Source organism: Xanthomonas prunicola, assembly GCF_002846205.1.
Taxonomy (GTDB): domain Bacteria; phylum Pseudomonadota; class Gammaproteobacteria; order Xanthomonadales; family Xanthomonadaceae; genus Xanthomonas; species Xanthomonas prunicola.
Genome location: NZ_PHKV01000005.1, coordinates 1 through 57671, shown reverse-complemented (window position 1 = coordinate 57671; position 57671 = coordinate 1). Strand labels below are relative to the sequence as shown.

Below are 57671 nucleotides of genomic sequence, written 5' to 3'. Positions count from 1 at the left end.
TAGCGCGGTGGCAAAGGTGAGCTGGCCGACGATGCGCGTGCCGGTGTTCTGTAACGACAGTTCCAGGTCGAACTTCGCGCTGCGATGGTCGGCGCTGAAACGTTCCAGCTCCAGTCCAGGCAACGCCAGCATCTCCGGTGCACCGTCCTGCCAACTCAACAACACCTGGAACAGCGGATGGCGGGAGAGGTCGCGGACCGGATTGAGCGCTTCGACGAGTTGCTCGAAGGGCAGGTCCTGATGTGCCTGCGCTGCTGCCGCGAGAGTACGCACCTGGGCCAGCAACGCGGCGACGGTGGGGTTGCCGGAAAGATCGACGTGCAGCGCCTGGGTATTGGCAAAAAAGCCGATCACCGGCTCGAACTCTGCACGATGGCGATTGGCCACCGGGCTGCCGATCACCACACTGTCTTGGCCGGACTGCCGCGACAGCAAGACGCCCCAGCTCGCCATCATGGTCACGAACAACGTCACGCCATGGCGCTTGCTCAGCGCAGCGAGTGCGCTGCTCAGATCGGCGTCGAGCACGATCTCCACGCGGTCGCCGGCATGATCCTGCACCGCCGGGCGCGGGGATTCGCAGGGCAGGTCAAGCACCGTCGGCGCATTGCGAAGATGCGCACGCCAGAAATCGAGCTGCCGCTGCAGCGCGGGACCATCGGCCTGGCGCCGTTGCCAGGCCACGATGTCGGCGTATTGCAGCGACAATGCCGGCAACGGATCGTCCAGTCCCTGCGCCAGGGCCGTGTACAGCGTGCCCAACTCGCGGATCAGCAGGCCCATCGACCAGCCATCGGAGACGATGTGGTGCATGGTCAACAGCAGCACATGATCGTGTGCGGCCAGACACAGCAGACGGCCGCGGATCAGCGGACCTTGCGCCAGGTCGAACGGGGTGGTGGCTTCCTGCATTGCTTGCCGGTGTGCCTCGGCCTGGGCCTCCTCAAGGCCGCGCTGGGAAAGATCGATGTGCGTCAGTGCGAAGCCGCTGCCGGCCGGATCGATCCGCTGTTCGGCAGCGCCGTTCACCGTCACGATGCGAGTGCGCAAGGCCTCGTGCCGGGCCACGATCCGTTCCAGCGTCCGCTGCAATGCCGTCACTTGCAACGCGCCGCGCAGGCGCACCCCGGCCGGAATCAGGTAGGCCGACGCGCTGCCTGGATCCAGTTGTGCGAGCAACCACAGGCGTTGCTGGGCGAACGACAGCGGGATCGGCTGGCCTGGGTCGCGCCGCGGGATGCTGTCGCTGTCCGTATCGGCCGCATCATCGGCCGCATCGGCGTCCTCCAATAGATTCCACAGGCGCTCGATTTCATCGACGCTCAACGTGGACAGATCGGCAGGCAGTGTGGGGGACGATGACATAGTCGATCAGGCTCCAGTTTTGGCGCGGGCGAGCAGCGTCTCGGCATCTGCCTGCGCACGCCGTTCCAGGCGGCTGGCCAGCACGTGTTGCGCGAGTTCATGCAGCTGTGGGTTGGCGAAGAAGCGATCCAGCGGCATCTCGGCATGCAAGCGGGTGCGCACGCGCGAGGCGAGTTGCATGGCGAGCAGCGAATGCCCGCCGAGGTCGAAGAAGTTGTCGTGACGTCCGATGCGCTCGATGCCGAGCAAGTCGCTCCACAGGGCGGCCAGGCGCTCCTCCACCGGGCCCTGCGGGGGCGCGTAGGGGCGCACGCCGAAGGCGTGCGCGTCCGGCGCCGGCAAGGCGTTGCGATCGAGCTTGCCGTTGGGCGTCAGCGGCAGCGCATCCATCGCCACGTACGCCACCGGGCGCATCGCCTCGGGAAGCTGCGCAACCGCATGCGCACGCAGCGCCTCGATCTGCGCCTGGCCGGTCACGTAGGCGATCAGGCGGATGCCGCCTTCTGGCGCCGGATGGGCGAGCACCGCCGCCTCGCGCACGTTCGGTGCGTTGCGCAGCACCGCTTCGATTTCGCCCGGTTCGATGCGCACGCCGCGCACCTTGACCTGCTGGTCGTTGCGGCCGACGAAGTCCAGTGTGCGCGTGGAGGTCCAGCGGACCAGATCGCCGGTCCGGTACATCCGCTGCCCTGCCTGCGCCACGAACGGGTCGGGCACGAAGCGCTCGGCGGTCAATCCTGGGCGGCCCAGGTAGCCGCGGGCCAGGCTGGCGCCGGCCACATGCAGTTCGCCGACCGCACCGAGCGGAACCGGCTGGCCCCAGCGATCCAGCACATAGGCGCGCACGCCGGTGATGGGGCTGCCGATGTCGGGCAGGGTGTCGCCGGTTTCGACTCGCCCCGAGGTCGCGACCACCGCGCTTTCGGTCGGGCCATAGTTGTTGATCAGGTCGAACGGCAACGGCTGACGTAGCGGGCCGAGCCGATCGCCGCCGGTCAACAGGGTGCGCAGGCCAGCGGGCCACTGCGCCTGTTGCAGCGCCAGTTCGGCCAGCGGCGTCGGCAGGAAGCCGATCTGGAGCGCCTGCGCCTGCCACCAGGCGAGCAGGGCCGATGGGTCCGCCGACGCGTCGGCCGGTGCCAGGTGCACGCTGGCGCCATGGCAGAGCGCCGGCCACAGTTCCCAGGCGGCGGCATCGAAGGACAGGCCGGCCACGGCGCTGCAGTGCACGCCCGCTTGCAGGCCGAAGCGTTCGCCATGCCAGCGGACCAGATTGTCCAGCTGCCGGTGTTCGACCATCACGCCTTTGGGACGGCCGCTGGAGCCGGAGGTATAGATCACGTAGGCCAGTGCGGCGTCCGCGACGGTGCTGGCAACGGTCGTCGCCGGCTCGGCTGCGTCGGTCGGCTGCGAGGGGTCGATCGTGAGCACCCGTGCGCTGCGCAGCGCACGGCAGCTCGGCAGCTGCTCTTCCAGCGCGGCGCAGGTCACCACGGCCCGCGGCCGGCAGTCGTCGAGCATGCAGGCCAGGCGCTCGGGCGGATAGGCTGGATCCAGGGGCACGTAGGCGGCGCCGGCCTTCAGCGTGGCCAGCCAGGCGACCACCATCGCGCTGCTGCGGGTCAGGTAGATCGCCACCCGCGTATCCGGCCCGACGCCCAGGGTCTGCAGTTGTCGGGCCAGTCGCGCTGCCTGGGCGTCCAGCTGCGCGTATGTCAACGATTGCTGGCCTTGCACCAGCGCCAGCGCCTGCGGCGTGCGCTGCGCCTGGGCTTGTACCGCCACATGCACGCAGCGCGCCGCAGTGCTGGCCGGCGCGGCGCCGGCCCCATGCAGCACGGCGTCGCGTTGGGACGCCGGCAGGATCGGCAGCGTATGCAACGGGGCCTGCGGATGCTGCTCCAGCGCCTGGATCAGCTGCGCCAGGGTGTGCTGCATCAGGTCGCACAGGCGTTCGGCAGGCACGCTCTGGTCCAGGCTCACGTCCAGCGTGAACCGCTCGCCGCCATCGTTGATCGAGAGGGTCAGCGGATAGTTGTTGACGTCGCGTTTGCCCAGCGCCTGCACGCCCTCCCAGAACGCCGGCGCGTGTGGCCCTGCGTCGGCCGCGTGCCGAACGGCATCGCTGCCGCTGCTGTAGCGGTAGTTCATCAGCGCGCAGAACAGGGGATGCGTCGCGTCCAGCCCGCTGCAGCGCTGGGCCAGGGCCAGTGGCGCATGCTCGTGTGCGACCAGGGCGGCCAGGCGCGCATGGGTCTGCGCCAGCGCCTGTTCGACCGGCGTGGCGTCGCGGCGCAGCCGCAGCGGCAAGGTATTGAGGAACATGCCCATGGCGCGGTCGGCCCCTGCGCCACCGCGCATACGGCCGAACAGAACGGTGCCGAACACCACGTCGTCCTGGCCGCTGGCGATGGCCAGCACCAGCGCGTAGGCGAGGTGGAAGACTGCCGCAGGGCTGATGCCGAGCCGCCGCGCATGCCGACGGATCGCCGTTGCCAGTGCGGTCGGGAGCGCTTGTTGCGCAGTGCGCAGCCGCGCGCCATCGCCGTGGATGTCGGTCAGGCCGAAGGGCGCGGTGGTCCTTTCCACATCGCCGAGCGTCTGCGCGAAGAAGCGTGCGTGTTCGGCCTCCGCGACGCCGTTGCCTATCTCGAAGACGAAGTTGCGGAACGGCACGGGGGCTGGCAGGACATGCGTGCGGGCGCTCAGATACGCGTCGATTTCCTGCATCGCGATCTGCAGCGTGGTGTGATCCATGACCAGATGGTGATGGGCGAGATTCAACAGCCAGCATGCCTGCACGGGATCGTAGGCGAGATGCGCCTGCAGCAGCGGCGCCCGCTGCAGGTCGATCCGGTAGTGCCTGGACGACAGGATGGCCTGCAGTGCCGCCGCCACGTCGCTCGCGCCGTCCAGCGCATGCGTGTGGACCTGCACCGGCGCATTCCGCCAGACCACCTGGACCGGCTGCGGCAGGCCGTTCCAGGCAAAGCCGGTGCGCAGGATGTCGTGGCGCGCGATCACCCAATTCAGTGCGGCCAGGAAGCGGTCCAGACGATCGCGCGTGTCGAACGCCATCAGGCTGGTTTGCAGATACGCGTCCGCACCGGCGTTGGCCAGGTGATGGAACAGCATGCCGGCCTGCAGCGGCGCCAGCGGATAGATGTCCTGGACGTTGGCGGCGCCGCCGTCCACCGCAACGGTGATGGCGTCGATGTCGGCTTGGGTCAGTTCCAGCAACGGCAGCAGTTCGGGAGAGAGCCGGGTGCAGTCGGCGGCGATCCGGTTGGGCGGGACGTCCACGTGTCCGGTTTGCAGCCGGGCGGCCATGTCCAGCAGCCGCGGGTGGGTGAACAGGGTGCGCACGTCCAGCGTCAGGTTGTGCTGACGCAAGCGCTCGATCAAGGTGATGACGAGCAGCGAATGCCCGCCGAGGGCGAAGAAGCCGTCGTGGCGACCGACCCGCTCGACGCCGAGCAGGTCGCTCCACAGGGCGGCGAGCAGGGTTTCGCGCTCGCCGTCGGGGGCGAGGTAGGGCTGCGTCGCCAGCGCGTCGGCGTCCGGTGCGGGCAGGGCGCGGCGGTCGAGCTTGCCGTTGGCGCTCAGCGGCAGCGCGTCCAGCGGCACGTAGGCGCTGGGCAGCATGGCGTCGGGCAGGCGCGCTGCCAGTTGCGTGCGCAGCGTCTCGGCGGCGAGCACCTCGGCCTCGCCGACCACGTAGGCGACCAGGCGCGGTTCGTCGGGGTCGTCCTGGCGCAGCATCAGGGCCGCATCCCGCACGCCGGCGCAAGCACGTAGTGCGGCTGCGATCTCGCCGAGTTCGATGCGTACCCCGCGCAGCTTGACCTGGTCGTCGTTGCGGCCGAGATAGTCCAACGCGCCATCGGCGCGCCAGCGCGTCAGATCGCCGCTGCGGTACATGCGCTGGCCGGGTTGCTCGGCGAACGGATCGGGGACGAAGCGTTCGGCGGTCAGATCCGGGCGGCCCAGATAGCCGCGCGCCAGCTGCACGCCGGCGATCTGCAGTTCGCCGGCCACGCCGATCGGGGCCAACTGGCCATGCGCATCGAGCACGTGCAGGCGGGTGTTGGCGATCGGTCGGCCGATCGGCACGCCGCTGGCATCGGCATCGGTGCATTCCCAGGCGCTGACATCCACCGCTGCTTCGGTCGGGCCGTAGAGGTTGTACAGGCGTGCCTGCGGCAGGCGGGCGCGTGCTGCTTGCGCCAGGTCCGCCGCTAGCGCTTCGCCGCTGCAGACGATGCGCCGTAGGCTGGCGCATGCGCCTTGCGGCAAGACATTCAGCAACACCCGTAGCATCGAGGGCACGAAGTGCACGGTATCGATGCCGGCCTGCTCGATCAGGTCGATCAGATAAGCCGGATCCTTGTGCCCACCCGGTTCCGCCAGCACCAGACGCGCGCCCACGCGCAGCGGCCAGAATAGCTCCCACACCGACACGTCGAAGCCGACCGGGGTTTTCTGCAACACGCGCTGTGCGGGTTGCAGCTGCAGGCGCTGCTGCATCCACTGCAGGCGGTTGTCGATGCCGGCATGGGTGTTGACCACGCCCTTGGGCGTGCCGGTGGAGCCGGAGGTGTAGAGGACGTAGGCCGGATGCTGCGGGAGCAACGCCGTCACGATCGGAGCGTGCGTGGGGGCCGAGATCCACGCAGCGGGTTCGGCATCCAACAGCACGGTGTGCAGGTCGTCGCGTTGCGCCAGCAAGGCGGCCGTGAGGCGATGGGCGAGCAATGCACAGGGCTTGGCATCGGCGAGCATGCCGTCCAGGCGCGCGGGCGGTGCGTCGACGTCCAGCGGCAGGTAGGCGGCGCCGGCCTTGAGGATCGCCAGCAGGGCGATGACCAGGTCGATGCTGCGTGGCAGGCACACGGCGACACTGCTTTCCGGGACAACGCCCAACCCGATCAGGTGATGGGCAAGTCGATTGGCGCGGGCATCGAGGTCGGCATAGCTGAGCGTGCCGTGGTCGTCGGTCACGGCGATGGCGTCGGGCGTGCGCTGCGCCTGTGCTTCGATGGCGCGGTGCAGGTAGCCGGTGCCGTCGAGATCGGTGGCGGTGGCGTTGAAGCCTCGCAACTGCGCGTGTTCGTCGTCCGCCAGCAGCGGCAGGTGCGCAACGCATGCGCGGTCGTCGGCGACCATGCCCTGCAACAGCGTCAGGAACTGGGCCAGGTGGCGCTCCATGGTGCTGCGCTCGAACAGCGCGGTGGCGTAGCTCAGGCCGCCGACGATGCGGTCGTCGTGCACTTGCAGGGTGAGGTGCAGATCGAACTTGATCGAGGCCTCGGGAACGACGATCGGCTGCACCGTCATACCCGGCAACGCCGGGGTGGGCGTCGGCGCGTTCTGCCAGGCGAACATGGCCTGGAACACCGGGTGATGGGCCAGGTCGCGCGCCGGGTTGAGCGCTTCGATGACCTGTTCGAACGGCAGGTCCTGATGCGCCTGTGCGGCCAGCGCGGTGGCGCGCACCTGGCCCAACAGGTCGGCGAACGAGGGAGTGCCGCGCAGGTCGATGCACAGCGCCTGGGTGTTGACGAACAGGCCGATCAACGGCTCCAGTTCGCTGCGCGTGCGGTTGGCGACCGGCGTGCCGATGACGACCTGGTCCTGGCCGCTCAGGCGCCCCAGCAGCACGCCCCAGGCAGCCAACAGGGTCATGAACAGCGTGCTGCCGTGTCGCTGGCCCAGGTCTGTCAGCGCAGCGGTGAGGGCTGGATCCAACGCGATCTGCAGACTGTCCCCGCGGTAGTCCTGCGGCGCGGCGCGCGGGCGATCGGTCGGCAGTTCCAGCACGGGCGGCGCAGCGTGCAGGTGGTCGACCCAGAACCGGCGCTGGTCCTGCAGCGCCTCCTCGCCGAGGCAACTGCGTTGCCACACCGCGACATCGGCGTACTGGATCGGCAGCGGCGGCAGCGGATCGGGCCGGCCTTGCACGAAGGCGGCATAGAGCATGCCCAGTTCGTGCACCAGCACGCCCATCGACCAGCCGTCGGCCACCAGGTGATGCATGGTGAGCAGCAGGACGTGATCGGCATCGGCCAGACGCAGCAGGCGCCCGCGCACGAGCGCGCGATCCGCGTCATCGAACGGGGTCGTGCTCTCGTGTTCGGCGTGGCGCTGGATGGCCTCGTCCTGTGTTGGATGTCGCGATAGATCGATGTCGGTCAGTGCGAAGCCGATGTCGGCCGTCGCGATCTGCTGCACCGCGCTGCCGTCGATCACGCCGATGCGCGTGCGCAGTGGCTCATGCCGGGCGACCAGTCGATCGAGTGCGCGCCGCAAGGCCGGGCCGTGCAGCGGCCCCTGCAGGCGGATACGCAGTGGCATCAAATAGGCCAGGTGAACCTGCGGGTCGAGCTGTGCGACGAACCACAACCGTTGTTGGGCAAAAGACAGTGGGAGCGGACGGTCGCGCGGAACCGGAACGATCGGTGGCAGGGTCTGGGCCGTGGCACCGGCGAGTACGCTGGCAAGAGCGGAAATCCGTGGGTGGGCGAAGACGTCGGTCAAGGCCAGTTCCAGTCCCAGGCGCTCGCGCAGCCGCGAGACCAGGCGGACCGCCAGCAGCGAGTGGCCGCCGAGGGCGAAGAAGTCGTCGTGGCGGCCGACCTGGTCGACGTCGAGCAGCTCGCGCCATAGTGCGGCGAGCAGGGTTTCCAGTTCGCCTTCGGGCGCGGCGTAGGCGTTCGCGACCAGCGCTTCTGTGTCCGGCGCGGGCAAGGCGACACGATCCAGCTTGCCGTTGGGCGTGAGCGGCAACATGTCCAACTGGACGAAGGCCGCGGGAATCATGTGCTCCGGCAGGCGCGTGGCGAGCTGGGCGCGCAACGCTGCCGGGTCTGCGGCCGCGCTGTCGCCGATCAGATAGGCGATCAGCCGTTTGTCTTCGGCGCAATCGGCGACGACCACCGCGTGGCGCGCACCGCAGGCACGCAAGGCGGCCTCGATCTCGCCGGGCTCGATGCGGAAGCCGCGCAGCTTGACCTGCGCATCGTTGCGGCCGATGAACGCCAGGCTGCCGTCGGCCCGCCAACGTGCCAGGTCGCCGCTGCGGTACATCCGTTGGCCGGGTTCCGCGGCGAACGGATCCGGGACGAAGCGCTCGGCGGTCAGGTCCGGCCGGTGCAGATAGCCCAGGGCCAGCTGCGCGCCGGCGAGATGCAGTTCGCCGGCCACGCCGATCGGCACCGGCAGGCCTTGCCGATCGAGCACGTAGAGCCGGGTATTGGCCAGCGGTCGGCCAATCGGCAGGCGCTGCCGTGGATCGGGGACGCGGTCCACGGTCAAGGCGGTGACGAACTGGGTACTCTCGGTGGGGCCGTAGGTCTGCAGCACGCGCACCGGGCCGCCGGCATCGAGGACCTGTGCCAGCGCGTGCGGATCTGCGACATCGCCACCGGTCAACAGCAGGCGCAGGGCGCTCAATGGCGAGGCCATCGACGGTGCATAGGCACGCAGCACACCGGCGACCAGGATCAGCACCGACAGGCGTTGCTGTTCCAGCAAGGCGCCCAATGCGGCCGGATCGCGCATCACCGCCGCCGGCACGACGACGACGGTGGCGCCGTTGAGCAGACTGCCCCAGACCTCCAGTGTGGCCGAGTCGAAGGCGGGATTGGAGGCGAAGGCGACCCGGTCCTGGGAGTGCAACCGCGCCGGCCCGTCCTGCAGCACAAGGTTGAGGATGGCGCCATGCGACACCGCCACGCCCTTGGGCGTGCCGGTGGAGCCGGAGGTGTACATGACGTAGGCCGTGGCCGCGGGCGGCACGGCGATGGCCGGTGGCGCGGCCGTGTTCGCCTCGTCGAGAGCGGTCAAGCTCAGGCAGGCCACGCCTGCCGGAGCGAGCGTGCCATCGCGTTCCTGGATCAGGACCTGGGCCTGTGCATCGGCGATCAGCGCGAGCAGGCGCGCGCGCGGATGCGTGCTGTCCAGCGGCACATAGGCCGCCGCGCACTTGAGCACGGCCAATTGCGCCACGATCAACTCGATCGAGCGCGGCAGCGCGATGGCCACCTGCGCGCCTGCGCGCAGGCCCAGCGCGAGCAAGCGCTGCGCCAGCCGGTTAGCGCGGGCGTCGAGCGCGGCATAACTGACGCACTGCTGGTCGGCGACCACGGCGATGGCCTCGGGCGTGCGCTGCGCTTGCGCCTCGAACAGCCGGTGCACGGGCTGCGCCGGCATGGCGGCGGTCGCGCCCGTGCCGAACACGGCCAGCAGGTGCTGGCGCTGCGGCGCATCCAGCAACGGCAACCGGGCCACCGGCACGCGCTCGTGCGAGGGCATGGCCCGCAGCAGATGGACGAAGCTGGCGAGGAAGCGCTGCACGGTGCTGCGCTCGAACAGCGCGGTGGCATAGCCGAGGCTGCCGACGATGGCCCCGTCGCGCTCGTGCAGCGCCAGTTCCAGATCGAACTTGCTGATGGGAGAGGGACCTTGCACGCTGTGCAGGTGCAGATCGGGCAGTTCCAGCGCGACGCTGGGGGTGTTCTGCCAGGCGAACATGACCTGGAACAACGGGTGGTGAGCCAGGTTGCGCGCCGGGTTGAGCGCTTCGATCACCTGCTCGAAGGGGATGTCCTGGTACGCCTGTGCGGCCAGCGCGGTGGCGCGCACCTGGCCCAACAGGTCGGCGAACGAGGGATTGCCGCGCAGGTCGATGCGCAGCGCCTGGGTGTTGACGAACAGGCCGATCAACGGCTCCAGTTCGCTGCGGGTGCGGTTGGCGACCGGGGTGCCGATGACCACCTGCTCCTGGCCGGCCAGACGCGCCAGCAGCACGCCCCAGGCGGCCAGCAAGGTCATGAACACGGTCGTGCCGTGGCGCTGGCTCAGCGCTGTCAGCGCAGCGCTGAGCTGGGCGTCGAGTGCGAATGGGAGCGTGTCGCCGCCTGCGTCCTGTCGCGCCGGGCGCGGGCGGTCGGTGGGCAATTCCAGCAGCGCCGGCGCGTCCTGCAGGTGGTCGCGCCAGAAGTCGAGCTGGCGTTGCAGCAGCGGCCCCTCGAGCCAGCGGCGTTGCCACAGGCTGTAGTCGGCGTACTGGACCGGCAGTGGCGGCAGCGGATCGGGCCGGTCTTGTGCGAAGGCGGCGTAGAGCGTGCCCAGTTCGCGCACCAGCACGCCCATCGACCAGCCGTCGGCCACCAGGTGGTGCAAGGTGACGAGCAGGACATGATCGTTCTCGCCCAGGCGCAGCAGGCAGCCGCGGGCCAGGGTGTCGTGGGCCAGGTCGAAGGGCGTGTGCGTTTCCCGTTCGGCCAGACGCAGCAGCTCGATCTCGGGCTCTGGATGGCCGCTGAGATCGTGTTCGCGCAAGCGCAGGCCGATCGTGTCGGGGGCGATGATCTGGACCGGGTCGTCCTGGTGCAGGGCGATGCGGGTGCGCAGGCTCTCGTGGCGCGCGACGATACGGTCCAGCGCCAGGCGCAGGGCGTGGCGGTCCAGCCGGCCGCGCAGACGCAGGCCATTGGGCATGAGGTAGGCCAGGTCGGCCTGGGCATCGAGCTGAGCCAGGAACCACAGGCGTTGCTGGGCGAAGGACAGCGGCAGCGGTGCGCTACGGTCGGCCGGCACGATGGCCGGCAGGGTGCTGGCGGCGGCGCCGTGCAGCGATCGCGCCAGATCGGCCAGGCACGGCTGCGCGAACAGTGTCGCCAACGGCAGTTCCAGTCCAAGCGCGCTGCGCAGCCGCGAGATCAGCCGCACCGCCAGCAGCGAGTGTCCGCCGAGGGCGAAGAAGTTGTCGTGGCGGCCGACCTGTTCGATGCCGAGCAGCTCGCTCCACAGCGTGGCGAGCAGGGTTTCCAGCGCGCCTTCGGGGGCGGCGTAGGCCGTCGCGACCAGCGCTTCGGCGTCCGGCGCGGGCAAGGCAGCACGATCCAGCTTGCCGTTGGGGGTCAGCGGCAGCGCATCCAGCTGCACATAAGCGGCCGGGATCATGTAGTCGGGCAGACGCGCGGCCAACGCGACACGCAGATGCTCGGCGCGCAACGCGTCGTCGCCGACCAGATAGGCGAGCAGCCGCTTGTCGTCGCCGTGCGCGTGCACCACGACCGCCGCCTCGCGCACGCCGTCGCATCCGCGCAGCACCGATTCGATCTCGCCCGGTTCGATGCGGAAGCCGCGCAGCTTGATCTGCTGGTCGCGGCGGCCCAGGTACTGCAGGCTGCCGTCGGCGCACCAACGCGCCAGATCGCCGCTGCGGTACATGCGTTGACCGGGCTGTTCGGCGAACGGATCGGGCACGAAGCGCTCGGCGGTCAGGTCCGGGCGCCCGAGATACCCGCGGGCCAGCTGCGGGCCGGCGATGCACAGTTCGCCGGCCACGCCCAGCGGCAGCAACTGCCGGTGCGCGTCGAGCACCTGCAGGCGCGTATTGGACAAGGGCCGCCCCAGCGGGACGACGCTGCCAGGCTCGGTGCCGAGTACGGGGTGCGCGCTGGCCCAGATGGTGGCCTCGGTGGGGCCGTACAGATTCCACAGCCGGCCGCCGCCCGCTTGCAGGCGCTGGGCCAGATCCTGCGGCAAGGCTTCGCCGCCGCACAGCAGGCGCATGGTCGGCGCGCTCTGCCAACCGGCATTCAGCAGCATCTGCCAGAACGTCGGGGTCGCTTGCAGCACCGAAATGCGCTGTTCGGCCAGCAGGTGCATCCACTGCGTCGGCTCCTGGATCTGCGCCGCAGCGATGACGACGCAGGCGCCATGGATCAGCGGCGCGAACAGTTCCAGGGCGGCGATGTCGAAGCAGACGGTGGTCACGGCCAGCAGGCGGTCCTGGGGCGACAGCGGCAGTTGGGCATGCAGGGCGGCGAGAAAGTTGACCAGGGCGTGATGGGAGACCACCACCCCCTTGGGTCGGCCAGTGGAGCCGGAGGTGTAGATGACGTAGGCCGGGTGTTGCGGATGCAATGCCGCCACGGCGGGAGCGTGGGTGGGAGCCGCTGCCCACAACGCCGCGTCGGCGTCCGGCAGCACACGCTGCAGCTCCTCGCGTGGTGCCAACTGCATGGCGATCTGGCGGTGCGCGAGCAGGACCTGCGTGCGTGCGGCGGCAAGCATGCCGTCCAGACGCGCGGGCGGCGCGTTGATGTCCAGCGGCAGATAGGCCGCGCCGGCCTTGAGGATCGCAAGCAAAGCGACGATCAGGTCGATGCCGCGTGGCAGGCATACGGCCACCACGCTTTCCGGCACCACGCCCAGCGCCACCAGATGGTGGGCGAGTTGGTTGGCGCGGGCATCGAGTGCGGCATAGCGCACGCACTGCTGGTCGGCGACCACGGCGATGGTCTCGGGCGTGCGCTGCGCCTGCGCTTCGAACAGCTGATGCACTGGTTGCGCGGGCACAGCGGCGGTCGCGCCCATGCCGACTTCAGCCAACAGGTGTTGCCGCTGCGGCGCATCCAGCCAGGACAGTTGCCGGACGCGGGCGTGTTCCGAGCGTGTCAGCGCTTGCAGCACCTGCTCGAAGCAGCGCCACCAGCGTTGGATGGTGGCCGCATCGAACAGGGCCGTGGCATAGCGCAGGCTGCCGACGATGCACGCGCCGTCTTCCTGCAGCGTCAGCTCCAGATCGAACTTGCTGACGGCAGATGCGCGTTGCACGCTGTGCAGGCGCAGATCGGGCAGCTCCAGCGCGACGCTGGGGGTGTTCTGCCAGGCGAACATGGCCTGGAACAGCGGGTGGTGGGCGAGGTTGCGCGCCGGGTTGAGCGCTTCGATCACCTGCTCGAAGGGGATGTCCTGATGCGCCTGTGCGGCCAGCGCGGTGGCGCGCACCTGGCCCAACAGGTCGGCGAACGAGGGATTGCCGCGCAGGTCGATGCGCAGCGCCTGGGTGTTGACGAACAGGCCGATCAACGGCTCCAGTTCGCTGCGGGTGCGGTTGGCGACCGGGGTGCCGATGACCACCTGCTCCTGGCCGGCCAGACGCGCCAGCAGCACGCCCCAGGCGGCCAGCAAGGTCATGAACACGGTCGTGCCGTGACGCTGGCTCAGCGCTGTCAGCGCAGCGCTGAGCTGGGCGTCGAGTGCGAATGGGAGCGTGTCGCCGCCTGCGTCCTGCCGCGCCGGGCGCGGTCGGTCGGTCGGCAGTTCCAGCAGCGCCGGGGCGTCATGCAAGTGCTCGATCCAGAAGTCGCGCTGGCGTTGCAACACCTCGCCGTCGATCCAGCGGCGCTGCCACACGGCGATATCGGCGTACTGCAGTTGCAGCGGCGGCAGCGGATCGGGCTGGCCTTGGGCGAAGGCGGCATAGAGGGTGCTCAGTTCGCGCACCAGCACGGTCATGGACCAGCCATCGCAGACCAGGTGATGCAGGGTGATCAACAGCAGATGGTCGTCATCGGCCAGACGCAGCAAGCGGCCGCGTGCCAAGGTGGCGTGAGCCGGATCGAAGGCCGTCAGCGCTTCTTCTTCGGCGTGGCGTTGAATCCGTGCTTCCGGATCGGGACAGCCACCGAGATCGTGTTCGGACAGCGGGAAGCCGACGCTGTCGGCGTCGATGATCTGCACCGGTTCGTCGTTGTACAGGGCGATACGGGTGCGCAAGGTCTCGTGCCGGGCGACGACGCGGTCCAATGCCTGGCGCAGGGCGTGGCGATCCAGCGGGCCATGCAGACGCAGGCCGTTGGGCATCAGGTAGGACAGGTCGGCCTGGGCGTCGAGCTGGGCCAGGAACCACAGCCGTTGCTGGGCGAAGGACAGCGGCAGTGGATGGGTGCGGTCGGCCGGCACGATCGCAGGCAAGGTGCTGGCGGCGGCGCCGTGCAGCGCTCGCGCCAGATCGGCCAGGCACGGCCGCGCGAACAGTGTCGCCAATGGCAGCTCGATGCCCAGGGTGCTGCGCAGACGCGAGATCAGCCGCACCGCCAGCAGCGAGTGACCGCCGAGGGCGAAGAAGCTGTCGCGGCGGCCGACCTGTTCGGTGCCGAGCAGCTCGCTCCACAGCGTGGCGAGCAGGGTTTCCAGCGCGCCTTCGGGGGCGGCGTAGCGCTGTGCGGCGAGTGCGCTGGCGTCGGGCGCCGGCAGGGCGCTGCGGTCGAGTTTGCCGTTTGCGGTCAGCGGCAAGCTGTCGAGCCAGACATAGGCGGTCGGCAGCATCGCCTCCGGCAGGCGATCGGCCAACTGGTTGCGCAGGCGGTCGGCGCTGTGCGCGTCGCTAGCGCCGATCAGATAGGCGACCAGGCGCGGCTCGCCCGGGTTGTCTTCGCGCAGCAGCACGGCGGCGTCCTCGACGCCGGCACACGCACGCAGCGCGGCGGCGATTTCTCCGAGTTCGATGCGGAAGCCGCGTAGCTTGACCTGATCGTCGTTGCGCCCGAGATAATCGAGTGTGCCGTCGGCGCGCCAGCAGGCCAGGTCGCCGCTGCGGTACATGCGCGCACCTGGCTGATCGGCGAACGGATCGGGCACGAAGCGTTCGGCGGTCAGGTCCGGGCGCCCGAGATACCCGCGGGCCAGCTGCGGGCCGGCGATATGCAGGTGTCCGGCCACGCCGATCGGCGCCGGCTGGCCGTGGGGATCGAGGACGTAGAGACGCAGATGGTCGATCGGCCGGCCGATCGGCACGCGGCCATGCGCGGCGTGGGCGTCCTCGTCAGTGGCTTCATGCACCACGCAGCCGACCACGGTCTCGGTGGGGCCGTATTCGTTGATCAGGCGGGTATGCGGTGCCAGCGTTTGCCAACGCGCCAGCGTGGCCGCGGACAGGGCTTCGCCACCGATCACCATCACCGCGGGGCTGAGCGGTTGCCGATGGTCGGCCAACTGCTGACCGAGCACTTCCAGATGCGCCGGGGTGAGCTTGACCAGGCCGAGCGGGGTGGGATCGCACAGCCGCTGGCGCAGCGCATCGAGGGTGTCGTGTTCGGGCAGCAGTTCGACCTCGGCGCCGCACAGCAGCGGGGCGAGCAGGCTGGTCAGGGTGGCGTCGAAGGACAAGGAGGAGGACACCACCGCGCTGGGGTGCGGCCGATAGGTCTGCACGGCCCACTGCAGGTAGTGCGTGGCACTGGCGTGGGTGAGCAAGGTGCCCTTGGGCTGGCCGCTGGAGCCGGAGGTGTAGATGACGTAGGCCAGGTTGTCCGGGCACAGGCCGGGGACTGTCGGTGCAGCGGCATCGTGCAGTGCCACCTCGGTCTCCGAGGCCGCATCGGCCTGCAGATCCAGGAGCAGTACGCGGCTGTCGGGCATGCAGTGCGCGGCCTGCAAGCGCGCGCCCAGGTCGGTGCGCGTCAGCACCGCACGCGGACGGCTGTCGGCCAGCAGGAACGCGAGCCGCTCGCGCGGTAGCTCCGGATCCAGCGGCAGATAGGCGGCACCGGCCTTGAGCGTGGCGAGGACCGCGACGATCTGGTCGATGCTGCGCGGCAGGTACACGGCGACCCGGCTCTCCAGGCCGACACCCGCGCTGCGGAGCCGAAGCGCCAGCCGGTTGGCGCGTGCCTCCAGTTCGGCATAGCGCAGCGTGCGCGTGCCTTCGCGCAGGGCGATGGCCTCTGGCGTGCGGCGCACCTGGTCTTCGAACAGGTGGTGGATGCACGTGGCCGCTGCGCACGGCGCGGTCTCGGTGACGGTGAAGCGCTGCACCTGCGCGCGTTCGTCGGCAGGCAGCAGCGGCAGCTGCGCGACGGGTGCCTGTGCGTCGGCAGCCATGCCGGCGAGCACCTGGACGAACTGGGCCACCTGGCGCTCGATGGTGCGGCGGTCGAACAGCGCAGTGGCATAGCTCAGGCTGCCGGCGATGCGGCCATCGACCTCTTGCAGGGACAGATCCAGATCGAACTTGATCGTGGGCAAGGCCGCGGCGATGCCCTCGGTGACCAATCCAGGTAGGTCGATGGTACGTTCGGGGGTGTTCTGCCAGGCGAACATGACCTGGAACACCGGCGCGTGGGCCAGGTTGCGCGGTGGGTTGAGCGCTTCGATGACCTGCTCGAATGGCAAGTCCTGGTGGTGCTGTGCGGCCAGGGCGGTGGTGCGAACCTGGTCCAGCAGCTCGGTGACCGAGGGATCGGCGCGCAGGTCGACGCACAGGGCCTGGGTGTTGACGAACAGGCCGATCAGCGGCTCGACCTCGCTGCGATGACGGTTGGCCACCGGGGTGCCGATGACCACTCGCTCCTGGCCGGACAGGCGCGCGAGGAGCACGCCCCAGGCCGTGAGCAGGGTCATGAACAGCGTGGTGCCGTGCCGCTGGCTGAGGGTTTTGAGTGCCGCCGTCAGCGGCGCTTCCAGCGCGAAGGCCAGCGTGTCGCCGCGGGCGTCCTGCAGCGCCGGCCGTGGCCGGTCGGTGGGCAGGTCCAGCAGGTCCGGCGCGCCCTGCAGATGGGCGACCCAGAAGTCGCGCTGGCGTTGCAACACCTCGCCACTGATCCAGCGGCGCTGCCACACGGCGATGTCGGCGTACTGCAGCGCCAGCGGCGGCAGCGGATCGGTCAGGCCATGGGCGAAGGCGGCGTAGAGGGTGCTCAGTTCGCGCACCAGCAGTCCCATCGACCAGCCATCGGAGATCAGGTGGTGCAAGGTGACGAGCAGGACATGGTCGTCGTCGGCCAGTCGCAGTAGCTGGCCGCGCACCAGGGTGTCGTGGGCCCGGTTGAAGGGGGTGCGGGTCTCCTGCTCGGCGCGTTGCTGGGCAAGGGCGAGAGGATCGGCGGCATCGCGCAGATCGTGTTCGGAAAGCGGGAAGCCGACGCTGTCGGCGTCGATGATCTGCACCGGCTCGTCGTGGTGCAGGGCGATGCGGGTGCGCAAGGTCTCATGGCGGGCGACGATGCGGTTCAGGGCTTGGCGCAGGGCGTCGCGATCGAGGTGACCGCGCAGGCGCAGGGCGTTGGGCATCAGGTAGGCCAGATCGGCCTGGGCGTCGAGCTGGGCGAGGAACCACAGACGGTGTTGGGCGAAGGACAGCGGCAGCGGCGCGCTTCGGTCGGCCGGTACGATGGCCGGCAAGGTGCTGGCGGCGGCGTTGTGCAGGGCATCAGCCAGTGCGGCCAGGCGTGGCCGGGCGAACAGCGCGGTCAGGGGCAGTTCCAGGCCGAGGCTGCTGCGGATGCGCGAGATCAGGCGCACCGCGAGCAGGGAGTGCCCGCCGAGGGCGAAGAAGTCGTCGTGGCGACCGACGCGTTCGACGCCGAGCAGTTCGCGCCAGAGCGCGGCGAGCAGGGTTTCCAGCTCCCCGTGGGGCGGCGCATAGGCCTGTGCGGCGAGCGCGTCGGCGTCCGGCGCCGGCAGGGCACGACGATCGAGCTTGCCGTTGGCGGTCAGGGGCAGGGCATCGAGCGTGACGTAAGCGGTGGGCAGCATGTACTCCGGCAGGTGCGCGGCCAGCAGCGTGCGCAGCGTTTCGGCTGCCAGATGCCCGGCTGCGCCGACCACATACGCGACCAGACGCGGCTCGCCCGGCGTGTCCTCGCGCAGCAGCACGGTGGCGTCTTGAACGCCGGGGCAATCGCGCAGGGCGGCGGCAATCTCAGCGGGTTCAATGCGGAAGCCGCGCAGCTTGACCTGATCGTCGTTGCGACCGAGGAAGTCCAGGATGCCGTCGGCACGCCAGAGGGCGAGATCGCCGGTGCGGTACATGCGCTGGCCGGGTTGATCGGCGAACGGATCGGGGACGAAGCGCTCGGCGGTCAGATCGGGCCGACCGAGATACCCCCGCGCCAGTCCGGCACCGGCGATGTGCAATTCGCCAGGCGCCGCGTAGGGAGACAGCTGGGCGTGCGCATCGAGGACGTACAGGCGTGCGCCAGCGAGGGGCTGTCCAAGCGCAATGGTGTCTTCATCGGCGCGCAGCTCGTGCATGACGCAGCCCACCGTGGTCTCGGTCGGGCCGTAATGGTTGAAGATCCGTGTGCTCGGCGCCCGCGCCCGCCACCAGCGCACCGCATCCAACGACGGCGCTTCGCCGCCGAGCACCAGAACCCGCACACAGCCTTCCAGCGATATATCGCTATCGCCCAGCGCCTGCTGCAACAGCGAAAGATGCGAGGGGGTGAGTTTCAGTGGCGCGATGCCACGGCCTTGCTGCAGCGCCTGCAGCCACGCCGATGGACCGCTGTCATGGGCGCACACCTGCACGGTGGCGCCACACAGCAGCGGCGGATAGACGCCGGTGAGGGCCAGGTCGAAGTGCAGCGAGGTGAATACCAACGACGCATCGCCGGGCTGTAGCGCGCAGCGTTCGGTCAGCGCCATGGCGTAGTGGACCAGTCCATGGTGGGTGACCATGGCCGCCTTGGGTCGGCCGGTGGAGCCGGAGGTGTACATCACGTAGGCCAGGTTCTGCGGGCACAGGCCGACCAGATCGGGATTGAGCGTTTGCATCGCATCCTGGTTGAACGCCAGGTCGGCCACAGCGATGGTCGGCAGCGATAGCGTCGTGCGCAGCGAGTGCGGCAGTGTTTTGTCGACGACGATGGCGCGGGCGGTGCAGTCTTCCAGCATGTCGTGCAACCGCGCCCCTGGCAGTGCAGGATCCAGCGGGACATAAGCGCTGCCCGACTTGAGGACGCCGAGCATCGCCACGATCGCGCCGACGCCGCGTTCCAGGCACAGGGCGACGCGGCTGTCCGGCTGTATGCCAAGTGCGATCAGTCGATGCGCCAGGGCATTGGCGCGGGCATTGAGCTCTGCGTAGGTCAGCGTCGCCTGCTCACCAACCACCGCAATCGCTTCCGGGGTACGTGTCGCCTGTTGCTCGAACAAGCTGTGCAGACAACCGTGTGGGACGACGGCAGGGCTGCCGATGGCATGGTGCAACAAGGCGTCGCGCTCATGCTGCGGCAGTAGGGTTAACGCACGCAGCGGCGTAGTCGGCATCTGCGTCAGCGCTTCTGTCAAAACCTGAAGGGCATGCTCCACCTGTTGCGCGATGCGCTCGGCGCCATATCCTTGCTGGACTTTGATCGTCAACACAAACGCCTGGTCGGTGTCGTCTACGGCCAGCCCCAACGGATAGTTGGTCCGCTCCTGCGCGAGCAACATCTGGATGCCGCGCCATGGATCCTGCGTGGTGGTGTCGTCTGCAAAGAGCTTGCTGCTGCCAACATGGCGGTAGTTGAGTAAAGCGGTGAACAGCGGAGCGGGTGCCGCGATGCCGCTGCAGCGTTGTGCCAGCGCGAGCGGCGCATGTTCGTGATGGATCAGCTGGGCCAGCTGCTGCTGGGTGTGGCGCACGGCGTCGACCACGCTGCGGCCGTCGCGCTGCAGGCGGATGGGCAAGGTGTTGAGGAACATGCCCAGCACGCGGTCGGCGCCGGCGCCGGCGTGCATGCGCCCGAACAGGGCGGTTCCGAACACCACGTCGTCCTGGCCGCTGGCCTGGGCCAGCACCAGCGCATAGGCCAGATGGAACAGGCTGGCGGGGCTGACATCGAGCTGGCGCGCCTGCCGGCGCACGCTGGCACACAGCGGGGCGGGCAAGGTTTTTTGCACCTGTTCGATGTCCGCGCCGTTGCCGCGTACCTGGCCCAATCCGAACGGCGTCGTCGGTACCTGGACGTCGGCCAGGCGCTCGGTGAAGAACGCGGTGTGCTCGTCCGGCGAGACGCCCAGGCGGGCCTGGGCCACGAAGTCGCGGAACGGTAGCGGTTTGGGCAGTTGGTGAGTGCGCTGGTCGAGGTGGAGCTGGATTTCCTCGACCAGCAGTTCCAGGGTGGTGTGATCGATGATCAGGTGATGGGTCTGCAGGCCGAGCAGCCAGCGGTCCTGGGCGGTATCCTGGGAGATGTGTCCGCGCAGCAGCGGTGCCTGGGTGACATCGAGCCGGCAGCGGGTGGGATCCATGCGGGCCGTTAGCGCAGCCAGGGCATCGGACTCGCTGGTGGTGTGTTCGTGCAGTGGCAAGGTGGCGTGGCGCCAGACGATCTGCATCGGCTCGCGCAAGCCTTGCCAGGCGAAACCGGTACGCAGGATGTCGTGGCGGGCGATGACCGCATCCAGGGCCGCGACGAAGGCGTCCAGTCGTGGTCGGGTGTCGAAGGCCAGCACGCTGGTGCCGAGGTAGGCATCGCCTTGAGGGCTGGCCAGGTGATGGAACAACAGGCCCTCCTGCAGCGGGGCCAGCGGGTAGAGGTCCTGCACATTGGCCGCGCCGCCTTCGACGGTGGCCACGGCCGTGTCGATCTCGGCCTGGGTCAGCTGGACCAGCGGCAGCAACTCGGGGGTGATGCGGGTGCAGTCGGCGGCGATGCGGTTGGGGGGTACCTCTACCGCCGCGCTGTGGCGCAGCGCGGCGGCCAGGTCGGCCAGGGTGGTGGCGCCGAACAGGGCACGCACCTGCAGCTCCCAGCCCTGCTGGCGCAGGCGTTCGATCAGCTTGATCGCCAGCAGCGAATGCCCGCCCAGGGCGAAGAAGTTGGCGTGGCGGCCGACCCGTTCGACGCCGAGCAGCTCGCTCCACAGCGCGGCCAGCAGGATCTCCAGCTCGCCTTCGGGAGCCGCATAGGCCTGCGCGGCGAGCGCATCGGCATCGGGTGCCGGCAGGGCACGGCGATCGAGTTTGCCGCTGGCGGTCAGCGGCAGTGCATCCAGTTGCACATAGGCGGCCGGCAGCATGACCTCGGGCAGGCGGATGCCAAGCTCGGTACGTATGGTGTCGGCGGCGAGCGCGCCCTCGACGTCGCCGACCAGATAGGCGAGCAGACGTTTGTCGCCGTTGTTGTCGGCACCGGCGACGACCGCCGCCTCGCGCACGCCGTGGCAAGTGCGCAGGGCGGCCTGGATCTCGCCCAGTTCGATGCGCACGCCGCGGATCTTGACCTGCTCGTCGTTGCGGCCGAGAAACTCCAGCGTGCCGTCGGCATGCCAACGGGCCAGGTCGCCGGTGCGGTACAGGCGCTCACCTGGGTGCTCGGCGAACGGGTCGGGGACAAAGCGCTCGGCCGTCAGGTCCGCACGGCCAAGATAGCCGCGCGCCAGGCCATGGCCGGCGATATGCAGTTCGCCGGCCACGCCGATCGGCGCGGGTCGGCCGCGCCGATCGAGCACGTACAGGCGGACATTGGCCATCGGCCGGCCGATCGGCAGGCGCTCACCGTCCTGGACACCGTCCAGATGCAGGCTGGCGCAGACGCTGGCCTCGGTAGGGCCGTAGGCGTTGATCACCCGGGTCTGCGCCTGCCAGCGGCGGGCTAGGTCGGTGTCGGCGGCCTCGCCGGCCAACACCAGGGTCTGCACGCTGGGGCAACGGGCCTGCTCGGGCAGCGAGGCCAGCACCGTCGGGGTCACGGTCAGGTGGGTGATGCGCTGGTCGTTGATGACTTCCAGCAGGGCCTGTCCTGCCAGCGCCTCGGCGGGCGGGACGTGCAGGCAGGCGCCAGCCAGCCAGGCCATCAGCAGTTCGGAGACACAGGCATCGAAGCCGATGCTGGCCAGTTGCAGCACGCGGCTGTCTGGCTGGACGGCGAAGGCGGCGATCTGGGCCAGGGCCAGGTTGACCAGGCCACGATGGCTGACCATGACGCCCTTGGGCTGTCCGGTGGAGCCGGAGGTGTAGATGACGTAGGCCAGATGGTCAGGGTGCAGGCCGTCGATGAGCGGCGCGTGGTCGTGGGCGGGGTCCACTGCCGGCAGCGGTGCATCGAGCAGCATGACGGTCATCCGCTGCAGGGCGCGGCTGGCGGGCAATCGCTGCTGCAGCTGGGCATCGGTCAGCACGACGCGTACGCGCGCATCGTCCAGCATGAAGGCCAGGCGCTCGGTGGGATGATCCGGGTCGAGCGGGACATAGGCGCCGCCGGCCTTGAGCACGGCCAGCAGGGCGACCAGGCGCTCGGCGCCGCGCGGGAGGTACAGCGCCACGCGGGTATCCGGGCGCACACCGGCGGCGATCAGGCGGTGGGCCAGGCGGTTGGCGCGCGCATCGAGCTGGGCGTAGGTGAGCTGCAACTGCGCATCGGACAAGGCCGGTGCGTCGGGGCTGCGCCGGCACTGCGCGTCGAACAGCGGCTGCAGCAAGGGCGTGTCCGGCCATGGCGCGCTGCTGCAGCCGAACTGTTGCAGCAGCTGTGTGCGTTGGTCAGCAGGCAGCAGTTCCAGTGCGTGCAGCGGAGCGTCCGGCGCCTGCTCCAGCGCCTGGACCAGGGCGTGCACGATCTGCAGCATCATCTCTGCGATGCGCTCGACGCCGCTCCGGGCCACGCACTGCACGTCCAAGGAGAACCCGCCCTCCTCGATGTGATCGTTGACCGACACTGCCAGCGGATAGTGGGTGCGCTCCTGGCCGCCGATTTCCTGCACTTCGCGCAAGGGATCGTGCTTCGGAAGAGCGTCAGCAGCCAGCACCTTGCTGCCGCCGGCAAAGCGGTAATTGAGCAGGGCAGACAGCAGCGGCAGCGCCGGGTCCAGGTTGCTGCAGCGCTGTGCCAGCGCGAGCGGGGCATGTTCGTGCTGCAGCAGCCGGGCCAGGCAGACCTGGGTATGGCGTACGGCGTCCAGGACGGTGTCGTGTGCGCTGCCCAGGCGGATCGGCAAGGTGTTGAGAAACATCCCCAGCACACGGTCTACGCCGGCGCTGGCATGCATGCGCCCGGAGAGCATGGTGGCGAACACCGCCTCGTCGCTCCCGCTGCTGCGGGCCAGCAGCACCGCGTAGGCCAGGTGGAACAGGCTGGCGACATTGACGCCCCAGCGGCGTGCCTGGGTGCGCAGCGCCTGGGCCAGCTCTGCGGGCAACGTCCGGTGAATCTGCTGCAGGGTCTCCGGGTCGTGTACCGGTGCAAGCACGCCGAACGGGGCAGTGGGTGCATCGATGTCGGCAAGCATCGCGGTGAAGAAGGCCTGGTGTTCCTGCTCGGACATTCCGTTGCGCGCGTGGGCGATGAAATCGCGGAACGGCAGTGGCACCGGCAGATGCCGCTGCTGCCCGCCCAAGTAGGCGCGCACCTCCTCGATGACCAGTTCCAGGGTGGTGTGGTCCATCACCAGATGATGCTGTTGCAGGCCGAGCAGCCAGCGTCCGGCGTTCGGGTCGTGGGCCAGATGGGCGCGGATCAGCGGAGCTTGCTGCAGGCTGAGCGCGGCGGCCGGTGCGTGCATCCACGCCTGCAACCGAGCGGCAGGGTCGGATCCGTCGAAGGTATGCAGGCGACGCACGAGCGTGGCCTGGCGCCAGACCACCTGCACCGGTGCAGGCAGGCCCTGCCAGGCGACGCCGGTGCGCAGGATGTCGTGGCGGGCGATGACCTGATCGAGCGCGTCGAGGAACGCATCGAGCTGGTCGCGGCACGGGAAGCTGAGCAGGAACGAGTGCAGATAGGGGTCGGCGAGCGGATCGGCCAGGTGGTGGAACAGCAGGCCTTCCTGCAACGGCGCCAGTGGATAGATGTCCTGCACGTTGGCCGCGCCGCCTTCGACGCTGGCCACCACCGTATCGATCTCCGGCTGGGTCAGCGCGACCAGCGGCAGCAACTCGGGGGTGATGCGCGTGCAGTTGGGGCCAATCGGGTTGGGGGGAGCGATCACCTCTGACGCCGCCGCCAACCCTGCCGCCAGGCTCGCCAGAGTCGGTGTGCTGAACAGGCTGCGTACGTCCAACTGCCAGCCAAGCCGGCGTAAGCGTTCGATCAGTTTGATCGCCAGCAGCGAGTGGCCGCCGAGGGCGAAGAAGTCGTCGTTGCGGCCGACCTGTTCGACGCCGAGCAGCTCGCTCCACAGCGTGGCCAGGACATGTTCGAGATCGCCCTGCGGGGCGACATAGGTGTGTAGGTGGAGTGCCTGATCGTCCGGCGCCGGCAGGGCGACGCGATCGAGCTTGCCGTTGGGCGTCAGCGGCAGCGCATCGAGCTGCACGTAGGCGGCCGGCAGCATATGTTCGGGCAGGCGCGCGGCGAGTTGGGTACGCAGTGCGGCCGGGTCCACGGCCGACGTGTCGCCGACGAGATAGGCGACCAGGCGTTTTTCGCCGGTGTCGCTGCGCGCGACGACCACTGCTTCCTGCACGCCAATGCAGGCCCGCAAGGCCGCTTCGATCTCGCCCGGTTCGATGCGAAAGCCACGGATCTTGACCTGATCGTCGTTGCGACCGAGGAACTCCAGCAGTCCGTCATCGCGCCAGCGCGCCAGGTCGCCGGTCTTGTACATGCGCTCGCCGGCTTGTTCGGCGAACGGATCGGGCACGAAGCGTTCGGCGGTCAGGTCGGGGCGATGCAGGTAGCCTTGCGCCAGCTGCGCACCGGCGATGTGCAGTTCGCCGGCGACGCCGACCGGCGTCGGTTGGCCGTGGCGGTCGAGCACGTAGGCACGGCTGCCCGGCAACGGCCGGCCGAGCGGGATCCGCGCCGCGTCCGCGGCCACTGTCGCGACCGGGCGCACCACGCTGAAGGTGGTGGTCTCGGTCGGGCCATAGCAATGCAGCAGCCGTTGCGGTGGCGCGTGGGCCAGGATGGCGGCGACGCTGCCGGCATCGACGCTGTCGCCGCCGGTGAGCAGGCAACGCAGCCTCGGCAGCAGGCCGCGCAAGGCCGGCCAATAGCCGGGCAACAGCCCGGCGGTCAGATGCAGGATGCTGACCTCGGTGGCGGTCAGGTACTGCGCCAGTGAGATCGGGTCGAGCAGCGTCTGCTGGTCGACGACGACGATGGCCGCGCCATGCAGCAGCGTGGCCCACACTTCGAAGGTGCTGGCATCGAACGCGGGATTGGCCAGGAACGCGACGCGGTCCTGCGACTGCAACGGCGCATGCTGCGGGTTGAGCGCAAACGCCAGCACGGCCGCATGCGACACGGCCACGCCTTTGGGGGTGCCGCTGGAGCCGGAGGTGTAGACGACATAGGCGACGCTGTTGGGTGTGGCGTCGACGAGCGGTGCGTCGGCCTCGCCAACGAGCGCGGCCCAGTCCAGCTCCAGACGTGGCATGGACACTGCGTCGAGCGGGTTGTCGGCGCTGCACAGCAGCGCGGCGGCTGCGCAGTCGTGCAGCAGTGCGCGCAGGCGCGCTTGCGGCTGCGTCTGATCCAGGGCGACATAGGCGGCGCCGCACATCAGCACCGCCAGTTCGGCCACGATCAACAGCGCCGAGCGTGGCAGCAGCAGCGCCACGCAGGCGCCCGGCGTGACGCCCGAGGCGAGCAGTCGTTGGGCCAGAATGGCGGCCCGCTCCTGCAGCTCGGCGTAACTCACGACCAGGTCGCCGTCGATCAGTGCCGGTGCCTGCGGGGCGCGCTGGACCTGTGCATGCAGTGCTTGGGTCAGGGTCGCTAGCTGGGGCAGGACGGTCTCGTTGGCATTGAAGACATGTAGCAACTGGTCGCGTTGGTCTGCGGGCAACCAGGGCAACTGGGTCACACGGACGCTGTCTTGCGTGCTCATGGCCCGAAGCAGTTGGAGGAAGCAGGCGAGGAAGCGCTGCACGGTGCTACGTTCGAACAATGCGGTGGCATAGCCGATGGCGCCGAAGACGCCCGTGTGCCGCTCTGCAAGCGTCAGTTCCAGATCGAACTTGCGCACCGCCAGCGTCTGCCGCACCGGGTGCAGCTCCAGTCCAGGCAGGGCGATGCCTGTGTCGGGCGTGTTCTGCCAGGCGAACATCACCTGGAACAGCGGATGGTGGGCCAGGCTGCGCGCCGGGTTGAGCGCTTCGATGACCTGTTCGAAGGGCAGATCCTGGTGCTCTTGCGCGTCCATGGCAGTGGCGCGGACCTGGGCCAGCAATTCGGCGACCGACGGATTGGCGCGCAGGTCGATGCGCAGCGCCAGGGTGTTGGCGAACAGGCCGATCAGCGGTTCGAATTCGCTGCGGTGACGGTTGGCCACTGGGGTGCCGATGACGACCTGGTCCTGGCCGGACAGGCGCGCCAGCAGCACGCCCCAGGCGGCGAGCAGGCTCATGAACACCGTGGTTCCGTGGCGCTGGCTCAGGGTTTTCAGCGCCGCGCTCAGTTCCGCATCCAGAGCAAATTCCAGCGTATCGCCGCAGTGGTCCGGCAGTGCCGGACGGGGGCGATCAGTCGGCAGTTCCAGCAGTGCCGGGGCGTCGTACAAGTGCTCGACCCAGAAGTCGCGCTGGCGTTGCAACACTTCGCCACTGATCCAGCGGCGCTGCCACGCGGTGATATCGGCGTACTGCAGTTGCAGCGGCGGCAGCGGATCGGGCATGCCTTGGGCGAAGGCGGCGTAGAGGGTGCTCAGTTCGCGCACCAGCAACGCCATCGACCAACCATCGGCGATCAGGTGATGCAGGGTGATCAAGAGCACATGGTGGTCGTCGGCCAGATGCAGCAAGCGGCCGCGTGCCAAGGTGTCGTGGGCCGGATCGAAGCCGATCAGCGTTTCTTCTTCGGCGTGGCGTTGGGTCTGTATTTCCGGATCGGGATGAGCGCTGAGATCGTATTCGGACAACCGGAAGCCGACGCTGTCGGCGTCGATGATCTGCACTGGTTCGTCGTTGTGCAGGGCGATACGGGTGCGCAAGGTTTCGTGGCGGGCGACGATGCGGTCCAACGCCTGGCGCAGGGCATGGCGATCCAGCGGGCCGTGCAGACGCAGCCCGTTGGGCATCAAATACCCCAGGTTGGCTTGGGCGTCGAGCTGGGCCAGGAACCACAACCGGTGTTGGGCGAAGGACAGCGGCAGTGGTTGGGCGCGGTCGACCGGCACGATGGCCGGCAGCGTGCTGGTGGCGGCGTGTGCCAGTGCCTGGGCCAGATCGGCCAGGCGCGGTTGGGCGAACAGCGCGGCCAGCGGCAGTTCCAGTCCTAGCGCGTTGCGGATGCGCGAGATCAGTTGCACGCCGAGCAGCGAGTGACCGCCCAGTGCGAAGAAGCTGTCGTGACGGCCGACTTTTTCGACGCCGAGCAGCTCGCTCCACATCGCAGCCAGCAGCCGTTCCAGCTCGCCTTCCGGTACAACGTAGGCCTGCGCGGCGAGCGCGTCGACATCGGGTGCCGGCAGTGCGCGGCGATCGAGCTTGCCGTTGGCGGTGAGCGGCAGCGCATCGATCTGCACATAAGCGGCCGGCAACATGTAGTCGGGCAGGCGTGCGCCGAGCTGGGTACGCAACGCGTCGGCATGGAGGACGACCTCGTCGTCGCCGACCAGATAGGCGACCAGGCGCTTGTCGCCGGTGTTGTCTGCGCGGACGACGACCGCGGCCTGGCGCACGCCGTCGCAGCCGCGCAGGGCTGCGGCGATCTCACCCAGTTCGATACGGAAGCCACGCAGCTTGACCTGCTCGTCGTTGCGGCCCAGATATTCCAAGCTGCCGTCGGCCTGCCAACGGGCCAGGTCGCCGGTCTTGTACATGCGCTCCCCGGGCTGCTCGGCGAACGGGTCGGGCACAAAGCGTTCGGCGGTCAATCCCGGACGGCCCAGATAGCCGCGCGCCAGACCGGCGCCGGCCACGTGCAGTTCGCCGGCCACGCCGATCGGCAGGCATTGACCGTCGCTTGCCAGCACATAGGCGCGCAGATCGGCCAGCGGCGTGCCGATCAGGCTGCGATCGGCGCGGGCGACATCGTGTTCGGAGAGCGCATGCGCGGTCACATGCACCGTGGTCTCGGTGATGCCGTACATGTTGATCAGCGCGGTGCGCTGGCCATGCTGGGCGAACCACGGCGTCAGCATGGCCGGTTGCAGCGCTTCGCCGCCGAAGATCACCAGGCGCAGGTTGTGCTGCAAGTCGCTGCGTCGCTGCGCATCGAGCAGCGCCTGGAAGGCGCTGGGGGTCTGATTGAGCACGCTGACGCGTTGCTGGCAGAGCAGGGCATGGAACGCGGCGGGGTCGCGCGCGGTGTGCTGCGGGACCACGACCAGGCGTCCGCCGTGGGCCAGGGCGCCCCACAGTTCCCAGACCGAGAAATCGAAGGCGCAGGAGTGGAACAGGGTCCAGACATCCTCGGCGGTGGGGGTGACGCAGGCGTGGGTGGCGTGCAGCAGGCGCACGACCTGGGCATGGGCGACGACCACGCCCTTGGGCGTGCCGGTGGAGCCGGAGGTGTAGATGACGTAGGCCGGATGTTGCGGCAGCAGATCCGTGCGCTGGGGCGAATGGGTCGGCTGGTGTGCCCAGCTTTCGGCATCGGCGTCCAGCAGCACGGTGGCGATGCAGGATTTATTGGACAGGTTGGCCGCCAACGCATGCTGGGCGAGCAGCAGGCGCGGCTGCGCATCGTCGAGCATGAAGGCCAGCCGCTCGGCAGGGTAGGCCGGGTCCATGGGTAGGTAAGCGGCGCCGGCTTTGAGCACGGCCAGCAGCGCGACGACCAGGTCGATGCCGCGCTCCAGGTACAACGCCACACGATCTTCCGGACCGATGCCTTGGGCGATCAGGTGATGGGCGAGCTGGTTGGCACGGGCGTCGAACTCGGCGTAGCTGAGCTGACGGTCGCCGTCGACCAGGGCGATGGCGTGGGGCGTGCGTGTCACCTGGTGTTCGAACAGGCTGTGCAGGCAGGTGTCGTCGGCAAAGACGGTCCGGCCACGGTTCGTCGCCTGCAACCATTGCTGGCGTTCGTCGGCGCTGAGCAGGGGCAAACGGTCGACGCGTGCGCTGTCGTCGGCGAGCATGCCGCGCAGCAGCGTCAGGAACTGGGCCAGGTGGCGTTCGATGCTGCTGTGGTCGAACAATGCAGCGGCATACGTGAGCTGACCGACGATGCGCTCGTCCTGTGTTTGTAGCGTCAGTTGCAGATCGAATTTTGCGCTGGAGTCGCCGAGATCGAGCGGGCGAACACGCAGCTCAGGCAGATCCGGCGATGCATCCAGTTGCTCCTGCCAGGCGAGCATCGCCTGGAACACGGGGTGATGCGCCAGGCTGCGCTGCGGGTTAAGGGCTTCGATGACGTGTTCGAACGGCAGGTCTTGATGGTCCTGGGCTGCCAGGGCGGTGCTGCGTACCTGCGCCAGCAACTCGGCGACCGAGGGGTTGCCGCGCAGGTCGATGCGCAGCGCCTGGGTGTTGACGAACAGGCCGATCAGCGGCTCCAGCTCGCTGCGGGTGCGGTTGGCGATCGGACTGCCGATGACCACCTGATCCTGGTTGGACAGGCGCGCCAGCACGACGGCCCACGCCGCCAGCACGGTCATGAACAAGGTGGTGCGGTGATGACCGCTCAGTGTCTTCAGCGCAGCGGTCAGGTCCGCGTCGATCACGACAGGGATCGACGCCCCACGGTAGTCATGGATGGCCGGCCGTTGTCGATCGGTCGGCAAGGCCAGCTGTGTCGGCGCGCCATCCAGGTGCGCCTGCCAAAAGGCGCGTTGCCGCTGCAAGGTGTCGGTGCCGATCCATTGCCGTTGCCAGGCGGCGACATCGGCGTAGTGCAGGGCGAGCGGAGCCAACGGGTCGGGACGTCCCTCGGCGAACGCGGCGTACAGAGCGCCCAGTTCTTCGACCAGGATGCGCATGGACCAACCGTCGGCGACGAGATGGTGCAGGGTGAGCAACAGGACGTGTTCGTGCTCGGCCAGGCGCAACAGCCGGCCGCGGATCAGCGAGTGGTTTGCCAGATCGAAGGGCGTCGATGCTTCCAGATGGGCGTGTTCGCGCAGTGCGGCATCGGGATCGGGCTGCTGCGATAGATCGTGATACTCCAGCGGGACACCGCTGTCGGGCAGAATGTTTTGCACCGGCATGCCGTCGGCGCTGCTGAAGCGCGTGCGCAGCGCCTCATGGCGCGCAACGATGCGGTCCAGCGCCCGTTGCAGCGCATCCGGCCGCAAGGTGCCGTGCAGGCGCAGGCCCACATCGATGAGGTAGGCAAGACCGGCAGCGGGGTCGAGCTGGCTCAGGAACCACAGGCGTTGCTGTGCGAAGGACAACGGCAGCGGCTGGTCGCGTGGGACCGGCACGATCGGCGGCAGCGGACTGGGGTGCGCACTGGCCAGGCGTGCGGCCAGTGCGGACAGCTGCGGTTGCGCGAACAGGTCGGCCAGCGCCACATCCACGCCGAGTTGCGCGCGCAGACGCGAGGACAGCCGCACCGCCAGCAGCGAATGTCCGCCGAGGGCAAAGAAGCTGTCGTGGCGGCCAATGCGTTCGACGCCGAGCAGCTCGCTCCACAGGGCGGCCAGCAAGGTTTCCACCTCGCCTTCGGGGGGCATATAGGCCTGGACCGCGAGCGCATCGGCTTCCGGTGCCGGCAAGGCGCGGCGATCGAGCTTGCCGTTGGCGGTGAGCGGCAGCGCGTCCAGCGCGACATAGGCGACCGGCAACATGGCCTCGGGCAGACGCGCCACCAAGGTGCCGTGCAGCGTCTCGGCAGCAATGGCCTGCGCATCGCCGACCACGTAGGCCACCAGACGCGCTTCGTCTGCGCGGTCCTGGCGCAACAGCACGGCTGCTTCGCGCACGCCGGGGCAGGCGCGCAGTGCCGTTTCAATTTCCGCCAGCTCGATGCGCACGCCGCGCAGCTTGATCTGCGCGTCGTTGCGGCCGAGGAAATCCAGGCTGCCATCGGCGCGCCAGCGCACCAGATCGCCGCTGCGGTACATGCGTTGGCCGGGTTGTTCGGCGAACGGATCGGGCACGAAGCGCTCGGCGGTCAGGCCGGGCCGGCCAAGATAGCCTCGGGCGAGCTGATGGCCGGCGATATGCAATTCGCCGACGACGTCGATCGCGGCCAACTGCGCCTGCGCGTCCAGCACATAAGCACGGGTGTTGGCGATCGGCTTACCGATGCCGGGCAGCACGCCGGCGCGGGTGACCTGCGCCGAGGTCGCCACCACCGTGGTCTCGGTGGGGCCGTAGTTGTTGAACAGTTGCACCGATGGCAAGTGCGCGAGTGTGCCGAGCCGATCGCCGCCGGTGAGCAGTACCCGCAGCGTCGGCGGCAGGTCCGGCTCACGCAGTACGATGTCGGCCAACGGCGTGGGCAGGAAGCTGCCATGCATCTGCTGCTGCCGCCACCAGTCGAGCAGCGCGCCGGGATCGGCACTGGCGGCGGCCGGTGCCAGCAGCAAGGTGGCGCCGGCACACAGGGCGGGCCAGATTTCCCAGGTGGCGGCGTCGAAACCCAGCCCTGCCAACGAGGTGTAGCGTTCGCCGGGCTGCAGATCGAAGCGCGCGATATGCCAGTGGATCAGATTGCACAGTTGCCGGTGTTCGACCAGCACGCCCTTGGGCTGTCCGCTGGAGCCAGAGGTGTAGATGACGTAAGCGGCCTGCTCCGAGTGGGTGGTCGGTGACGGCGAACAGCTCTCCGGTAGCGTATCGTCCGGCGCTTGGTCCAGCAGCACCACACGCATGCTGCGCAAGGCGCGACTGGATGGAAGCTGTGCTTCCAGTTCGGTGGTGGTCAATACCACGCGCGGCCGGCAGTCCTCCAGCAGATAGACGACGCGTTCGATCGGGTAGGCGGGGTCGACAGGCACATAGGTGCCGCCGGCCTTGAGCACGGCCAGCAGGGCGACGATCAGTTCGGGGTTACGGTGGAGATACACGGCCACGCGCCGCTCGGGGCCGACGCCAAGTTCGATCAGCCGCGCGGCCAGTCGATCGGCCTGCGCGTCGAGTGCGGCATAACTGCGTTGAGTGTCGCCGGCGACCAGGGCGATGGCCTCCGGCGTGCGGCGGGCTTGCGCTTCGAACAGGCGATGGACGCAGTCGGCACCAGGCAGCGCCATTGCAGTGCCGGTGGACTGCTGCAGCAACTGCACGCGGTCGTGCGCGCGCAGCAGCGGCAGCTGCGCAATGCGCATGCTGTCGCCGGCGACCATGCCGGCGAGCAGCTGGACGAATTGGGCCGCGTGGCGTTCGATGCTGCTGCGGTCGAACAGTGCGGTGGCATAGCACAGACTGCCGACGATGCGATCTTCGACCTCGCGCAGCGACAGATCGAGGTCGAACTTGGCATCGCGTTGCGGGTTCTCGATCGGGCACAGCCGCAGATGGGGCAGCGCCAGGTCGCTGGTGGCTGCGTTCTGCCAGGTCAGCATGACCTGGAACACCGGCTGCGCGGCCAGGCTGCGGGCGGGGTTGAGCGCCTCGATCACTTGCTCGAAGGGAACGTCCTGATGCTGCTGCGCGGCCAGCAAGCTGTCGCGCACCTGCGCGAGCAACTCCGCCACGCGCGGATTGGCGCTCAGGTCGATGCACAGCGCCTGGGCATTGACGAAAAATCCGATCAGCGGTTCCAGTTCGGCACGGGTGCGATTGGCCGCAGGCACGCCGATCACGACGCGCTCCTGTCCCGACAGGCGCGCCAGCAGCGCTGCCCAGGCCGCGAGGATGGCCATGAATACCGTAGTGCCGTGGCGTTGGCTCAGGCGACGCAGTGCGGCGGTCAGCTCTGCGTCGAGCTTGATGTCGACGATGTCGCCGCTGTAATCCTGCAGCGGCGGGCGTGGCCGGTCGGTGGGCAGGTCCATTAGCGCTGGCGCAGCGTGCAGGTGGCTGCGCCAGAAATCGAGTTGGCGCTGCAGCACCGGCCCGTCGAGCCAGCGGCGCTGCCACAGGGCGTAATCGGCGTACTGGATCGGCAACGGTGGCAGTGGATCGGGCTGGCCTTGCACGAAGGCCGCATACAGCGCAGCGAGTTCCTGCAGCAGCAGGCCGACCGACCAGCCGTCGGCCACGCTATGGTGCACGGTGACCAACAAACGATGCTCATGCTCGGCCAGCTGCAGCAGACGACCGCGGATCAGCGGGCCGCGCGCCAGGTCGAAGGGGGTGTGGGTTTCTTCTTCGGCATGACGCTGTGCATCGCCATGCGGATCGGCCGCCTGACGCAGGTCGATGCAATCCAGCGCAAAACCAACCTCCGCAGGCGCGATCAGTTGGGTGGCGCCATCGTCGCCATCGATGAAGCTGGTGCGCAGTGCTTCGTGGCGAGCCACGATGCGGTCCAGTGCCTGCTGTAGCGCCGGCAGATCCAGTTCGCCGTACAGCTCCACCCCGCCGGACATCAGATAGGCCTGCGCGGCACGCGCGTCGAACCGCGCCAGGAACCACAGCCGTTGCTGGGCGAAGGACAGCGGCAGTGCCGTAGGACGCGGCATCGCCACGATGGCCGGCAGGGTGCTGGCGGCGGCGCTGGCCAATGCCTGGGCCATCTCGGCCAGGCGCGGCTGGGCGAACATCACGGCCAGCGGCAGTTCCAGGCCCAGCGTGCTGCGGATGCGCGAGACCAGGCGTACCGCCAGCAACGAGTGCCCGCCCAGGGCAAAGAAACTGTCGTGGCGGCCGACCCGCTCGACGCCCAGCAATTCGCTCCAGAGCGCGGCAAGCATGGCTTCCGGTTCGCCCTCGGGGGCGGCATGGGCCTGCACGTCGACAGCGTGCGCGTGCGGATCCGGCAAGGCGGCGCGATCCAGCTTGCCGCTGGCGGTGAGCGGCCAGCACGCCAGCACCGCATAGGCGGCCGGCTGCATGTAGTCAGGCAGGCGGTCGCGCAGGGCCGCATGCACGGCGGGCACTGCGATGTCCCGGCCGATCAGATAGGCGACCAACTGCGGGTTGTCGTGCTGAGCCTCGCGCGCCAGTACCAAGGCATCGTCGATGCCGTCGCAAGCGCGCAAGGCCGCTTCGATCTCGCCCGGCTCGATACGGAAACCGCGCAGTTTGAGTTGGCGGTCGTTGCGGCCGAGGAAGTACAAGCTGCCATCGACGCGGCGGCTAGCCAGGTCGCCGGTGCGGTACATGCGCTGGCCGGGCTGTTCGGCGAACGGGTCGGGAACGAAGCGTTCGGCGGTCAGATCCGGGCGGCCCAGATAGCCGCGTGCCAACGCCATGCCGGCCAGATGCAGTTCGCCGCGCGCGCCGATCGGCAGCGGCTGGACGTGGCGATCCAGCACGTGCGCCTGGGTGCCCGCGAGCGGAAGGCCGATACCGGACGGCATGTCGGTGGCGACTGCCTGGACGATGGCCACCACGATGGCTTCGGTCGGGCCGTAGGTGTCCAGCAACGGCGTGCGCGTGCCCTGGACCCAGGTCTGGCGCATGGCCGGCGTCAGCGCCTCGCCGCCGATGATGACCTGGCGCACGCAGTCGGGGATCTGTAGCGATTGCGCGCACAGCTGCGCCCAGAACCGGGTCGGCAGATCGACCACGGTGACGCCGGCCTGTGCGCAGCGCGACCAGAAGCGTTCGGTATCGAGCCAGTCGTCGTCGCGCAACACGAGGGTGGCACCGCTGCACAGCGCACCGAAGACTTCTTCGACCGAAGCATCGAAGGTCAGCGTGGCGAATTGCAGCACGCGGTCCTGCGGGCTCAGCCCATAGGTATCGATCAGTGCAGCCAGGCGCACGTGCAGGCCGTGGTGGGCGACCATCACGCCCTTGGGCTGGCCGGTCGAGCCGGAGGTGTAGATCGTATAGGCCAGCTGCTGTGGGTTCGGTGGCGGCAGCGGCGGGACGTGCGCGGGCGCATTGTCGGCGGCGGCCTCCAACGCAACGATGGTCTGCACCGGGATGGCCAGGTCGGCTGCACACGCAATGTCGGCATGCGCGTCCACCAGCACCAGCACGGGCCGGGCATCGGCCAGGACTGCGGCGATCCGTTCGGCAGGTTGGCCGGGTTCCAGCGGCAGGTAGGTGGCACCGGCCTTGAGCACCGCCAGCACGGCGACGATCTGCGCGATGCCGCGTGGCAGGCACAGTGCCACGCAGCGCTCCGGCCGCGCGCCCAGCGCGAGCAGCCGGTGCGCCCACTGGTTGGCGCGCTGCTCCAGCTGCTGATAGCTCAGCGTGGCATCGCCGCAGACCAGCGCGATGGCCTGTGGCGTGGCCGCAGCCTGCTGCGCGAACCACTGCACCACGTCGCCTGGCGCGGCCGCGCACGTATCGACCGACGCATCGCCGGCATGCAAGGCGTGTAGTTGCTGCCGCTGCGCCGGCGCGAGCAGCGACAAACGGTTCACGCGCGCCTGATCGTCGCCGAGCAGACCATCGAGCAGGACGCCGAAGCTGTCCCAGTGCTGCTGGATCGTGTCGGCATCGAACAAGGCGGTGGCAAAGCGCAGGTTGCCGACGATGCGGCCGTCTTGCAGCTGCAACTCCAGGTCCAGGTCGTATTTGGCGTCGCGGGCCGGCCCGGGCAGGACCTCGCTGCGCAGACCGGACATCGCCAACTCGACGTGCGGCGTGTTCTGCCAGGTGAACATCACCTGGAACACCGGCGCATGCGCCAGGCTGCGCACCGGGTTGAGCGCTTCGATCAGCCGTTCGAAGGGCAGGTCCTGGTGCGCCTGCGCGGCCAGCGCGGTGGCGCGCACCTGGGCCAGCAGCTCGGCGACCGACGGGTTGGTGCGCAGGTCGATCTGCAGCGCCTGGGTGTTGACGAACAGCCCGATCAGCGCGGCGGTCTCGGCCCGCGTGCGCTGGGCGATGGGCGTGCCGATGACCACCTGGTCCTGGCCGGCCAGGCGTGCCAGCAGCGCGCCCCAGGCGGCGAGCAGGGTCATGAAGAGGGTGGCGCCATGCCGCTGGCTCAGCGCGATCAGTGCCTGGGTGCGCGCAGCATCGATGGCCACCGCGATGGCGGCGCCGGCATAGTCCTGCTCGGGCGGACGCGGGCGATCGGTGGGCAAGGTCAACTGCGCCGGCGCATCGCGCAGGTGATCGAGCCAGAACTGACGCTGGCCTTGCAGCTGCGCTGCGTCGATCCAGCGGCGCTGCCACAGGGTGTAGTCGGCGTACTGGATCGGCAAAGGCGGCAGCGGATCGGGTTGGCCGTGTACGCGGGCGCTGTACAGCGCGCCCAGCTCGTGGAGCAGCACGCCGATCGACCAGCCATCGGCGACCAGATGGTGCAGCGTGACCAGCAGCAGATGGTCGTCGTCGGCGCGTTGCAGCAGGCGCGCGCGCAGCGGCGGCCCTTGCTCCAGGTCGAAGGCGAGGGCGGACTCCTGCCCGGCATGGCGCTGTGCGGCGGCGTGCGGATCGGCGTCCTGGCGCAGGTCGATACGCTCCAGCGCCATGCCGGTCCCGGCGGGATCGACGACCTGCACGGCACCGTCGTCGCTGGCGACGAAGCGGGTACGCAAGGCCTCGTGGCGGGCGACGATGCGGTCCAGCGCCCACTGCAGTGCGGCCACGTCCAGCGTCCCGCACAAGGCGACGGTGCCGGGCATCAGATAGGCCAGGTCGGCACGCGCATCGAACTGGGCCAGCACCCACAGCCGCTGCTGTGCGAAGGACAGCGGCAGTGGTCCGTTGCGGTCGGCCGACATGATCGCTGGCAAGGCACTAGGCGCTGCCGACTCCAACGCCTGCGCCAGATCGGCCAGGCGCGGCTGGGCGAACAGCGTCGCCAGCGGCAGTTCCAACCCCAGTACGCTGCGGATACGCGCGATCAGTTGCACGCCGAGCAACGAGTGGCCGCCCAGGGCGAAGAAACTGTCGTGGCGGCTAACACGTTCGACGCCCAGCAGCTCCGTCCATAGCGCGGCGAGCAACTGCTCGCGTTCGCCCTCGGGCGCGATATAGGCCTGCAACGGCAGGGCAGCGGCATCCGGTGCCGGTAGCGCCGCGCGATCCAGCTTGCCGTGCGTGGTGGTCGGGATGGCCGGCAGCACGACATAGGCGCTCGGCACCATGTACTCGGGCAACTGCGCGGCGAGCCGGTCGCGCACCGCTTCGACCTGCAGTCCATCCCCGACGACATAGGCGATCAGGCGCTTGTCGCCGGGGCGATCCTCGCGCAGCAGCACCGCCGCCTCGCGCACCCCCGGGCAGGCCTGCAAGGCGGCCTCGATCTCGCCTGGCTCGATGCGGTAGCCGCGCAGCTTGACCTGGTCGTCGTTGCGGCCAAGGAACTCCACCTCGCCATCGGCACGCCAGCGCGCCAGATCGCCAGTGCGATACATGCGTTGGCCGGGTTGCTCGGCGAACGGATCGGCGACGAAGCGCTCGGCGGTCAGCGCTGGCCGCTGCAGATAACCACGCGCGACCTGCACGCCGGCGATGTACAGCTCGCCGATGGCGCCGATCGGCAGCGGCTGGCGCTGCGCATCCAGCACATACAGCGGCGTGCGCGGCAACGCGCTGCCGATCGGCGGCAGCAGCGGCCACAGCGCGGTGTCTGCCGGCAGCAGGTGGGCAGAGGCGACGTGGGTCTCGGTGGGGCCGTAATAGTTGTGCAGCCGGCAACCCGGACGCGCGGCGAAGAACGCGCGGATGGCCGGGGTGATGCGCAGCTGTTCGCCGGCGGTGAGCACTTGTCGCAGCGGGCAGTCCAGCGCATCGAGCGTCGGATCGGCCAGCACCGTTTCGGCCAGAGATTGCAGGGCGATGTAGGGCATGTACAGGCGTTCGACGCGCTGGGCGCAGACATGCCGGTACAGGGCGTGCGCGTCGCGGCGCTGCGTATCGGCGATCAGCACCAGGCTGCCGCCAGTGCCAAGGGTGCTGAAGATTTCCTGGAAGCTGGCGTCGAAGCCAAGCGCGGAGAACTGCAGGGTGCGCAGCGACTGCATGCCTGCGGCGGCGCAGTGCTCGGCTTCCCACTGGAGCAGATTGAGCAGTGGACCGTGCGGCATCAGCACGCCCTTGGGGCGGCCGGTGGAGCCGGAGGTGTAGATGACGTAAGCGGCCTGCAGCGGCGAGCTGGCGCGTGCCGGCGCGGTGGTCGGCAAGGCCTGCCATACCGGCTGCACTGCATCGGCGAAGACCACGGTCAGATCCGTGGGCAAGCTCAGTGCGTCGGCGCAGGCCGGCGTGGTCAGCAGCACCGATGCCCCGCAGTCGTGCAGCAGGTAGGCCAGGCGCTCGGAGGGATACGTCGCGTCCAGCGGCACATAGGCCGCCCCGGCCTTGAGCGCAGCCAGCACCGCCACGACCATGGCGATGCCACGCGGCAGGCACACGGCCACGCGGTCGTCGGGAGCCACGCCCAGTGCGCACAGGTGATGCGCGAGTTGATTGGCCTGGGCCTCCAGCGCGGCATAGCTGAGGCTCGCATCGTCGTGTATCAGCGCGATGGCATCCGGAGTGGCGGCGGCCTGGCGTTCGAACGCGTGCTGCACCTGGCGGTCGTCGGCAGGTTGACCGGGGCGCTCGTTGAAGGCGTAGAGCACCTGCTGGCGCTGCGATGGCGACAGCAGTGGCAAGCACCACATGGGTGTGCGCGGATCGTCGCGCAGCGCCAGCAGCATCTGCCGCAGTGCGCTGAGCGCCAGCTCGGCCAGCGCCACGGGCATCCGGTCCGGGTTGACATTGAACTCCAGCACGATCGGATGCTGCGGGCTGTAGCGGCGGACGAATACGCCGAGCGCGGTGTCCTCGTAACCGTGGTGCAGCGGCAGCATGTGCCAGGCACCGCCTGCGATGGGCGCGTCGCCCAATGCACTGAAATCCTCGACCGACACGCTGAGGTCGAACGGCCGCGGCGCCTGCTGCCCGGCCTCGCCCAGCTCGCGCAGGGCATGGTGCAACGGGAAGCTGGCGTGGCGCATGGCCTGACGCAATTGCGCGGCGATGGCGTGCATGGCGCTGGCGATGTCCGCGTGCGGGGACGCGGCGAGGTAGAGCGGCAACTGCGTAGACAGCATGCCGAACATCGCGCGTTCGCGCGCGTTACGGCGATTGTGGACGGCCAGACCCATCGCGATCGGTGACTGACGATTGCCAAGGCGGGCCAGGCAGTTGCTCAAACAGGCGACGATCAGGCTGGTGAACGAGCCGCCCAGACGCTCGGCCAGCGCGCTCAGCTCGAGAAAGAGCGAGGTGTCCAGCTCATTGCTGAGTTGCACGCTGCGCTGATGGCCCAGGGTGGCCGAAGCGCTGGGAAACAGCGGCTGCGGTCGCGCCTGCAGACGCTCACGCCAGAACGCCAGATCGCGCTGATAACGGCTGGAGTCGAGATAGGCCTGGTCGGCGTCGAGCGCCCGCAGATACGATGGGGATGGAGTCTGTTCGGTCTGGCCGCGCAGGCGCTGGTTGTAGGCGTCGACGATCTGCCGCGCCAGCATACCCATCGAAACGCCGTCGGCGATGATGTGGTGGCAACGGTAGAGGCAATAGCCACGGGTGGCAGAGGCTTGCAGCCACTGCATCTCCCACAGCGGTTGGCCGTAATGCGCGAACGAGCGTGTCATCGCCTGCTCGATGTGCTCGCGGACGCGCTGCTCGCCCTCGGCATCGGCCGAGTAGTCGTGCCAGGGCAGCACGAACGGCAGATGCTCCAGCACGCGTTGGTTCGGCAACGCGGAGCCTTCGACCAGCACCATACGCAGGGCGTCGTGGCGGGCGATCACCGCCGCGACCGCCTGCTCCCAGGCAGCGCGGTGCAGCGTGCCGTCGAACTGCATCACACAACCGATGCTGTAGCCGGGCTGCTCGGGAGCGAGCAATTGCCCGAGCCAGATGCCTTGCTGCGCCGAACTGAGCGAGTGCATGGGCGTGCCAATGGCCGCCGGGGCGGGATCGAAAGGGGTCATGCAATCACCGTGGTGCCCGGGGGAGCCGGCGTAATGACAGTCGAAGGAAGAGGCGTGCTGTTTTGCACGTTGGCGATCCACCATTGCGCCAGGGCCTGGCTGTGCGGCTTGGAGAGCACGGTCATGTGGTTGCCGGGCCCATGCCAGGGACGCAGATCGGCGGCATGCGCGGCCCAGGCCTGGCGCAGTCGCACGTGCTCGGCCGCGTGTTGCTCGGGTTGCAAGCGGGTGGCGGCCACCAGCACCAGATGCAAGGTGCCCGGATAGGGCTTGGCGGGGATGTAGGCGGTGCGGCAGCAATGCGCGAAGGTGGCCAGGCTGCCGCGCACCGCGTCGGGCCGTGAGCGTTGCGGCATCAGGCCGTGCTCGACCATGAGCCGATGCAGCGCCTGCAGCAGTGCATCCTGGCCGAGTCCGTGCAGGGCTTGCCGGTCGACGCCCAGGGGCGCGCGCAGACGCAGCTGCAAGGCATCGAGGAAGTAATCCACGATGGTGTCGCGGCTTGAATCGTGCGGGACGCGGGCCTGGTTCGGCGGTCGGGTATCGATCAGGGTCAGGCTGGCGGGTGGGCGGCCAAGTGCCTGCAGACGCAGCGCCATCTCAAACACGACCCAGCCGCCGAACGAATGGCCGACCAGATGCAGTTGCGAGGTCCCGGCGGTGACGACTGGCAAGGCATCGAGATAGCGTTGCGCGGCCAGTTCGACCGAGCCGTACGGCAACTGGCAGCCATCGGTGCCGCGCGGCTGCATGCCGATGACGTTGCGGGCATCGCCGAGCGCGCTGCTCAGATCGACGAAGCTGGTCACGCTATCGCCCGCACCGGGGACGCAGACCACGACCGGGGCATGCGCATGCGCCGATTGCAGCGCGAAGGCCGGTTCGTCGCGCTGTCGGGAGACATCGGAACTGCAGGAGGCCATGGCCTTCGAAACCAGTTGGCCAAGGCACGGCAGATGCTCGGCTTCGATCAGCGACACATGATTGCCGGGTACGGCCACCGCCCGCAGCTGGCTTGCCGGCAAGATGCGGGTCCACCCTAACAGGGTGTCTTCGGGCAACGGCTCGGAGGCATAGAACACGGTGAGTGGGCAGTGCGGCGCCAGCGCCTGCACCCAATAGTTAGGCCACATCCGTTCGAAGGTCGCGGTCATCCGGCTGGCGGCGATGACCTCGGCAATGCTGGTCTGTTCCAGTGCGGCCAGCGCGTTCAGGACAGCATCCTCGAAGGCATGTTCGGCCAGTTCCTGCAGCGATGCCTGCTCGGCTTTCGCAAGCAGAGTGCGGAACGCGGCTTGGATGGCGTCATCGCGATGCGGGCCGTGGTCCAGCATCGTCTCGACGCGCTCGACCAGACGCCGTTTGGCGGCCTGCTCCAATGGCAGCGGATCCGGTGCGCGGTCGGGGCAATCGCAATCGAGCAAGCCCAGGAAGGCGACGGGCTGGTCGTGCATGCCCAAGTGCTGGGCGATGGCGTAGGCGAGCAAGCCGCCGGAGGAATAGCCGAGCAGGTGATACGGACCATGCGGTTGCACCGCCCGCATCAGCTCAACCATGTGCACAGCCAGCGCTTCCAACGTGGTCGGTAGCGGATCGGGCCAGGGCAGGGCATACACCGGCAGATCCGCATCGAGATGGGCAGCCAACTCGAACGCATAGGCGACATCGGCGATGCCGGTCGGCACCACGAACAACGGCGGCCGTGTGCCCTGGCGGCGCGCAGCCAAGGCGCGGGTGCCCCAGCGATGCGCGCCTCCGAGCAGGCAGTCGGCCTGCGCGCGCAAGGTGGGATGCGCGTACAGCAGGTTCAGCGTCAATGGCAGGCCGAGGCGATTGGCGGCGGTCATCAGGCGCAGGGCCGACAGCGAGTGCCCGCCAAGTTCGAAGAAGTGATCGTCGCGGCCGATGCGCTGCGGCCCGAGCACGCTGGCCCAGAGCTTGGCCAGGCTGCGCTCGATTTCATTGGCCGGCGGCAGATACGCGCCACGCACGCTCGCTGTGATATCCGGCGTCGGCAAGGCGCGTCGATCGAGCTTGCCGTTGGATGTGAGCGGCAAGGCATCTAGCCAGATGTACCCGCTGGGCAGCATGACGTCGGGCAGGCATGTGGCGAGTTGTGTGCGCAGTGCGTCGGCTGCAGGGTGCTCTGCATCGCCAACCAGATACGCGATCAAGCGCTTTTCGCCGGTATCGTCGCGGGCAATGACCACAGCTTCGCGCACGCCCTCGCAGGCACGTAGCGCGGCGGCGATCTCGCCGAGTTCGATGCGTACACCGCGCAACTTGATCTGTGCATCGTTGCGGCCGAGATAGTCCAGCGCGCCATCGGCACGCCAGCGCGCCAGATCGCCAGTGCGGTACATGCGCTGGCCGGGTTGCTCGGCGAACGGATCGGGGACGAAGCGTTCGGCGGTCAGGTCCGGGCGACCCAGATAGCCACGCGCTAGCTGCACGCCAGCGATCTGCAGTTCGCCGGCCACGCCGATCAGAGTCAACTGTCGATGTGTATCGAGCACATGCAGGCGGGTATTGGCGATCGGGCGGCCGATCGGCACGCTGTTTGCGTCGGCATCGGTGCATTCCCAGACGCTGACATCCACTGCCGCTTCGGTCGGACCGTACAGGTTGTACAGGCGTGCTTGCGGCAAACGGGCGCGTGTGTCTGCTGCCAGATCTGCAGACAAGGCTTCGCCGCTGCACACGATGCGCTGCAGGTTGGTGCATGCGCCTTCGGGCAAGGCCTCCAGGAACACCCGCAGCATCGAGGGCACGAAGTGCACGGTGTGGATGGCGGCCTGCCCGATCAGGTCGATCAGATAGGCGGGGTCCTTGTGGCCGCCGGGTCGGGCCAGCACTAGACAGGCGCCGACGCGCAAAGGCCAGAACAGCTCCCAGACCGAGACGTCGAAGCCGACCGGAGTCTTCTGCAATACCCGCTGTTCGGGTTGCAACTGCAGCTCTTGCTGCATCCACTGCAGGCGGTTATCGATGCCGGCGTGGGTGTTGACCACGCCCTTGGGCGTGCCGGTGGAGCCGGAGGTGTAGAGGACGTAGGCCGGATGCTGCGGGTGCAACGCCGCAACGGTGGGAGCGTGCGCGGGAGCCGACGTCCACGCCGTGGGTTCGGCATCCAACAGCAGGGTGTGCAGCGCGTCGCGTCGCGCCAGCAGCGCGGCAGTGGCGCGATGGGCGAGCAATAGGCTGGGCCGCGCATCGGCAAGCATGCCGTCCAGGCGCGCGGGCGGTACATCTGTCTCCAGTGGCAGATAGGCGGCGCCGGCCTTGAGTACGGCCAGCAGCGCCACCACCAGATCGATACTACGTGGCAGGCACACCGCCACGCGGTCTTCGGGTTTCACACCAAGCGCGATCAGATGATGCGCGAGCTGGTTGGCGCGCGCGTCCAGCGCGGCGTAGCTCAGTTCGACCTCACCGTCGACCAGGGCGATGGCCCGCGGCGCGCGTTGCGCCTGCTGTTCGATCTGGCGGTGCAGGTAGCCGGAGCCGGCCAGCTCGACGGCGGTGGCGTTGAAATGGCGCAGCTCCGCGCATTGATTCTCCGGCAGCAGATCCAGCGCGTGCAGTGCGGTCTGCGGTGCGTGCTCCAGCGCCTGGACCAGGGCCTGCACGGTCTGCAGCAGCATCGCCGCGATACGTTCGGTACCGATCTGTTGCACGCACTGCACGTCCAATGAAAATCCACCGTTGGCCTGTTCGTCGTCGACCGATACCAGCAATGGGTAGTGCGTCCGCTCCTGACCGGCGATCTCTTGCACTCCCTCCAGCGGGTCGAGTCGCTTGGCGTCTGGTGGCCCGCTCAGCACAGCGCTGCCGCCGGCATAGCGGTAATTGAGCAAGGCGTTGAGCAGCGGTGTCGACGGGTCCAACGGGCTGCAGCGCTGGGCCAGCGCGAGCGGTGCATGTTCGTGGTGCAGCAGCTGGGCCAGGCACAGCTGGGTGTGGCGCAGCGCCTGCAGCACGCTGTGGCCGCGGCCGCCCAGGCGGATCGGCAAGGTGTTGAGGAACATACCGAGCACACGGTCCACGCCGGCGCTGGCATGCATGCGTCCGAACAGCAGGGTGGCGAACACCGCCTCGTCGTGGCCGCTGCTACGGGCCAGCACCAAGGCATAGGCCAGATGGAACAGGCTGGCGGCGCTGACGCCGCAACGGCGCGCCTGGGCGCGCACAGCCTGGGCGAGTGCGCTGGGCAGCGGTCGATGGAGTTGCTGCAGCGAGGCCGGATCCTCGGCCGGTGCGAGTACGCCGAACGGGGCGGTGGGCGCATCGATGCCGGCGAGCATTTCGGTGAAGAAGGCCTGGTGTTCCTGCGCGGAGACGCCGGCCTCGGTATGGGCGACGAAATCGCGGAACGGCAATGGCGGCGGCAACTGTTGCTGCCGACCGGCCAGATGAGCGTGCACCTCCTCGATCAGCAGTTCCAGGGTGGTGTGGTCCATCACCAGGTGATGGTGTTGCAGGCCTAGCAGCCAGCGCCCGGCCTCGAGGTCGTGGGCCAGATGGGCGTGGATCAACGGTGCCTGTTGCAGACAGAGTGCTGCGTCGGGGGCGTGCAGCCATGCCTGCAACTGAGCGGCCGGATCGGCTCCGTCGAAGCGCTGCAGGTGACGCGGGACAACAGCCCGGCGCCAGACCACCTGCAGCGGCGCGTTCAGACCTTGCCAAACAACGCCGGTGCGCAGGATGTCGTGGCGGGCGATGACCTGGTCGAGCGCGTCGAGGAAGGCATCGAGTTGTTCGCGCGCCGGGAAGCCGAGCACGGACGAATGCAGATAGGGATCGGCGAGCGGGTCGGCCAGGTGGTGGAACAGCAGGCCTTCCTGCAACGGCGCCAGCGGATAGATGTCCTGCACGTTGGCCGCGCCGCCGTCGACGCTGGCGACGACCGCATCGATCTCCGGCTGGGTCAGTGCGACCAGCGGCAGCAGATCCGGGGTGATGCGGGTGCAGTCTGCGCCGATGCGGTTGGGCGGCACCACGAGGGCGGACGCGGTCTGCAGATTGGCGGCCAGGCCAGCAAGCGTGGGCTGGGCGAACAAGGCCCGCACGTCGATCTGCCAGCCGAGCCGACGCAGGCGTTCGATCAGTTTGACCGCCAGCAGCGAGTGGCCGCCGAGGGCGAAGAAGTCGTCGTGGCGGCCGACCTGTTCGACACCGAGCAGCTCGCTCCACAGCGTGGCCAGCACCTGTTCGAGGTCGCCCTGCGGAGCGACATAGGTCTGCAGGTCTAGCGCCTGATCGTCCGGCGCCGGCAAGGCGGCGCGATCGAGCTTGCCGTTGGGGGTCAGCGGTAACGCGTCTAATGCCACGTAGGCCGCCGGCAGCATGTGGTCGGGAAGGTGCTTGGCAAGTTGGAGACGCAGCCTTGCCGGGTCCGCAGGCGTGGTCTCCTGATCGGCGACCACATACGCGACCAGGCGCTTGTCGCCGGTGTCCTCGCGCGCGACGACCACCGCCGCGTGCACGCCGTCGCAGCCACGCAAGGCCGCTTCGATCTCGCCCGGTTCGATGCGGAAGCCGCGGATCTTGACCTGCGCATCATTGCGGCCAAGGAAATCCAGGCTTCCATCGGCCAGCCAGCGGGCCAGGTCGCCGGTCCTGTACATGCGCTCGCCGGGCTGCTGGGCGAACGGATCGGGGACGAAGCGTTCGGCGGTCAGCTCGGGACGGTGCAGATAGCCTTGCGCCAACTGCGCACCGGCGATATGCAGTTCGCCGGCAACGCCGATCGGAAGCGGCTGGCCGTGTCGGTCGAGCACATAAAGCCGGGTATTGGCCAGCGGCCGGCCGATCGGCACCCGCCGGCTTGCATCGGGCGCATGTTGCAACGCTAGCGCGGTGACGAACTGCGTGCTCTCGGTCGGGCCATAGGTCTGCAGCACGGTGGCAGGACCGCCTGCGTCCAACACCTGGGCCAGGGCGTGCGGATCGGCGACATCGCCGCCGGTGAGCAACAGACGCAGCGCGCCCAATTGCGTGGCCAGCAGCGACACGTACGCACGCAGCACGCCAGCGACCAGGATCAGCACCGACAGGCGTTCGCGCTCCAGCAACGCGCCCAGCGCCTGCGGATCGCGCATGACTGGCGCAGGCACCACCACCACGGTGGCGCCATTGAGCAGACTGCCCCAGACCTCCAGCGTGGCCGAGTCGAAGGCGGGGTTGGAAGCGAAGGCGACGCGGTCGTCGGCCTGCAGGCGCGCCTGGCCGTCCTGCAGGACGAGGTTGCGCACCGCGGCATGCGACACCACCACGCCCTTGGGCGTGCCGGTGGAACCGGAGGTGTACATCACGTAGGCCGCGGCGGTGGCGGGCACGCCGATCGTCGGCGGCGTTGTCATGTCGTCGCCGTCGAGGCCGTCGATCGTCAGACAAGGCACCTGCGCAGGTGCCAGCGCGCTGTCGGCGGCGTGGATCAACACCGCCGCCTGTGCCTCGGCGATCAGCGCGAGCAGGCGTTCGCTGGGATGCGTCTCGTCCAGCGGCACATAGGCCGCCCCGCACTTGAGCACGGCCAGTTGCGCGACGATCAGGTCGATCGAGCGCGGCAGGGCGATGGCCACGCGCGCACCGACGCGCAGGCCCACGGCAAGCAAGCGTTGCGCCAGCCGGTTGGCCTGCGCATCGAGCGCGGCGTAGCTCAGGCAGCGTTGGTCCGCCACCACCGCGATGGCGTCCGGCGTGCGGCGTGCCTGCGCCTCAAAGATCTGGTGCAGCGCCTGCTCGGGCACGGCGGCGATCGCGCCAGTGCCGAAGTCGGCCAGCAGGTGCTGCCGCTGTGGCGCATCCAGCCAGGGCAACTGCGAGACGCGGATAGCGTCGTCGCGCGTCAGCGCATGCAGCAACTGCTCGAAGCAGCGCCACCAGCGTTGGATCGTCGTCGCATCGAACAGCGCGGTGGCATAGCCCAGCGTGCCGACGATGCAGGCATCGCGTTCTTCCAGGGTCAGGTCCAGATCGAACTTGAGTACGGCCAGGGACTGCGGTACCGACTGCAGCTGCAGTCCGGGCAGCTCGAGGTCGCTCTCGCTGGCGGCGGCGCTTTGCCAGGTGAACATGGCCTGGAACACCGGGTGATGGGCCAGGTTGCGCGCGGGGTTGAGCGCGGCGATGAGCTGCTCGAAGGGCAGGTCCTGATGCTGCTGGGCCGCCAATGCAGTGGCGCGCACCTGGGCGAGCAACCCGGCGACGGAAGGATCGGCACGCAGATCGATGCACAGCGCCTGGGTGTTGACGAACAGGCCGATCAGCGGCTCCAGTTCGCTGCGGGTGCGGTTGGCGACCGGGGTGCCGATCACCACCCGATCCTGGCCGGACAGGCGTGCCAGCAACACGCCCCAGGCGGCGAGCAAGGTCATGAACACGGTGGTGCCGTGGCGCTGGCTCAGGGACTTCAGCGCTGCGCTCAGCTCGGCATCGAAGGCGAACCCCACTGCATCGCCGCGATGGTCCTGCCGCGGCGGGCGGGGCCGATCGGTGGGTAGCTCCAGCAGGGCCGGGGCGTCGTGCAGGTGTTCGACCCAGACGTCGCGCTGTCTCTGCAGTATCTCGCCGCTGATCCAGCGGCGCTGCCACCCGGCGACGTCGGCGTACTGCAGCGGCAACGGCGGCAGTGGTTCGGGCTGGCCCTGCACAAAGGCGGCGTAGAGCGTGCTCAGCTCGCGCACCAGCAGGCCCATGGACCAGCCATCGCAGATCAGATGATGCAGGGTGATGAGCAGGACATGGTCGTCGTCGGCCAGGCGCAGCAAGCGGCCGCGGACCAGGCAGTCGTTGTCCAGATCGAAGGGCGTGCCGGCTTCCTGGTCGGCCAGCGATCGGGCCTGTGCGTCCGGATCGGGACAAGCGCTGAGATCGTGTTCGCGCAACGGGAAGCCGACGCCGTCGGCGTCGATAAGCTGCACTGGTTCGTCCTGGTGCAGGACGATGCGGGTGCGCAAGGTCTCGTGGCGGACGACGATGCGGTCCAAGGCCTGGCGCAGGGCGTGGCGGTCCAGGCGGCCACGCAGACGCAGGCCGTTGGGCATCAGATAGGCCAGCGCGGCCTGGGCATCGAGCCGTGCCAGGAACCACAGACGCTGCTGGGCGAAGGACAACGGCAGTGGTTGGTCGCGGTCGGTCGGAACGATGGCCGGCAGGGTGCTGGCCGCGGCGCTGGCCACGCAGCGGGCCAGAGCATGCAGCTGCGGATGGTTGAACACGTCCCCGATCTGAAGTTCCACGCCCAGAGCGGTGCGCACCCGCGAGATCAGTTGCACGGCCAGCAACGAGTGCCCGCCGAGAGCGAAGAAGTCGTCGTCGCGCCGCAACTGCGGCAGGCCGAGCAGTTCGCACCACAGCGCGGCCAATGCCTGTTCGATCGCACCCTGCGGGTGCTGTGCGTCGCCGATCGCATCGGCGATGGAGCGCGGCGGTATCGGCAATGCACTGCGGTCCAGCTTGCCGCTGGGTGTCAGCGGCAGGGCATCCAGGCGCACGTAGTTCGCCGGCAGCATGTAGTCCGGCAGGCGTGCACGCAGGTGGTCGCGCACTGCCTCGGTGTCGATCCGTTCGGCCGCGACGTAGGCCACCAGGCGCGGTTCGCCCATGTCGTCTTCGCGCGCCAGCACCAGCGCATCGTCGATGCCTCCGCAGGCCAGCAACGCCGCTTCGATCTCGCCCAGTTCGATGCGGAAGCCGCGCAGTTTGACTTGGCGGTCGGTGCGGCCGAGGAAGTCCAAGGTGCCATCGACGCGCCAGCAGGCCAGATCGCCGGTCTTGTACATGCGCTGGCCGGGGGTGCTGGCGAACGGGTCGGGGACGAAGCGTTCGGCGGTCAGGTCGGGGCGGCCCAGGTAGCCGCGCGCCAGCGCCGCGCCGGCCAGATGCAGTTCGCCGCGCGCGCCGATCGGCAGCGGCTGGCTGCAGCGATCCAGCACATGCGCCTGGGTGCCGGCGAGCGGACGGCCGATGCCGCTAGGCGTGTCGGCGCCGACGGCCTGGACGGTGGCGACCACAATGGCTTCGGTCGGGCCGTAAGTGTCGAGCAACGCGGTGCGCGTACCCTGGATCCAGATCTGGCGCATGGCCGGGGTCAGCGCTTCGCCGCCGACGATGACCTGGCGCACGCAGGCGGGGATCTGCAGCGACTGCGCGCACAGCTGCGCCCAGAAGCGGGTCGGCAGATCGACCACGCTGATGCCGGCCTGCGCGCACTTCGGCCAGAACTGCTCGGTGTCGAGCCAGGTGTCGTCGCGCAGCACGAGGCTGGCGCCGCTGCACAGGGCGCCGAAGATTTCCTCGATCGAGGCGTCGAAGGCCAGCGTGGCGAATTGCAGCACGCGGTCCTGCGGACCCAGCCCATAGGTGGCGATCAAGGCGTGCAGGCGCGTGGCCAGACCCTGGTGGGAGACCATCACGCCCTTGGGCCGGCCGCTGGAGCCGGAGGTGTAGATCACATAGGCCAGGTGATCGTCCTGCAGCCCTGGCACGAACGGGTTGTCCGCCGGTGCCGCGGACCACGCCTCGGCGTCGGCATCAATGCGCAGCAGCACCGCGTCGATGGCGTCGGGCAAGCGGGCCAGGCACGCCGCGTCGGCGATCAGCACGCGCGGAGCGCTGTCGGCGAGCATGGACTGCAGACGCTCGCGCGGATAGGCCGCGTCCAGCGGCACGTAGGCGCCGCCGGCCTTGAGCACGGCCAGGATCGCGACGATGGCGTCGACGCCACGTTCCATGCACAGGGCCACGCGCACGTCTGGTGCCACGCCGAGCGCGATCAGATGGTGGGCCAGGCGGTTGGCGCGCCGGTTCAGACCGGCATAGTCGAGGCGGCCTGTCGCGTCCTGCACCGCGAGCGCGTCGGGCCGCTGTGCGGCCTGCCGTTCCACCCAGCGATGCACGGGCATCGCATCGACGAGGAGACCATCATTGGCGTTGAAGCGGCGCAGCTGCGCATACTCGGCCGCGCTCAGCAACGGCAGGCGCGCGACCGGTGTGCGCGCCTCGGCAACCATCGCCCGCAGCGTGGCGATGAACAGGGCGACATGGCGTTCGATGCTGCTGCGCTCGAACAGCGCGGTGGCGTAACCGATGCTGCCGACCAGCACATCGTCGTGCTCGGTCATGGCGATTTCCAGGTCGAACTGCACGGTCTGCATCGGCAGCGCCACTGGCCGCAGGGTCAGGCCAGGCAGGGCCAGGTGGCCTTCCGGTGCGTTCTGCCAGGCGAACATGACCTGGAACAGCGGGCTATGCGCGGTACTGCGCACTGGCTTGAGCGCCTCGACGATCTGTTCGAAGGGCAGGTGCTGGTGCGCCTGCGCCGCCAGCGTGTTCGCGCGCACCTGGCTCAGCAAACGGGCGGTATCGGGTGCCTGGCGCAGATCGATCTGCAAGGCCAGCGAATTGACGAACAGGCCGATCACCGGCTCCAGTTCGGTGCGATCACGTCCAGCGATCGGGGTGCCGATCACCACCTGGTCCTGGCCGGACAACCGCGACAACAGCACCGCCCAGCCGGCGAGCAGGGTCATGAACAGCGTGGTGCCGTGGCGCTGGCTCAAGCCGCGCAGCGCGGCAGTGAGCTCGGCATCCACGGCGATGTCGAGCGTGTCGCCGGTGTAGTCCTGCAGCGGGGGACGGGGCCGGTCGGTCGGCAGTTCCAGCAGCGGCGGAGCGTCGCGTAGGTTCTCGAGCCAGAACTCGCGCTGGCGTTGCAGGACCTCGCCGCTGATCCAGCGGCGTTGCCACACGGCGATGTCGGCGTACTGCAGCTGCAGCGGCGGCAAGGGATCGGGTTGGCCTTGGGCGAAGGCGGTGTAAAGGGTGCTCAGTTCGCGTACGAGCAGTCCCATGGACCAGCCATCGGAAACCAGATGGTGCAAGGTGACGAGCAGGACATGGTCGTCCTCGCCCAGGCGCAGCAGTTGACCGCGTGCCAGGGTGTGACGCGCCATGTCAAAGCGCGTCTGGATCTCCTGTTCGGCATGGAGCCGTGCCTGCGCTTCTGGATCGGGACAGGTGCTGAGGTCGTGCTCCGAGCATGGGAAGCCGACGCTGTCGGCGTCGATGAGCTGCACCGGTTCCCCCTGGTGCAGGCCGATGCGGGTGCGCAAGGTAGCGTGGCGGGCGACGATGCGGTCCAGCGCCTGACGCAGGGCCTGGCGATCCAGCGCGCCGTGCAGGCGCAGCCCATTGGTCATCAGGTAGGCCAGGTCGGCCTGGGGATCGAGCTGGGCAAGGAACCACAGCCGTTGCTGGGCGAAGGACAGCGGCAGCGGGGCGGTGCGCGCTACTGGGACGATCGGCGGCAGCGTCTGCGGCGTCGCGTTGGCGAGCACGGTCGCCAGCGCCGCCAGCCGAGGATGGGCGAAGATCTCGGCCAGGGGCAGCTCCACGTCCAGCCGCTCGCGCAGGCGCGAGATCAATTGGACCGCCAGCAGCGAGTGGCCGCCGAGGGCGAAGAAGTCGTCGTTGCGGCCGACCTGTTCGACGCCGAGCAGCTCGCTCCACAGCGTGGCCAGGACGTGTTCGAGGTCGCCCTGCGGGGCGACATAGGTCTGCAGGTCTAGCGCCTGAGCGTCCGGCGCCGGCAGGGCGGCGCGATCGAGCTTGCCGTTGGGCGTCAGCGGCAGCGCATCGAGCTGCACGTAGGCGGCCGGCAGCATGTGCTCGGGCAGACGCGCGGCGAGTTGGAGGCGCAGTGCGGCCGGCTCCAGCACCGAGCTGTCGCCGACGAGATAGGCGACCAGGCGCTTGTCGCCGGTGTCGTCGCGCGCGATGACCACCGCCTCGCGCACGCCAGCGCAGCCGCGCAAGGCCGCTTCGATCTCGCCCGGCTCGATGCGGAAGCCGCGGATCTTGACCTGCGCGTCGTTGCGGCCGAGGAAATCCAGGCGGCCATCGGCCAGCCAGCGGGCCAGGTCGCCGGTCCTGTACATGCGCTCGCCGGGCCTGGCGGCAAACGGATCGGGGACGAAGCGTTCGGCGGTCAGGTCGGGACGGTGCAGGTAGCCCTGCGCCAACTGCGTACCGGCGATATGCAGTTCGCCGGCAACGCCGATCGGAAGCGGATGGCCGTGACGATCGAGCACGTAGGCACGGCTGCCCGGCAATGGCCGGCCGATCGGCACCCGCTGGCTGGCATCGGGCGCGTGGTCCAATGCCAGCGCGGTGACGAACTGGGTGCTCTCGGTCGGACCATAGGTCTGCAGCACGGTGGCCTGGCCGCCGGCGTCGAACACCTGAGCCAGGGCATGCGGATCTGCGACATCGCCGCCGGTGAGCAGCAGACGCAGTGCGCCCAATTGCGTGGCCAGCAGCGGCGCGTAGGCCCGCAACACGCCAGCGACCAGGATCAGCACCGACAGGCGTTCGCGTTCCAGCAACGCGCCCAGCGCCTGCGGATCGCGCATGACCGGCGAAGGAACCACAACGACCGTGGCACCGTTGAGCAGGCTGCCCCAGACCTCGAGCGTGGCCGAGTCGAAGGCCGGGTTGGAGGCGAAAGCGACGCGGTCGCTGGCCTGCAGACGAGCCGGTCCCTCCTGCACGACCAGGTTGAGCACGGCGCCATGCGACACCGTCACCCCCTTGGGCAAGCCAGTGGAGCCGGAGGTGTACATCACGTAGGCCGGAGCGAGCGGATGGGTGACCACCTGCTGCAGCGTCGCGGGCGCATCGAGCGCCAGCCGCTCCGGATCCAGGCAGCGCAGTTGCGGAATATCCAGCAGCGGCATCTGCGCATGCACCAGGGCCAGCCGGGCACGGCAGTCGCGCAGCAACTGGCCGAGACGTTCGGCGGGCTGGTCCGGATCCATCGGCACATAGCAGGCGCCGCACCTGAGCACGGCCAGTTGCGCGATGACCAGGCTGGCCGAGCGCGGCAACAGCAACGCCACCGGCTGGCCGGGTTGCAGCCCCTGCCGTTGCAGGTGTTCGGCAAGACAGGCGGCGCGGTTCCATACCTGCGCATAGCTGAGGTTGAGGTCGCCGTCGATCAGCGCACTTGCCTGGGGAGCGCGCTGGACCTGGGCGAGCAAGGCTTGGGGCAGGGTTGCGGCCGGCGGCAGCGGCGCTTCGGTGGCGTTGAAGTCGTGCAGCAGTTGATCGCGTTGCTGCTGCGGCAGCCAGGGCACCTGCGCCAAGTGCGGATTGGCGTCCGTGCCGATGGCCTGCAGCAACTGCAGGAACTGCGCGACGTGGCGTTGCATGCTGTCGCTGTCGAACAGCGCGGTGGCATAACCCAGACGCCCGCCGAGCGCATCGCCGTGTTGCTGCATGGACAAGGCGAGATCGAATTCGGCGCTGTCCTGGCCGGTGCGCAGCGGTGCGACCTCCAGCCCAGGCAAAGCCAGGGATTGGCCTTGCTGCATCGCATCCAGACCGAACATCACCTGGTAGATCGGGGTGTGGCCGAGCGCGCGCGGCGGCTGCAGCAGCTCCACGACCCGCTCGAACGGCAGGTCCTGATGGTCCTGCGCGCGCAACACCACATCGCGCACCTGCTGCAGCCAGTCGCTCAACGTACCCTGCGCAGGGACCTGCAAGCGCAGCGCCACGGTGTTGACGAACAGGCCGATCAAGGGCTCGACCTCGCTGCGCGTGCGGCCGGCGACGGCGGTGCCGATGACCAGATCCGCTTCGCCGCTGAGCCGCGACAGCAGCAGCGCCCACGCCGCCAGCAGCACGCTGAACAACGAGCAGCGATGCGATCGGGCCAACGCCAGCAATCCCTGTGTCACCGGTTCCGGCAGCACGAACTCGACGCTGGCGCCGGCATAGTCCTGCAGCGCCGGGCGCGGATGATCCAGCGGCAGCGGCAGCAGCGTCGGCGCGCCGCCTAACTGGGTCGTCCAGTAGGCGAGGTGTCGTTGCACCGCATCGCTGCCGAGTCGCTTGTGTTGCCAGATCGCATAATCGGCGTATTGCACCGGCAACGGCGGCAACGGATCGGGATGTCCGCACAGAAACGCGGCATACAGCGCGCCGAGCTCCTTGAGCAGCACGCCCATCGACCAGGCATCGGACACCAGATGGTGCATCGTCACCAGCAGCACGTGCTGCTGGTCGTCCAGACGCAGCAAGTGCCCGCGGATCAGCGGGCCGTGCGCGAGATCGAACGGCCGGTCGGCCTCGTCGCGCGCATATGCGTCGACGCATGCGGCCGGCTGCGCGTGGCCGCTCAGATCCGTCCGCTGCAGGGTGAATCCGGCCACTTCGAGAATGCGTTGCCTGACCTGGCCTTGCACCTCGACCAGACAGGTGCGCAGCACCTCGTGGCGCTCCACGATCCGGTCCAGCGCGGCGCGCAATGCAGCTTCGTCGAGGCTGCCGTGCAGCCGCAGTCCGCCCGCCAGGTGATAGGCGGTGCTGCCACGTGGGTCGAGCCTTGCCAGAAACCACAGGCGCTGTTGTGCGAACGAGGCCGGTAAGGTCTTCAGAGGTCGATCCATTGAAAAACTCGGGACGCCTGCAATGGGAGTGGCAAGGGGGTGCCGCCGAACCCGCACGCGCAGACCGTCTGCGCGGCGCATCGAACGTGCACCGCAGGCCGTCTTTTTCTCCGTTACTGAACCTTCACGCTTGACTCAACGTGACATCCACTTGCCTGATGCAGGAGCATGCTGGGCAAGTGGGTGCCGTGGATCAGTGGCGCGACTGCATCTGCGCTGGACGTTGACCGAAGCAGATCATTCGTAATAGCTGCTCCGGTCCACCAACGCGGCGATCGGGGCGCTGGGCGCAGCGGCACTGTCGGCCAGCGCGCCGGCCATGCGCGCCAGCGTCGGCTCGGCGAACACCCGCGACAGCGGCAAACGGCGTCCGAGCCGGGTCTGGATGCGGGTAGCAAGTTGCACGGCCAACAACGAATGCCCGCCGATGTCGAAGAAATTGTCGTGCCGGTTGACCGTGCTAACGCCGAGCAATGCGCACCAGATCTCGGCAAGCACGCATTCGGTCTCGCCGTGTGGAGGGTCGCTCTCCGCGATGCCACGTTGCACATCGTCAGGTGCGGGTAGCGCCCGCACATCCAGCTTGCCGTTGGCGGTGAGCGGCCAGGCCTGCATGGGGACGTAGGCATCCGGCAGCATGTAGTCGGGCAGCGTATCGGCCAGGTGGCGGCGCAATGCGTTCGGGTCGTGCGCCGCGCTGTCGTCGATTTGCGTACCGATGACATAAGCGACAAGACGACGTTGTCCGGCGGTGTCCTCGCACACGCGCACCAGCGCCTGGTCGATCTGCGGATGCGTTTGCAGCACCGCCTCGATTTCGCGCGGTTCCAGCCGGAACCCGCGGATCTTGCTCTGCGCATCGCGTCTGCCCAGGCATTCGAGCTGGCCGTCGGCGCGCCAGCGGCCCAGATCGCCGGTCCTGTACATGCGCGCTCCCGGCTCACCACTGAAGGGGTCGGGCACGAAATGCTCGGCGGTCAATCCTGCTTGCCGCACATAGCCAAGCGCCAGACCGAGGCCAGCGATATGGAGTTCGCCCTGCATGCCGACCGGCAGCGCTTGGCGATGCGCATCGAGCACGTACACGCGCAGATTGCCAATCGGCGTGCCGATCGGGATGCGTTGTCCATCGTCGGGCGTTTCGCTCACTGCGACAGCAGTGACGAACTGCGTGGTTTCGGTGGGGCCGTAGGTCTGCAACAGCGTGTGCGGTCGTTGACCGCGCAGCAGCGTGGCGAGCGCCTGCGGATCGGCGATATCGCCACCGGTGATCAGGTAGCGCAGCGTCGGCAGCGTGCGTGCCAGTTCGCTTGCGTAGGCACGCAGTACCCCAGCGACCAGGATCAGCACGCTGATCGCATGCGTGCGTGCGAAGTCGGCCAGCACACTGGGATCGAGCAGGACGTCCTGCGGCACCACGACCAGGCTGCCGCCGCTCAGCAATGGCGCCCACACTTCCAGGGTGCTGGAGTCGAAGGCGGGATTGGACGCGAAGGCGAAGCGGTCGTCGGCCTGCCAGCGGGCGTAGTCCGGGTCGCGCACCAGATTGAGCACGGCCTGGTGCGGCACCAGCACGCCTTTCGGACGGCCGCTCGAGCCTGAGGTGTACATCACATAGGCGGGTGCGGCAGTGGGCAATGGCGGGGCCACGCACGCATCGGTCGGCTTTGCGGTCAACGTGATCTGCAAACACGGCGCCGTCGCCCAGGGCGGAGCGTCGCCGGGCGCGTGCACGATCGAGCGGGCCTGGCAGTCCTCGGCCAGCTGGGCGTGCCTGGCGGCGGGCTGTCGCGGATCCAGCGGCACATAGGCCGCACCTGCCTTGAGGATGCCCAGCTGTGCGGCCACCAGTTCCGCACTGCGTGGCAGCAGCGTCACCACACACTCGCCACTGCGCACTCCGGCGGCGATCAGCTGCGCCGCGATACGGTTGCCGTACGCGTCCAGTTCGGCATAGCGCAGGGTGCGGTCACCATCGATGACGGCGATGGCATCCGGTGTGCTGCGAGCCTGGGCCTGGAACGCTGTGTGGATCGTCGGCGGCGGTGGCACCGCGCGTGCGCTGTCGTTCCACTGGTGTAGCGAACGCCATCCGTCTGCATCCAGCAATGCAGGCCGGTCCACCGCCAGCATGGGTGCGTCGGCCAGCGCGCCCAGCAGACGCGCGTAGTTGTCCAGATACGCCTGCATGGTGCTGCGATCGAACAGCGCGGTGGCGTAGTGCAGCACGCCGCGGATCCGCGTGGGTGCGATCTGCATGTCCAGCGACAGATCGAACTGTGCAACGCAATGATCGTTGGGGTAAGCGCTCAGTTGCAGGTCCGGCAACTCCAGGGCGCGTGCCGGCGTGGTGTCGGAGGAGAACATCGTCTGGCACAACGGTGTGTGCGACAGACTGCGGATCGGTCGTACCGCTTCGATGATGCGTTCGAATGGCAGATCCTGGTGCGCCTGTGCGGCAAGCAGTGTGGCCTGGACCTGGTCCAGCAGTTCCAGGAACGTCGGCCGCGCGGACAGATCGATGCGCAACGGCAGGGTGTTGACGAAGAAGCCGATCAACGGTTCCAGTTCGCTGCGATTGCGGCCTGCCGACGCGGTGCCGATGACCAGATCGGTCTGCCCACTGTAGCGGGACAGCAGCGCAGCCCATCCGGACAACAACAGACCGAAGATGCTGGTGCCGTGCCGCACGGCCAGTGCCTGCAGACGCACGCTCAGCGTCTCGTCCAGGAGCAGTTCCACCCGGTCGCCGGCGGTATCCTGCAGCGGCGGACGCGGCCGATCGGTGGGCAGCTCCAACAAGGCCGGCGCATCGCGCAGCTGCGCGCGCCAGAAATCCAGTTGGCTCTGCTGCAGTCGGCTGTCGATCCAGCGATGTTGCCAAGCGGCATAGTCGGCGTACTGGATCGGCAGTGGCGGCAGCGGATCGGGCTGGCCTCGCACGAAAGCCGCATACAGTGCGCCGATCTCCTCGATCAGCACGCCGATGGACCAGCCGTCGGAGACGATGTGATGCATGCTCAGCAGCAACACATGCTCACGTTCGGCCAGACGCAACAGACGGCCTCTGAACAACGGACCGCTTGCAAGGTCGAAGCCGGTGTTGGCCTCGTTACGGGCGTGTAAGCGGGCAGCGCTTTGCGGCGCTGGCTCGCCGCTCAGGTCGATCAGTTGCAAGGCGAGTTCGCGCGGCGCATCGATGATCTGCAGCGGAATATCGTCGACATTGGCGAAGTGGGTGCGCAAGGTCTCGTGACGCGCCACGATGCGATCCAGTGCACGGGTCAGCGCCTGGAGGTGCAAGTCCCCGCTCAGTTGCACGCCGCCGTGCATGATGTAGGTCGCACCGGTGCGCGGATCGAGCTGGTTGAGGAACCATAGGCGTTGCTGTGCGAACGATAGCCGCATGGGTTCGGTGCGCGGCACCGGCAGGATCGGCGGTAGTGCAGTGGAGCCTGCATCGCCCAGTGCCAGAGCCAACTCGGCCAGGCGCGGTTGAGCAAACAATGC

General features: G+C 68.8%; 4 protein-coding genes (1 of these 4 running past the window's edge). All 4 read right to left on the bottom strand.

What is annotated here, in order from left to right; all coding sequences use genetic code 11:
* On the bottom strand, window positions 1–1365 hold the 5' end (the start) of the coding sequence (locus tag XpruCFBP8353_RS15565) for a non-ribosomal peptide synthetase (RefSeq protein WP_101364037.1). It extends 21315 nt beyond the left edge of the window; only the first 1365 of its 22680 coding nucleotides appear in the window; the start codon lies at window positions 1363–1365; its stop codon lies off the left edge, out of view.
* Between the two features lie 6 nt (window positions 1366–1371).
* On the bottom strand, window positions 1372–39705 hold the full coding sequence (locus XpruCFBP8353_RS15560; protein WP_162301080.1) for a non-ribosomal peptide synthase/polyketide synthase: 38334 nt from the start codon (window positions 39703–39705) through the stop codon (window positions 1372–1374).
* Window positions 39702–54161: a non-ribosomal peptide synthetase gene (locus XpruCFBP8353_RS15555; RefSeq protein ID WP_101364035.1), complete on the bottom strand. Its 14460-nt coding sequence runs from the start codon at window positions 54159–54161 to the stop codon at window positions 39702–39704. The genes XpruCFBP8353_RS15560 and XpruCFBP8353_RS15555 overlap by 4 nt, the downstream gene beginning before the upstream one ends.
* Before the next feature lie 237 nt (window positions 54162–54398).
* The coding region (locus XpruCFBP8353_RS15550; protein ID WP_133125656.1) for a non-ribosomal peptide synthetase at window positions 54399–57671 on the bottom strand (3273 nt) is incomplete at its 5' end.

Excerpts from the sequence above, each read along its gene's own strand:
- XpruCFBP8353_RS15560 (WP_162301080.1), bottom strand. The coding sequence starts at position 39,705 with ATGACCCCTTTCGATCCCGCCCCGGCGGCCATTGGCACGCCCATGCAC.
- XpruCFBP8353_RS15555 (WP_101364035.1), bottom strand. The coding sequence starts at position 54,161 with ATGGATCGACCTCTGAAGACCTTACCGGCCTCGTTCGCACAACAGCGC.